The organism is Streptomyces sp. NBC_00557, from assembly GCF_036345995.1.
Lineage (GTDB): Bacteria > Actinomycetota > Actinomycetes > Streptomycetales > Streptomycetaceae > Streptomyces.
In genome coordinates this window covers 8372526-8429319 of the sequence record NZ_CP107796.1, presented here as the reverse complement: position 1 = coordinate 8429319, position 56794 = coordinate 8372526, and the positions used below count along the sequence as shown (strand labels likewise).

Sequence of the window (56794 nt, the reverse complement as noted above, 5' to 3'; positions counted from 1 at the left end):
CAGTCGTTGCTGGCCGTCGATGACCTGCCGGGCAGGCATCGACCCCGTGGGGGTCGGCATCTGGTCCAGCACTACGGCGCCGAGGAAGTGCGGATGGACCTCTCCACCTGCCAGCCTCCGACGGACCAGGGCAGTGACGTCCTCCCACAGCGGACGCCAATTCCTGTCCTCAGTCCAGACGTACGGCCTCTGGAAGACCGGTACGACAAGACGCTGATCCGGCCCGAACAGCCCTCGCAGCGTCATCGATGTCGCATCCACCGCTGCCCCTCGTCTTTCGTGTCCTCGCCTGCCCCGCCGAACCGGGTACAGCCCTCACTCACGAACGGTCGAATGCCGCCTCTCCCAGTTACCGCTGTCCCCACTCCCAGGACTTGAAAACTCGTCAAGGTTTTACCGAGCCCCCACCTCTCACCACAGGACCGCGATGACGCCTCCTGATGTCGTCGAGGCTGCCGTTGGCATGGGTAAAAAGCCTGGGACCTGCGAAGGAACGCATCCAGGTCTTCCAGCGGCCCTCCAGCGCGGCCTCATGGCCGCTTGATCCGTGGCGGTGGTGAAGTAGACCCGGTGGCCGGCGTCGACCGCCGCCTGGCCGAGCGCGGCCGGCAACATGATCGGCGAGCTCCGGGTGCCCTGGGCTGCCCCATTGCGTCCCGCCCATTCGTCAGACACCCATGACAGGACCGAGAAGGTGGTAACGGATCACGACGCCGACTCCGAAGGCCTCCCCGCCAGGCAGGACTCCACTCGTATGAGGGGCCAATCCATCGAACAGTGCGTGGACAGCTTCATCCGAGGTCTCCAGGAGCGTGTCCGGGGAGCGTGCGCGCAAGCCGCGGCGTATGCCCTCGGTGTACTTGACCGCTCCAGCACGGGGGCTAGGTACCGCCGAGGGATGAGTCAGCAGCAGCAATGCGTAGGCAGCCGAGGCCGGACAGCTCTTGAGAACGTCGGCGAGGCGGGCGAGATCCTTGCAGATGCGGGCACGATAGTTCTGGGCACTGGCCTGCTGGGGAGATGCGAAGTCAAAGGTGTAGGCCGACTTGGCCTCAACCAGAGTCAGGGGTGTGGTTCCGGCACCATCGAGCACAGCAAGATCGACCCAGCCGTTCCCGCAGCGCCACTCGCGGGCGACAATGCACTGCGGAAGCTGCGTGTGCAGCGTCCAGGCAAGACGGTCGCGAATAGCGTGTTCCGGTTTGCTGGTCAGAGCTAGTACTCCAGCGGTAGATCGTGATCATGTTGGGGCTGCAGCTTGGCGTTGGTAGAGGCTCGCTTGGGATCGGGCCTGGTGGCGGCGTCTCCAGTGGGACCAGCGGAGCCGGTGGGCCGTGTCGTGGACGCGCTGGGCAACGAGGGTGATGAACAAACGGGCGATTTCGTTGCAGGTGAGCGGGATCAGCTTGTCCCGGGCGGGCTGGCGGGTGTGTTCGTCGGCACGGACGACGGCGAGGAAGGCATGGGCGAGCATCGCGAGGGTTACCCAGCGAGACCAGGACGCGTATCGGCGGACCTGGTGCTGGTCCAGTCCGGCCAGGCCCTTTCCGGACTGGAACGTCTCCTCCACTCGCCACCTCGATCCAGCGACCCGGACCAGGGTCGCCAGTGGCACTGGTTTAGGCGAGTAGCAGTGGTAGTAGGCGAGTTCGCCGGTGGTGCGGTTTCGGCGGATCAGCAGGTGGCGGTGGCCGGGGGCAGTGCTGGGTAGGTCGATGTAGGCCCAGTCGTAGAAGCGTTGCCCCTTGGCTCCGGCGCCGGCCGACAGCTTCTGCCACGCCCGCTTGGGAATCTTCTTGGCCAGGGCATCCGCGCGGGACTTCCCGGCCTGGGTGGTGATTTCGTGGTTGCGTGCTACCGCGAGCACGTAACCGGTACCGCGCGCCTCCAGGGCGGCACGCAGTTTCGGGTTGCCGCCGTAGACCTCGTCGCCGGCGACCCAGGAGGCGTGGTGGCCGGCATCCAGGAACCGGGTGATCATGCGGACCGCCAGTTCGGGTTTGGTCGCAAACGCGGTGTCCGGGGAGAGCCCGGCCGCCTGGGAGCGGTCAGGCTGGTCGGTCCACGAGCGCGGGATGTACAGCTCCCGGTCCACTGCGGCATGTCCGCGTCGGCCTGCGTAGACCAGGTAGACGGCGATTTGGGAGTTTTCGATTCTCCCTGCTGTGCCGGTGTACTGGCGCTGGACGCCAACCGTGTGGCTGCCCTTCTTCACGTCGCCGGTCTCGTCGACCACGAGTACCGCCTGGTCGTCGTGCAGGTGCTCGGCCACGTAGTCGCGCAGGTCGTCGCGGACGGCGTCGGCGTCCCACTTGGCCCGGTTCAGCAGGTGTTGCATGCCGTCCGGGGTGGCGTCCCCGGCCCACTCGGCGATGGTCCAGCAGTTCTTGCGGGGCAGATCCGAGAGCAGGCCGAGCACCAACCGCCTTGTCCGTCGGCGGGGTTCGACTCTCGTGAACCGGCCCGCGATCCGGTCCATGAGGGTCTCGAATGCCTCCTGCCAGCGGGCAGGGCCTGTGGTGTGACCTGCGGTCACCGTGTGATCGTTTGTCTTCATTCAATGCCGGAGGAGTTCGCAGAAGCGGTCCAGGGCGCGGTCGGTGCGACGGCGGTCGCCGGTGGTCGTGAGGTCGAACAGGAGGCCCCGGATGACGGCCATGACCAGCGTGGGAGTAACGGTGTCGTCGGGGCCGGTGGCGATGTCGCGGATCGTAGCGCCGAGGGTGTCGAACCAGTTCGTGATCGCCTCGGCCTGGTCCGGGTAGTTCTCGGGGTGGGCCAGGCCGTCGGCGTGCACCTCGAAGATCAGCCGGACGTACGGGGCTCGCTCAGGTGCGCTGATCCAGGCCCAGATGCCGCGCAGGTGTTCCTCCGCAGAGGCTGCCTGCGCCGGGAGGTTCTCTGCCAACCGTGTCGCACCGCGGCGGCGGGCCTCGGCAAGGACTGCAGATACCAACTCCTGCTTGCTGCCGAAGTCGTAGAGCAGCATCCGCGGGCTGGTATCGAGAGCTGCGGCCAGCGGCCGCAGGCTCAACCCCGCCAGGCCGTGTGCCAGTACGTAGTCGGTCGCGCGCGCCAGCGTGGCCTCCCGTCGGGCGGGATCTGGGGGTCGCCCCACGGTGGATCATCCTCTCGGTACTGCGGACCTGAGCCTGCATCAGTATATGGTACGACTGTTTCAATAATGGGAAGGGGACAGTCATGTACACACTCGACCGGGCACTCGCGCTGGGCGCCGGAGGCCCCGTTGGTGCGGCCTGGATGGCCGGACTGGCCTGCGGACTGTGCCGCGGCGGAGTAGATCTCAGCGAGGCCGATCTGATCGTCGGCACGTCGACTGGCGCGATCATCGGTGCAGTGTTGGCCACCGGTCAGGACCCCGTCCGGCTCGCCACCCCTGTGCGCACGGCCGACGCCACCCCTCCCCAGGTGGACGGGCACCGGCTGGGCGAGGCGTTCGCGGTGCTCGGCGGTGCCGCCTCAAACCCGGACGAGGCTCGGCGCCGAGTGGGCCAGATCGCGCTCGCCGCCGAGACCGGCCCCGAGCAGGCACATATCGCCCGGATGCGCGCCATGGCCGGCGCAGACCAATGGCCGCACCGGAAGCTGCTCATCACCGCGTTGGACGCCGAGACCGGCGAGCAGGAGGTCTTCGACCGTGCCAGTGGCGCACCGCTGCCCTGCGCCGTGGCGGCAAGCACGGCCTTCCCGGGCATCTACCCACCGATCACCATCAACGGCCGCCGATACATGGACGGCTCCATGCGATCGGCGACCAACGCCGGACTCGCGGCCGGAGCCCGCACGCTCGTCGTCATCGACCCGCAGGCGCACCTGTTTCCCCACGACCTCCACCAGGAACTGGCGGCCGCAGGGGCGCACACAGTGGTGACCATCGAGCCCGATCCGGCATCAATACGCGCATTCGGCTCGAACCTGAATGACCGGACGGCCTGGGAACCGGCCTACCAGGCGGGCCTTCGCCAAGCCACCGATGCCGCAGAGCAGCTCCGTCTCGCCTGGAAGACCGGATCCGACATGGACTGAGCGCCGCCCGATCCCCGGACTGCTGCCCGTCTCGTTGACCCCACCCTCGGCCCCGGTCCTACCCACAGCTGATTCGCGACGAGCGACCACCGCCGGCAAGCCGTCCGGTCGTCAAGATCACGATCTACCGCTGGAGTACTAGGTACGCCAGCTCGCCGGCCGAGTAGGAGGCTGCTGCGGCGCGCAGGGCCTGACGCAGCACCTGTGGAGACAGCGCAGTCATCCACAGCAGGATCGCTGATTGCTTGCGTGTCGTACAGAGCAACACCGGGATCAGCACCTTCTCCTGCACGAGGAAAGGAAAGGGGCATGGGCGGCCTGTTCCTCCAACAGACCGGCCCTGAACGCGACCTGCTCCTTCAGCTCCCCAACCTTGGGCGGCGGCCTGACGCTTTGCTGGGCTGTCCTGGGTGCGGGTCTTGGCGTCGGTCTTCGCCACGTCGCCTCGTTGTGTCCGACGCGGACCTGCTCACCAATGGCGTCTGTGCTCTTACGAGTTGGTGCGTGATAGCGGGTGGGCATGCTTTCGTGGTGACGGGCACGGTCGATCGGGCGGTGTTGGCGCATCCCGTGTTCACGGGCGTCTCGATGGCGCATCTTGCGTCGTTGGTTGAGGAGTTGGCCCGTCCGTGGGTAGCCGCGGTGGAGGGGCGGCGTTTCCCGCAACGAGGCGGTGTGAGGAGACGCGCGCAGGGTGCCGGTGCCCGCTATCGGCTGGTGTACGTGGACCGGTTGGTCGTCACGCTGCTTCACCTGCGGCACGACCTGCCTCACGCGGCCTTGGGTGTGTTGTTCAACGTCGACCGCTCGACTGTCACCCGGGCCGTCGGTGAGATGCGTCGGTTACTGGCGGAGCGGGGTTTTGCTGTTCCCGACAGGCTTGGCCTGCGGCTTCGAACGCTGCAGGACGTGTTCGCCTACGCCCAGGCCGCGGGTGTCGAGTTGAGGTTGGACGCCACCGAGGTGCAGGTGCGACGGCCGGCCGCCGGCCCGGGTGGCAGGCGGGCATTCGTGTCGGGCAAGAAGAAGCAGAACACGATGAAAGCCACTGTCATCGCTGACCATCAGGGTCGCACCCTGTGGGCCGACGGCCTGCGGCCAGGGCGGATGCACGATGCGACCGCAGTTCGCGCCGCTGGCATCACCGGCTGCTTCCAGCACTTCGACCTGGTGGAAGTGCTGCTCGACGACGGCTACTGGGCCTGAGCCGCGACATCCCGGCCGAGCACTCACCCCGCCCAGAAAGCCACGCCCCGGAGCACTGCCCGGCAGGGTCGAACAGTGGGAACGCGATCGGCACAGCCACTCATCCGACCGCATCACCGTCGAGCACGCCCTCGCCGACCACAAACGCTGGAAACAACTCATGCGCTGGACCCACCGTCGCGATCGCCTGCCCGACACCTACCGAGCCATCGCCGGCCTCGTCTCCGACCGCACCGCCATGACCTGAAAACGGCCGAGAGCAGGCCGAACACACCTCACCCGCTATCACGCACCAACTCGTTAGCTTGATCTTTAACCTGTGCGGCGGGGCTTTGCGGTAGTTGACCTCTTGTTTTGTCGTTTTGCTGGCTGTGTTTTCTTGGGTGTGTGTACGTCGTGGCGGGGTGCAGGACGGGTGTTTTTTCGGCCCGCTGGTCGCCCGGGGCCGGGCGGGTGGGTTTCGGTGCTCTGGCCGGGCAGGCGGCCTGTGGGCGGATGTGCCGGAAGTCGTCGTATCCGGCGTCCGCCATGACGAGAACGTCGGGGTCGCCCTCCTGCCACTGCCCGGCGGCAATCAGTCGGTGGAGCAGGTCACGCAGCTGCCGGGGTCTGACGGTGGCGTTGTCGTCTCCGGGGGCCAGGCGAAGCGCGTCCAAGGCGCGGTCCAGGAACTGCGCCCCGGCTCGAGCGCGCAGATGATCGAGTACGGCCAGCCAGGGACGGGGATGTGCTGGTCTTTGCCCCGGCCATAGGCGTGACACAGGATCCGCTGGGATGAGGTGTGAGCATCGGGGCGTAGCCAGCACGTGATGTCGATGGCCAGGACCAGCCGGCCGTCGACAGCCCGCGGCAGCGGCACCGCGGCCAGATCCCGCTGCAGCCGGCCGGTATCGACCCTGCCACGGGCGAGGGCCGCGTAGAGCCCGCCATGACCACGGGGGTGTTCGCCGACCAGCGACAGCTCAGCCGGTGACCTCACCGGTCCGTCGCCGCACAGCACGGCGTCAGCCAGCTCGAACAACGCATCCGAACGAGCAGTGAGACAGGAGTAGAACTCGCCCCGGAAGCATGACAGTTCCGCCCATGCCTCTTGTCGGGCATCGCGATGCAGCAGACTCATCCTCACGGCCTTCGTGCTGGACATGTGTGTTCCTTGGTCGGAGCACATGTTCAGACGAAGGCCGCTTTGGTGTACGGCGGTTTCCGAACCGAGTGATCAAGTTCGAGGCACCATTCGACGCCGGCCGTTGAAGATCAAGCTAGGGTCTGTTGCGAAAGTGGATCTGGGAACTACCGCCGTCTTCAGGACAACCCTGCCGCCACCTGGGGAGTCGTACTGGCGACGGCGTGAGGATCTTGGCTCCTCCGTCGGGCCAGGGCTCTTCCATCGCAGGGGTTGGACACCACATGAGCAAGCGCACGTTTCGTTCCCGTCTCGGGCTCACGGCCGCCGTGGCCGTCGTCGGAGCCGTCGTCGGCCCGGTGAGCGCGCACGCGGCCGGCACGCAGGTATCCGGTGCGCAGAGCATGCGTGCCGACTTCAACGGCGACGGGTACGCGGACCTCGCCGTCGCCGCCCCGTGGGGCATGATCGGCGGGCACAGCCGTGCGGGGTACGTGAGCGTCGTGTACGGTTCCGCGACGGGGCTGGACACCGGGCACCGGCAGACCATCAGCCAGGACACGGCCGGCATACCCGGCGTCGCCGAGACCGACGACTGGTTCGGCTGGGGCCTGGCCGTCGGCGACCTGGACGGCGACGGGTACACGGACCTGGTCGTCGGCGCGAGCGGCGAGGACGTCGGGTCCGTGCAGAACGCGGGCACCTTGACCGTCGTCTGGGGCGGGAAGACGGGACTGTCCGGCGGCAGGGTCGTGGCGGCCGGCGACATGTCCAACCAGGTCCAACCCCGGCACCCCGCCGTCGGCGACTTCAACGGCGACGGTCACCTCGACGTGGCCACGGACGAGCGCCTGCTGACCGGCCCGTTCACCCGCACCGCCGGCGCAGCGGGGTCCACGGGCCTCGCCTTCGACCTCGGCACCGACCCCGACATCGGCTACAGCACCGACGACGTCGCCGCCGGGGACGTCGACCACGACGGCATCACCGACCTCGTCGCGCTCATCCACAGCAACGACGAGGAGACGCCGGGCGTCGCCTACCGCGTCGCCTACCTCCACGGCACCGGGCAGGGCCTGAGCGCACCGGTCATCCTGAAGCAGGCCGACGGCACCAACGTGCCCGGCGGCTCAAGCCTCGGCATCGGTGACGTGAACAAGGACGGATACGCCGACCTCGTCATCGGCCGCCCCTTCGACAGCCACGGTGAGGACTCCACCGACCCGGCGCTCCTCGGCGGCCAGGTCGGCGTGGTGTACGGCTCGGCGAACGGGCCCGACACCTCCCGTACGACGTCGGTCAACCAGAACACGGCGGGTGTGCCCGGAGTGTCCGAGTACGGCGACGACTTCGGCCTGGGCATCTCCGTCGCGGACGCCAATGGCGACGGTTACGCCGACGTCGCAGTCGGCTCCCCGGGTGAGGACGTGGGCTCGGTAGCCTCGGCGGGTGCCGTGGCCGTGCTGCGCGGCGGCGCGTCCGGCCTCACCGGCAGCGGCGCGGTGTCCTTCAACCAGAACACCACGGGCGTGCCCGGCACCGCCGAGCGGAACGACGTCTTCGGCAGCCGCACCGCGCTGGTCGACGCCAACCACGACGGCCGCGCCGAGCTGTACGTCGGCGCCCCCGGCGAGGACACCTCCGACGGCGCCGTCTGGGGTTTCCGCTCCACCAGCACCGGCCCGACCGCCTCCGGCTCGGTCGCCTTCGGGCCCGCCACGCTCGGCGCTCCCGTCACGGACGCCGAGTTCGGGAACGGCTTCGCCCGCTGACTCGCCTCACGGGTCCTCTTCCGGGCAACAGCCCCGGCGGACATGTTCCGTCGGGGCTGCAGTGTGCGCGTCGTGAACGACCGCGGCCGCTCCGTTGGGCCGTCCCCGGGCACGCGGGCCGTGCCCGGCCGTCGGGCGTGCCGGCGACACCCGGACGGCCGGCTCCTCATCCCGTGGTGGTCCAGGTGCTCGCGCCATTCGGACCGCTCGTGCCCGGGCTTTGCGGAAGGTCCACGGTTTCGCCGGGGATCTGCCCGGGCAGCCGGTGGCCCGGCCCGGTGGCCGGGCGCGTGGGCCTGCCGGCGTCGGCGAGCTTCTCCACTTCGTACGCCAAAGCCTCGCGGGCGGTCTTGAGTTGTGACTCCACGGACTGGATGGCGTCGAGGAAGGCACGCGCCCACGCCAGGCGGCGCTCCAGTTCCTCGAACTCGGCGGTGTAGTGGGTGCCGGAGCGGGCGCGGTACTCGAGTACGGCGCGCTCCGCCTCCTCCTGGGCCCGGCGCTGCGCCTCGCGCAGCACGTCGTGGTACTGCCTACGGGCCTGGTCGGCGACTTGCCGGGCGTATTCACGGGCCTGGGCGATCAGCGAGTCCGCCTGCTGCTGGGCGCGGGAGAGCAGGTTGACGGCCTCCACGGTCGGCTGCCGCTGAGGTCCGGTCATGCCGGTCTGACCGGCCTGGCCCTCCGCCCGCTCGCCGCGCTCGCGGTAGAAGTTGCGCAGGCGGTCGTTCTCGGCCCACAGCCCGGCCAGGTCCTGATGGAGCGCCGTCAACTCGTCGGCGACCCTCAGCATGAAGCGCCCGACCTCCTCCTCGCTGAGGCCGCGCCGGCCGATCGGGGTGCGGGTGAACTGCTTGGTGCGGATCTGTTCGGGCGTCAGCCGACGCTGGGGTTGGTTGTAGGGCGTGCTCATGACTCCATGTCCTCCCCGTGAGACGCGACGCCGTACTGCTCGCCGCCCAGGCCGGTGAACGACTCGAACCGGATGCGCTCGACGGGCGTACCGGTCTGCGCGAGGCGCTGCACCGATTCGCGCACCATGGTGTCCGAGCCGCAGACGTACACCTCGTGGTCGGTGAACGGGCCGAGGCGCAGCGCCACCTCCACCGCGGTGCCCTTCTCCTGGGGCCGCAGGGAGACCTCGGAGACGGCCGGGATCACGTTCAGCCAGCGGTGGTTGGCCTTGGCGAGGGCCTCCAGCGCCGGCCAGTCGTACAGGTCGTGGTCAGTGTGTGCGCCGACGACGAGTGTCACCCGGCGTTCCGGTCGCCCGGCCCGCTGCCCGGCGACCTGCTCGGCGAGGGCCTTCAGCGGCGCCAGCCCGGTGCCGCCGGCGAGCAGCAGCAGCGGCCGGTCGCCGTCCGGGTCCAGCGTCAGCCGGTTGCCGACTGGGGCGCCGAACCTCAGCACGTCCCCGATCTGGACGCCGTGCACCAGCGCCGAGGAGACCGGCCCGCCCGGCACCATTCGGACGTGGAGGTCGAGGGTGCCGTCCGGGCGGGGGGCGTTGGCCGGACTGTAGTAGCGCCACAGCCCGGGACGCAGGTGGGTCTCGACCGCCACGCTCTGGCCGGGCAGGTAGTCCAGGCGGTAGTTGGGCTTGACGGTGAGCACGGCCACGTCCAGCGTTCGCCGTTCGTGCCCGATCACCTCGGCGTCCCACCAGGGCGGGCTGCTGTTGGCGGCCTCCTCGGCGGCCTGGCGCATGACCTTGGCGACCAACTCGTACGCCGCCTGCCAGTCGGCGGCCAGTTGGTCCGTCCACTGCGGGCCGAGGAAGTGCGCCAGCGTCCCCAGCAGGGCGGACCCCACCGCGGGGTAATGGTCGGCCTGGACGCCGAACTTGCGGTGGTCCCGGCCGAGTTGCTGCAGGAACGGCACCAGGTCGTCCACCTGGTCGACGCCGGACACGATGGTGCCCAGCGCCCCGAACAGCTTGTCGCGCTGACCTGCCATGCCGATCGGGAACATGTCCCGGGTCTCGGGATGGGTGAAGAACAGCGTCGAGTAGAAGAACAGCGGCACCTGGTCGCCGTAACCGGCGACCACGTTCCAGCTCTCCTGCAAACGGCGAGCGTCAACCACAATGTCAGGCTCTCCGCACCAGCTCGTCGCCGGGCTCTCGGACGATCTGCTCCTTGACCGCGGTCAGCACGCCGGAGACGTGCATCAGCACGTCCACCCCGACGCGGTTCTCCCAGAGCACCCCGAGCAGGACGTGGCCCACCCGCTCGTAGTGTTCCCTGGTGATGTCCAGGCCCTGGTGCGCCTCGGCCAGACCTCGCCCGGCGTAGTTGTCCGGCCCGCCGAGGACCTTGGTCAGCAGCAGCACCATGTGGCGTTTGAGCGTGGGCAGGTCGACGCCGTCGAAGTACGGGGACAGTTGCTCGTCCTTCAACGCGTGGAGATAGAGATCGTCGACGACCTTTCTGACGGCCTGCGCGCCGCCGATCTGCTGGTAGAACACGGGGCTTCCCGGCTGGTCGGCGGCCGGCTCCTTCGCGTGCGTCGCGGCGGCTTCGTCCAGCGTCATGTCTGTCACTTGGGCCTTTCTCATCTGTGGTCGTCAGATGGCGGCACGTCGGTGTGCCTCATCCCCGGATATGCGCGCCCCGGTTCCCCGTGTGGCGGGTCCGGCCACAGCCGGGATCTCCAGCCACGTGCCTCATACACCGCCGCGCCCGCCGCCGGCGACGATGTCGGTCAGGGCGTCACCGAGCCGGCACCCCGGTGTGTATGCCCGAGGCAAACCCGGTGGTGCGTGCACCGCGGCAGGGCGGTGGCCCCATTCAGCCGGAAGCGGACGTCCGGGATCCTGTCGTAAGTTGACGGTGGGTCGCAAGCCTGGAACCACGGTCGTCATCCCATGCGGTGGCGTGATTCGATCGGTGCCGGCCGGTCGGGCTCTGTCGCCGTAACACGGATGCCACCAGCGGGAATTGGAGTCGGCGCCCCGGAGGGGATTCAGGACGCCGACGGCGAGTTTGACTTGATCGCCACTGGTCGGTGTGGCGCATCCAACAGGTGCTGCGTGAGCGACGCCGTGGCGGCGTCAGCCTGTGGTGGCTCCGGGCTCGCGGGCGATCTCGGAGCTACGGCGATCTCCCCACCGCTCGCGGCGAGTTGGCCGAGGGCCTTTGCCGAGGGAGTCGGCGCGTAGCGACGGCAGCGGCGAACCGCGGATCGGTGTGGGGGGCAACCAGGAATAGAGGAATCCGTCTCCGATTTCGTGTCGGTTTCGTCCTTTCGCGCTCGCGGACCGGAGGAACCGGTCGCGCCTCCCTTCAAGCCGATAGATCTTCGTGCACGGTGCATTTATCGTCCTGGAGCTCGTCTCCTCAGGCCGCCGCAATTGATGACGCGCCACTTGGTTCTGACGACGGACGCGCTGTTGAGGTGGGCGAAGATTCCTTCGTCCCGCCATGCGGCGTAGTAGGCATAGACGGTGCCGTGGTTCGGGAAGTCGTGCGGCAGGTTTTTCCAGGGGATTCCCGTGCTGTTCACATAGAGGATCGCCTTGAAGACGTCCCGTAAACCGACCTTGGCCGGCTGGCCGGTCGGTCTGCGGTCGAGCCGGGTCTTTCTCCAGGCCGTCAAAGTCGGCTCGATCAGGGCCCATCAGGCATCGGACAGGTCCGCTGGGGCACGGCTTGCGCTCGCTCACGGCGTAGCGTGATCACGGGCGAGCCGGAAGGCCAGGTTCTGCTGCCCGTCAGGCGATTCCTGGGCATCTTCGACTTAGACGGACTTCCAGACACAGAAGCGAACGAGACGGGTGGCCGATACCTCGTCAGACAGAAGGCCATACGCGGCCCACCGGGTGAAAGCCCTCAAACAAAGACAGGAACGAGAGCCGCATACAGGGCCTGAACTGCGTAAACACCCTCTGACGCCCAACCACCGCCACCACACCACCCACTCACAGGCCCCGCCACCACCGGCGAGACCACCGCCCTGCTCGAAGTCGGCCGCGCCTGCCAACTGGCCCAGACCCGCCGCACCCAACCCGGCGATACCGGCGTCCCCGTCGCCTACGTGCTGGTACCGCCCGGCGCCACCGCCAAGACCCTGGCCCAGGAGTTCGCCCGCTACCTCGGCATTCCCGTCACCACGCGCATGACCACCGCAGATCACCGGTGCCGTCTGCCACACCTGCACCACAGCCGGAATCAAGCTGATCTACGAGATCCACCGGCTCAACCCCCGCACTACCAGCGGTGCCGAGGCCGCCGACTGGCTCAGAGACCTCACCGAACGCATCCCCGCCACGTTCGTCTACGCGGGCGTCGACGTCACCGCCAGCCCCGTGTTCAGCGGCGTGCGCGGGGCCCAGCTGGCCGGTCGCGCCTCCCTCATCGACTGCGCAGCACTGCCCGCCCGCGCCGGCGGCCACGAACCATTCCGCGACCTGATCACCGCCCTCGAGCAAGCCCTCGACCTGCACGCTCATCGACACGGCAGCCTGCCGAAACAGGCCGCCTACCTGCACGAACGAACCGCCGGACGGATCGGCAGCCTCTCCCGCCTCATCCGCCAAGCGGCTATCGAAGCCATCTGCGACGGCAGCGAACGCATCACCAAACCACTCCTGGACAGCATCACGCTGGACCACCTCGCCGAGGAACACCACCGGCCCCGAAATCCCACCCGCCGCCGCACCCGGCCAACCAGCAGATAACCCCGGCCGGCCATCCTCCACCGGCACCGCAAGGCGATAGGCAGCAGGAACAAAAGGCGATCGCTTGGCGGGTCAGCAGCCGTCTGTCCAGCGCCACGGGCACACACGGCCACTCCCGGCACCCCCGCCCAGCCCCCCTGTACCTACCGACGCGCCAACCACACTGCGCAAAAACGCCACCGCACCCAGCATCACTGAGCAACACAAACAGACAGCTCAGCCCACACACCACCCGCCTCCCACGAGCCCTGGCAGACTTTCACCACAGACCGAATACGCCGCTCAACACAACTGAGCAACAACAGGCCGCAACCAACATCGATAAGCAACCGGACCAGCTACGCCACAGTTGCAGTGCCGGTGGCGCTCGCGCAGACGTCGGAGCAGTCGTAGTACGAGACCGTTGCGAGCCTTCGTGCTCGGGCGGTCAGTCGCCGTATAACGTGAGCCCGGCCGCCGCCGTGCTCATTCGAATACCCGTCAGCTGCCGGGGCCGGTCAGGAGCGCGCAAAGCGGCGCTGGACGTCCGGCCGCTTCCTGAGCCGCTCTGGATAGCCCGCGCCCATCCGCGTGGAGAGGTCCTCCGACCGCATCGGCTCACCGCAGGCGGAGCAGACCACCTCCGCGTGGGCATCGTGGTCGCAGGCGTCGTGGTGGAAGGTGACCGGGGCGCCCTCCTCCCCGGCAAGCCATCGGTCGCCCCAGCGTGCCATCGCGGCGAGCACAGGGACGAAGTCCCGGCCCTTCTCCGTCAGCAGGTACTCGTGACGCGGCGGCTCGCTCTCGTAGAGCCGCCTCTCCATGAGTCCCTCCTGCACCAACCGGCGCAGCCGGTCGGCGAGAGTGTTGCGTGCCATGCGCAACTCCTGTTGGAACTCGTCGAATCGACGGAATCCGTAGAACGCCTCCCGCAGGATCAGGATGCTCCATGGGTCGCCGAGTACATCCACGGTGCGCGCGATGGAGCAAGGCCAGTTCGCGAACGAGGGACGCGCAGGGCTCATGCCCCGCCACCCGCCTCGTGGACCAGCTCAATGGCCCTTCCCAGCGTGGCCAGTCTGGCCTCCATGGTGTCCCCTGCCGGATAGAGACGGACGGTGTTCACGCCCGCGTCGCGCCACACCCGCAGCCGTTGCCGCACCATGTCCTCCGTGCCGATGAGCGTGGTGGCCAGCACCATCTCGTTGGTGACGAGGCCGGCCGCGCCGTCGCGGTCGCCGGCCTGCCAGCGTTCCCGCACCTGCGCGGCCACCTCCGCCCAGCCCTGACGGCTGTAGGCCTGATTGTAGAAGTTGGTCGACGCGGAACCCATCCCGCCGAGACTGAAGGCGAGTTCCTTCTTACGGCTGGCGACCATGGCGCTCAGCGTCTCCTCGTCCGGCGCGAACGAGACCTCGGCACCCTGGCAGACGTCCAGGTCCGCGCGGGTACGCCCGGCTCGTGCCAGGCCCTGGTCCAGGTGGGCGAAGTAGGCCTCGGCGGACCCTTCCGGTACGAAGCTGGTGCCGAGCCAGCCGTCCGCGACCTGTCCGGTCAGACGGAGCATGGCCGGCGACAGGGCGGCCAGGTAGATCGGGACCCGGTGCTCGGCGCGCATGGACAGGCGCATCGGCACCGCGTCACCACCGGGCAGGGGAATCCGGAACTCACTGCCGGAGTAGAAGACCTTGCCGCCCGCGACCACCTGCCGCACGATCTCCACCGTCTCGCGAACGCGTGCCAGCGGGCGGGCGAAGGGCACTCCGTGCAGGCCCTCCATCACCTGCGGACCGGAAGCGCCCAGACCGAGGACGAACCGCCCTCCGGAGAGGTTGGACAGAGTGATGGCCGTCTGGGCGAGCGCGACCGGCGTACGGGTGCCGACCTGCATGACGGCGGACCCCAGCAGCATCCGCTCGGTTCGCGCCGCGTAGAAGCCCAGCGCGGAGGGGGCATCGGAACCCCACGCCTCGGCCACCCAACAGATGTCGAGCCCCAGCTTCTCTGCCTCGGTGACGAAGTCGGCCTGCTGGGACCAGGAGTCGAAGCCGGACGCCTCGATCGTCGTGGCGGTCCGCATCACGACTCCGCCAGCTTCTTGATCCGCTCCAGTGTGGCCGTCATGTTGCGCTCGAACTCCCGCATCCGCACGAACACGATCTTCTGTTCCTTCTCCGGCATGCGGTCGATGGCGAAGGACAAGCCGGATCGCGCCGGCCCCATCTGCATCCACTCCGTCAGTTCGGTGCCGCCGTGCCGGGGTTCCAGCACGAAGCGCCACACGGCCGTGGGATGCTCCGGGTCCTCCACTGCCCACGCGAACACCCGCTCCGGGACGCATTCGACCACGGTGGAGGTGGTCGCCCACTCACCGAGCGCGTCATGCTTGCTGCGCCCCACGAACCTGGCCCCGACGGCGGGCCGTGCGGCTCCGTCCAGCCACTCGATCGACTGGAGCTCATCACTGAGGTCCGGCATCAGCTCAACGTCCGAGACCAGCTTCCACACTCGCTCAGGCGAGGCGGCGACCCACGTCCGCACCTCCACCGTCGGTTTGTCCGCGTACCGCGCACCAGTCCACTCCACCGTGAGCCAGCCTCCTCGCCATTAAGGGGTCTGAACACCAGAGTTGCGTAACGAAACCAACTGGGTCAAGGGCTCGGGGCAACTTGTCGTGCCTGTTGCACCGCGATCGCTATGTTCAGGACAACCACCGTGCCTTCGACGGTGGTCACGTCCCGAAGCCCCGGCGGCGTCGCCGGCCAGCGACAGGCCTGCCAGGTGCCGAGGTGCGGCTGCTCGACGCCGACCTGCAACCGCTGCCGTACGTCACGTCCGGGGGCGGGTTCGGGGAGTTCGTCTTCGTGCAGGAGCTGCCCGACGTCGACTGGGCGTTCGGCAGTGGCAGCGACGTTGGTCTCGACGCCGCGGTCAGCCCGTTCAACGAAGACGGCATCGTCGAGCTGCTGTACGAGCTGGACTCCATGGGGTGGACCAGTGCCGAGCTGTGCTGGAATATCCAGCAGTCTGACGCGAACTGGCACGGTGCCGGTGCCCGGGAGTTCGTTGAGGCGCTGCGTGGCTGGAAAAAGCGCGAAGAGAGCCTGGACGACGCGCATCACACCGAGAACCAGGCTGGTGGTCTCAGTGTCGAGGATGACCGCGGCGTCCAGCACCAGCAGCTCGCGCGCGGCGCGGGTCACCTTGCCCCACTCCGGGCACAGGACGATCTCGCCGGCGTACGCGGCGGCGGCCGGGTCGGCGCACGGCTCCTTGAGGACCTCCGCCTTCGTGGGCCCCTGTCGACACGCTCCCAGTCCACTCCCCAGCCCCCGGAGTACGGGGAGTTCCAGGCCCACACCGTCGTACCGTGCCGGTCGGCCAGGGCTTGCGCGAAGCCCGTCACCACCGTGGCCCGGGTGAGGGCCAGGGCCGCGTACTCGCGCAGCGGCGACACCGCGCCCTTGGGCAGACCCCGGACGGCCTCCCAGTCCACGCCCGGCATGTCCCGCACGGCCCGTACGCCGCCGAGCCGCAACAGCGCCACGGTGACCGTGCGATACCGGCCGTTGTGGACAGGGTCTGCCGTAGACCATTGACCACTTGCCGCACCGAGGCAAGGGCACTGCCGGTTCCTGGAAGCCCCCCGGCTCCACACCTACGCCACCGCCCTCAACCTGCTCGCCCTGGGGAACGCCGCGCTCACGGGACAGGATGCCGCAACGGCCAAGGTCCGCAACGCTGCCTCACCTCTCGCCCCGCCTGCGTGATCCAAGGTGATCGCGACCGCCTTATCGGATTCCCTGAGCTGACCGCCTCAGAGCCGCTTCGGATACCGGGGTCGCGCTCCGAGGGCTCCTTCCACGGCACACGGTAGGCGGCGGCCATCTGGGAGCGGCCGGCGTTGTGGACGCAGACGCTCCCTGGTGATGGCTCATCTGCCGACGAGCGCGCAGGAGCGTGTGCGGTCAGAGCCAGTCCCAGTGTTTGAAAGCGAAATACAGCATGAGAGAGGCAACGGCGATAACGGCGCTGGAGACGATGAACCCCCACTGGTGTCCGAAGCCCGGGTAGGGGAGGTTCTGGCCGTAGAAGCCGGTGATGGCCGTGGGCACGGCGATGATCGCGGCCCAACTCGTCACCTTCTTCATGACCAGGTTCATCGCGTTGGCCTGCACCGACAGGTTGGCCTCCATCACCGAGGCCACCAGGTCGCGCAGTGACTCCGTCCACTCACTGACACGCAGCACGTGGTCGTACACATCGCGGTAGTACGGCAGCAGGGGGCCGTCGACGACCTTGAGGTCGGGGCGCATGAGGGCGTTGACGACCTCCCGCATGGGCAGCACGACGCGACGAAGCCGAACCAGTGATTTCCGCAGGGCGTAGGAACGGCGCTGAACGGTCTGGATCTGCCGACTGCTTTCGGCGAAGAGCAGATCGTCCAGTTCCTCGATACGCTCCTCGAGCTGCTGCACCGCGGCGAAGTGCCCGTCGACGACATGGTCGAGCAGTCCGTGCAACAGGAAGGCGACCCCGTGTGCCGCGAGAGCCGGGGTACGGTCCCAGCGGGCGACCACCTCGTCGAGGGCGAACTCGGCGTCCTTGCAGACGGTGATCAGCGCCTGCGGCGTGAGGATGACCGCGAGCTCCCTCATCGTCAGTGCGGCGTCGTCCGGGTCGACGGCGACAGCGTAGACGCTGAGGAAGTGGTGGGTGCGGTAGCTGTCGAGTTTCGCCCGCTGTCCCTCGTGCAGCGCGTCCTCAAGAGCAAGCTCGTGGAGACCGAGTTCCTCGCCGACCTCCGTGAACTCGGCGCGGGTCGGCCGACGCAGGTTCAGCCACACGGTCGAGGACGGATCCGCCAGGTGCCGGGAGATGTCCCGAACCGGGAAGTCCTCCTCGACCAGGATGCCGTCGCGGTACAGCCGAGTACGGGCCATGTCGCGCACCCTAACGGCACCAATGGAACAAAAGCGGGCATCGCTACCGGACATCCACCCCCACCGGCGGCACGGCCTCGACCGCCTTGAAACCGGTGCCTCCCAGCGGGAGGACACTACGGGCGCCGTACCTCCAGACGTCATTATGACTGCTGGTGTCGGCCGGGATCTGTTCGATCTGGATGACGGTGCCGGTCCGCACGGGCCGCGCCGGCGCCGCTCACCAGCGGCTCCGGACAGCGCCCTCTCGGGAAAATGCCTGGTCACGTACACGTCTGGGGGCCTCGCAACGGCGTAGAGTGAAAGCACCGGGAGTACTTCGCACACCGGCCGCCATGTCGGTGTCGTTCCTGGCGAGCAACAACACCGGGACGTCGAAGACCAGCCCCGGGGACAGGTCCGCGTCATGACTGCGACCATCGACCATGCGATCACCGAAGAGCGGCTGTCCTCAGCGCCAGCCCGGCTGTCCCTGACCCCGCCGGCCTCGGCTCCAGGTCTCCTGGACGGTGCCTGGTGGCCCCGCTCCCGCGATCTCCTCCGGGAGATCCCCGGCCTGACGGACGCGCTGGATGCGCGCTGGGGCCGGATCACCCGCGTCATCGTGAACCCGGCCCACTGGCCCGTCATCCCGCACAAGGTGCCTGTCACCGGGCACATCGTGCACGTCGGCTGGTTCGCCGCCGAACAGGACCCGAACAAACTGATCCTCCTCTCCTACACGGTGGGCCGCCTGGACCTGCTGGTGATCCCACCGGAGACGGAGCCGACCGCCGCCGCCCGGCTGATGGCGTCAGCAGCCGTTCCGGGAAGCCTCTGCACCGCCAGCGGTCTGATGGCCGACGAGGCCATGAGCCGCAACGCGGCAGAGGTCCGGAGCCGGGAAGAGGAATGGGAGACCGACGGCGGAGCCGCTTCGGAGGCTGGGCTCTTGAGTTCCGACCCGAGGAGGTGAGGACGTGGAGACAGTCGTCATGATCGCCGTGCTCATCGTCGTGATCAGCGCGGGAATGTTCGTGATCCACCGGCTCAACGCTCAGCATGCCGAAAGGATCGGTGGCTTCCACTACAGCGACGCCCTACCGGGAATCGGTCGGCGAAACCGGAAGAGCCCGGGGCGGCCGCCTCGAGTGGGCCCCCTGGCGGCGCCACACTCCGTGAGGACCAAGAGGGCACCATGAAGTCACCGGAACTGCCACCGCCCGGACACGCGCAGGTCCGTATCATCGCCGCGACCCCGGAGGCGGCTCGCCATGTCGCGGAGGTCCTCCGCCGTTGCTTCGACGCCACCGAACAGCGCAGCTACCCAGCAGGCGCCGACGGCGGAACACGTCTCCACCTCACGGTGGACACCACGCGCATGGCAGAGCCGGCGCGATCCTGGCTGGTGACCAGCCGGCCCTCCTCCGGCTAAGTGTGATCGCCCGATGGCGTCGGCCGGGGTCGCCTGCCGCTCGTCGCCCCAGCGACAAGCCAACCGAGCACATCGTTGCCCAACCGAGCTACGTCGAGTGCACTCGCGACCTGATCACCAGTACATGATTGCGATTGGTGAGCGGCCCGCTCCCCCCGTCGGCGGGCCTCTCATCGCTTGTCAAGGATCTTCCAAGCGCCGTCGCCGCTGCCCCCTTGGACACAACGGACGCCCAGTGTTCTTCAACCGAGCCGGTGCTGCCGACCCCGGCTTGCGGACCCCCGCGGCGGCGGGTCGGAGAAACACCCTGGCGCGAGATCGTCGATGCGAGCAACAGCAGCGAGTCGGGCCGGGCGGCGTGATCAGCAGACCTGGTCACTGGCCTCGTCCCCGACCGGTCGTCGGCCAGCGCCACGGCGGCCACGATCGGCTTGCCCACCGGCTCCCGGTGCATCTCGAAACTGCGGCAGACCGCTATCACGATCTCCCAACCGTGCCGGCCCACCCGGCCCGGGTCGGAGGGCTGGGCCACGGGCAGGCACGGCTCGCTGTCCCACACCGTCTGACGGCGGCCATGACAAGCTCGCCGTAGGCGGCCATTTACCGCCTCACAAGATCGCCGACAGAGCCGAAATGCGCGACCGCCGACAGAGGTCCGTCATGCGTGTCTCGCCTCGCCTGCCGCAATCGCCTGGTGGAAGTCGTGGAAAGCGGAGATCCGTTCACCGCTGAGCGGTTGTCCGTGAGCGAATCCGACGGCGTGCACGTCGCGGGGCATGCGCAGCAGGCTCGCGGGTCGGGCGGCGGGGTCGGCGGCCAGCGCCGCCGGACCGAGGGCCAGTCCGCTGCGGTGGAACACGGCGTCGCCGACGAGCAGTGTCCGGGTCGGTTCGTGGAGCAGCACGATGTGGCCGGGGCTGTGCCCGGGGGTGTGGATGACGCGCAGCGAGCCGATGGATTCGCCGCCGGTCACCGTTCGGGTGGCCGCGACCGGCTGCCAGTGCAGCAGCGGCAGGTGGTCGATCGCCCGGCCGAGCGCCCCGGACCTGCCGTGGCGCGGGACCCGGCCGGCGGTGAGCCACCGCTCTTCCAGCTCGTGGATGAACACGTCGGCACCGCCGGTTCGGGCGACCAGTTCGGCCAGGCCTCGGACGTGGTCGGGATGGGCGTGGGTGATCACGATCCGGCTGATGTCGGTCAGCGTTCGGCCCGCCGCCTCCACGGCCTGCCGGATGACGGTGGGGGCGTTCTTCCAACCGACGTCGACCAGCGTGAGGCCGTCGTCCTCCTCGATCAGGAAGCAGTTGTCGCCGTCGCCGCGGGTGGGGATGCGCACGATCCCCCGCGCCAGCCCGCTCATGCGCCGCTGCCCTGGCCGGCCGCCGCCACGGCGGGCGAGGCGAGGAAGTCGGCCAGCTCTGCGGGCAGGTAGCCCTGGCGAGCGAGCCGCGGCAGCACGCCGCCATCGGCGATGATGTCCAGGACGAGGTCGGGCAGCTTCGGCACGGTGCCGGAGTCGTTCGTGGCCTGGTTCGCCCAGGTTCCGGCTGCCAGGTCGAGCGTGGCGGTGTCGCCGTCGCGGAAGACCGCCGTCGCGTCGGGGACCGTCATCGCCGGCAGGCCGGCGTTGACGGCGTTGCGGAAGAACAGGGAGTTGAACTCTTCGGCTATCAGCGCGGCCACGCCGAGTTGCCGGAACAGCGCCGCGACCGGGCGGGAGGAGCCGAGGCCGAAGTTGCGTCCGGCCACGACGACGTCGCCCGGCTGGACCTCGCTCGTCCAGCCGGGGCGGACGGCGTGGAAGACCTGCTTGGCGGCCTCGGGGATGTCGAGTTTCATCGCGTCCGGCGGGTACATGTCGTCGGTGGTCAGGCCGTGCCCGAACACCCAGACGCGTCCGGTCACCCACAGCCTCCTGGCCTGGGACGGCGCCGAGTTCGATGCGGTCATCGGGATGCCTCCTGTCGGGCGTCGGTGATGCGGCCGGCGATCGCGGAGGCCGCGACAGTAGCCGGGGACGCCATGTAGATCTCGGCCTCGGTGGATCCCATCCGGCCGGTGAAGTTGCGGGTGGACGAGGTGATGCACACCTCGCCAGGTCCGAGCAGGCCCATGTGGTATCCGAAGCAGGCGCCGCAGGTGGCGTTGGTGACGACGGCTCCGGCGTCGGCGATGTCCTGTAGATAGCCCAGGCGCATCGCGTCGCGGTAGACCTGCTGGCTGGCCGGGGTGACGATCAGCCTGACGCCGGGCGCCACCTGCTTGCCGCGCAGCACGTCGGCGGCGATGCGCAGGTCGTCGAGCTGGCCGTTGGCGCACGAGCCGATGAACGCCTGGTCGATCCTGCGGGATTCGATGCCGGTGACCGGCAGGCCGTTACGGGAGACCGTTCCCGGCCGGGCCACGTACGGCACCAGGCCGGACAGGTCGACCTCGCGCACGTCGGCGTAGACCGCGTCAGGGTCGGCGTGCGCCGGCTCGCAGCCGGTGACACCGAGCGCCTGGAAGTGCGCGGCGAGCACGTCGTCGTAGGCGAACGTCGAGAAGTCCGCCGAGACCTCCGCGCCCTGAGTGGCGATCGTCCGCCGGTCGTGCAGCGGGATCGAGGCCAGGCCGGGACCGCCGTACTCCAGGTTGTGGTTCGTGGCGTCGCCGAAGGCGTTCGCGATATGCAGGAACACATCCTTACCGCTGACGCCTGCAGGCAACTCCCCCACCAGTTGGTAGCGGATCGTGGGGCTGACCTGGAACCAGGTGCGGCCCGTGCACAGGATCGAGTAGACCTCGGCCGGGCCGAGGCCGCGTGCGGCGCAGTTGTACGCACCGCCGGCGCAGGTGTGGCTGTCGGTGCAGGCCAGGATCTGCCCGGGTCGGGCCAGACCGTTCTCGGCGATCACCTGGTGGCAGATGCCGTGCCGTCCGACGTCGTAGAACCGTTCGACGCCGAACTCGGCGGCGAACTTCCGGGCCTGCGGGCCGCCGGCAGCGTCCTTGACCGTCGGTGCCGGGACCGCGTGGTCCATGACGATCGCGACCTTGCCGGGGTCGGCGATCCTAAGCGGCTGCAGCCAGCCGGTGGCGAATTGCAGGTCGATCAGGACCGTCATGTCGACGTCCACGGTCACGGTGTCGCCGGCCGTGACGGACGCGAGACCGGCCTTGCGAGCGAGGATCCGCTCGATCATGGTCATGCCCATCTCAAGCACCCGTTCTTTCCGTAGCGGGCTGATGCCGCTGGCCGATCTCGAACCATTCGGCCATGCCGACGAGGTTGAAGAACTCGTCGGGCTTCGTGGGCAGGAACTCGTCAGCCTCGATGCCGCGCAGCCGGCACATCGCGGTCAACGCGCCGAGCGCGCTGTGCGCGAGGGCGGCTGAGGGATGGATCGCGACGGCGAAGCCGAGCCGCTGGAGCCGCTCGGCGGACTGCTCGGGCGTGAGGCCACCGATGACCAGGTTGAGCAGCAGCGGGGCGTTCACTTCCGCGGCGATCCGCTCAACCTCTTCGGCACTGTGCGGTGCCTCGACGAACAGGATGTCCGCGCCCTCGGCGGCGTAGCGGTTGGCGCGCGCGATCGCTTCGTCCAGCCCGAGCGGACCGCGGGCGTCGGTGCGGGCGATGACCAGCATCCTGTCGTCGGTGCGGGCTTCGAGTGCGGCGTTCAGCGTGCGGGCGAAGTCGTCGGCGCTGACCAGTTCTTTGCCGGGCAGGTGGCCGCAGCGCTTGGGGAACACCTGGTCCTCCAGCTGGATCGCGGCGACACCGGCGTCCTGGTACTCGCGGACCGTCCGCACGACGTTGATCGGGGCTCCATAGCCGGTGTCGGCGTCGGCGAGCAGTGGCACGTCGCCGAGTACGCGCACCATCGTCCGGGCTCGCTCGGCCATCTCGGTCTGGGTGACCAGGCCGATGTCGGGCAGCCCGAAGCCGCTGGCCGCGACGCCGGCGCCGGTCAGGTATGCGGCGGTGTGACCGGTGCGTCGGGTCAAGTGGGCGGTGATGCCGTCGAAGACGCCGGGGGCGACGATGAGCTGCTTGCTGTCGAGCAGTCGGCGCAGGCGTGCGCGGGCTGGTGTGGTCATGGCTGCTCCTGGATGAGCGGGGTGCGGAGGTCGCGCAGCAGGGTGCGGACCGACGGGACGGAGGCGAGGCCGGCGATCGCGTCGGCGACGCGGTCGGGCAGGCGGTGGTCGGTGAGGCCCTCGTATGTGGTGCGGACGAGTTGCCAGGAAAGGCCCGTGCCGGGCTCGCCGGACCGAGTTCTGCGGCGCGCGCTTGCGCGGGTCGTCGCCGCCGCAGGGGAGATGGCGAGCCGCACCCTCGCGCCGGGGTTCGGCGCGCCACGCAACTCCCGCCGCGCGACAAGGGCCGCGTCCACGGCGCCGTGCGTCAGGCGGCATGACGGATACGGCTTGATCCCCGTCCCCGCCATCAGCCAGTCGGATCCGAGTCCGGCGGTCAGCGCCTCGGCACGCGGCTCGTGGCTGTGGCCGTGCAGCAGCCCGAGTTCGCCCTCGATCGCATCGGCCGCACCCCGGACACCCGACGCCGCGAACGTCGCCGCGAGCACGGCGTCGTGCGCCGCGAGCCCCGCGTGCAGCCGCTTGTTCTCCGCGCCGTTGACCAGATACTGCATGGACCCGGCCGCCATCGACCCGGCCAACCCGAACGCGTCCTCGATCCGTCCACCGTCAAGTCCAAGCAGTCTGCCTGCGGCGGCGGTCCCGCCGAACAGTCCGGCGATCGCGGTCGGATGGAACCCGCGATGGTACGCGCCGTGCCCGAGAGCGGCTCCCACCCGGCAGCAGACCTCGTATCCGAGAGCCAACGCCGCCAGCAGCTCGGCCCCGCAAGCCTCGACGCGCTCCGCCACCGCAAGGGCGGCCGGGATGACGGCCGCACCCGGGTGCAGTCCACTGGCGATGCGCGTGTCGTCGAAGTCGAGGCTGGGGGCGAACGTCTCGTTGAGCAGCGCCGCGTAGGGCGCCGGCCAGGCTCCGACGTCGCCGACGACCGTGCAGTCGCCGCCCGCCGCCAGATCACGGACCGCACGTCGGATCGCAGCGCTCGACTCCGCCAGCACCGAACCGGCCCCCGCGACCCCGACGAAGTCGAGCAGGCACTGCATCAGGCGCCCCCGGACCTCGTCGGGAAGCGACTCCAACGCGGTACCGGCGACGAACGCGGCCAGGGCGCGCGTCTGGCCCGCCATCAGTCCAGTGCCCTTCCGACCGGCCCGGCCAGCAGGTCGACCAGCGAGGCGACCGAGGGCGCGTCCGGCAGGCCGCGCACCGCCTCGACGATCGCGGCGGCGCGGCCCGCGTCCATGACGCGCTCGGTCAGTGCGTGGAACTTGGCGACGACTTCATCGTCGGTGACCGGGTCGGACGGGTTGCCGTGCGGGGAGATCACGGATTCGCTGTCGGTCGTGCCGTCGGTGAAGGTGAGCGTGATGTGGGTCTGGAAGCGCTCATTCAGCGGCAGTGCGTCGATCGACCGGTCGAGGGTCACGTGCGTGCGGTCGAGCAGGTGCCAGACATCGCCGGCGTCGAGCCGGGCGGCGGTGAACTGCTCCGGGAGCGCGGTACCGTCCAGGAGTGTGACGGCGGTGGAACAGCCGATGTTCATCTGGCCGCCGATCGCCTCCAGCGGGCGGGTCGGCCGCCACCAGCCGTGGCGGTAGACGACGTCGCCGACGCGGATGTCTATGCGCTCGATCGCTCGTCCGGCGAGCCTGGCACGCAGGGCCTGGGAGGCCTGGACCGCGCCATGCAGTCCGCCCATGACGGCCCAGGACTTCACCATCGCCATGGTCGTCTCCCAGCTCTCCCCCAGACCGCGGACGATCGCCTCGGTGTCTGTCGGATGGCCCTCGCCGTACACGGCGACGTAGCCGCCGTATTCACGCTCGAAGACCTGGTCGATGCCGGTGTATCCGGCGGCCGCGAGCGCCGCGGAGTAGAACCCGTTGCGCGCGGCGAACCCGTGCTGCATGCGCTTGCCCATCGCCTCGTACTGCGCCGACATGAGCCCTGCGGACTGCGTCGCGGCGAAACCGAGCGCGTCCTCGATGACGGCGGGGTCCAGGCCGCGCAGCTTCGCGCAGGCCGCGGCGGCTGCGGCAGTGCCGAAGACAGGGCCGGAGTGCCAGCCGCGCAACAGCATCCCGGTGCCGCCGATCGCGTACCCGACCCGCGGACCGACCTCGAACCCGACGATCGCGGCCAGGAGCAGTTCGCGGCCGCTGACGTCCCGTCCGAGGTGGCTGCGCGTGGCCAGCAGCGACGGGATCATGAGTGAGGCGCTGTGCAGGGGCGCGAGGGGGTGGAAGTCGTCGAGCTCGAAGCCCTGGATGTAGGCGCTGTTGAGCAGCGCGGCGCCGGCCGGGGTGGTGGTCCGGCCGGTGCCGATGACCACGGCGCCGCCCCGGCCCTCGATGCCGAGCACCGCTTCGGTCGCGATCCGTGACCAGGGCAGCTGCGCGCCGACGAGGGCGCAGCCGAGCCCGTCGAGCAGCAGGTGGGCTGCGCGGTCGCGGACGTGCGTCGGAACGTCGTCCCAGCTCAGGTCGTGGATCCAGGTGGCGAGGCGGCCGGTGACGCCGTGGGGGTCCGAGGGTGCGCTCATGGGCTCATTGGCACATGGCCGGGGCAGCCGTCACCACTTAACTTGCATATTGTGCAAGCATGTGGCTGTGAGTACTGCGCTGCGCGGACTCCAGGTACTGGAGACACTCGCCGGGATGCGTCAGCCCGCACCGCTGCGAGCGATCGCCGGCCGCGTCGGCCTGTCCGAATCCCAGACCTTCCGCATCCTGCGGGAACTTGAGCGGGCCGGATACCTCGATCACCTGGGCCGCACCGGCTACCGGGTGGCTGGCCGTTCGATCGCGCTGGCTACTCTGATCGGGCCTCGGCCGGCCCTGCTGCGCGCCGTCCAGCCGGTCGTCAGCCGTCTGGCCCATCTCACCGGTGAGGCCGTCGTCCTGCACCTGCGCAGCGGCGACATGCGCGTCCTGGTGCTCGGCGTGGCCGCACCGTCCGGGCCGGTCCTCGACCCGGAGGGCGTGCTCGGCGAGCGTTCGCCGCTGGCCGTCGGCTCCAGCGGCCGGATCATCCTCGCCTACCTGACCGAGTCGGAACGGGCGGCCATGGACCTTGCAGGCATCACCGCCGCGCAGCTGGCGGCGATCCGCGAACGCGGCTACGACACGTCCTTCGGCGAGAACCACCCCGGCATCAACGGCATCTCCGCGCCGCTGCTGGTCCACCGGGCCGACACCCAGCACAGCGCGGGCGATGATTCCCAGCGCAACGCGCTGACCGCGCTCGGCGCGATCACGGTAGCCGGGCCGTCGACCCGGCTGGCCGAAGCAGACTTCCCCCGGGTACTGGCCCCGCTGCTCGGCGCCTGCCGCGACCTCAGCCCGCGCCTGGCCGCCCTCCTGGGCCCGCAACCCGGCCGGACGGTCCAGGCGCTTGACCTGTAACCGGCCGGACGCCCCGTGATGATGCCTGCGCTGCGTCGCGGGAGCGCGCAGTACCCGCAGGACGCCTTCCCGTAGACGGGTACACGCGCCGTTGTCGGTGAGGCAGCGGCGGATTGGTGTGATGCCGTGGGCGGCGAAGAAGGCAACGGCCCGGTGCCAGAAGGCGACCGCGGTGACGGCCTTCTCATCGTCCAGGGCCTCGGTGTAGGCGAGCCGGGAGTGATCGTCGAGCGCCGAATGCAGGTACGTGTATCCGATCGGACGTCCGGCGTCACCCCGCAGGCACGAGCACAGTCGTCCTGCGGGGGTCAGCGGTGCGTTGCGATGTCCCCTGCTGGTGGCGTTCCTGGACTCGGCGGCCGCGTTCACCGGGAGCCCTGGGGGGCTCGGGGCTCCCCCGTGAGCGGCTGTGCGTGGCGTCAGCGTGCGAACTTTTCGATGGCCGCCGGGGTGACGGGGGTGAAGAAGTTGACGAGGTTGCCGTCGGGGTCGCGGAACAGCAGCGACCGGTTGCCCCAGGGCATCGTGGTGGGCTTGGTGACGAAGTCGGTGACGAAGCCGGTCAGGTTGTTGTACACGCGGTCCACGTCGTCGACGAGGAACTCGGTGATCACGCTGTGGTTGTCCGCCGGGCGGGCGGAGCCCGGGGCGAACAGCGGGACGGTGCGGGTGCTGCCGATCACGAGGGTGGCGCCCGCGGTCTTGAGTTCGGCGAAGTCTTCGTTGGCCCACGTCGCCCGCGCCCCTGTGGCTCGCTCGTAGAACTCGACGAGGCACGCTACGTCGCTGGTGATGATGCGGATCGAGACGAAGTCCATGGGAATCTCCTTGGCTGCGCTGGAGGCGTGTACGTCGCAGGCTAGGAGAAATAGAGGACAGAATCGGTCCTGTATTCAGGCTAGGTTGTGCACATGTCTCGACCCACCGGCCGCGTGCTGACACTCCTGGAGCTGCTGCAGTCGGGCGGCACCCGGACGGTGGCCGAGCTCGCCGACCGGCTCGGCGTCGAAGGGCGCACCGTGCGGCGGTATGTGGACCAGCTGATCGACCTGGACGTGCCCGTGGAGTCGGTGCGCGGCCGCTACGGCGGATACCGGATCGCCCCCGGGTACCGCTTGCCTCCGCTCATGCTCAGCGGCGACGAGGCGCTGGCCGTTCTGCTCGGCCTGATCGCTGGCCGCCGGGCAGGGCTGACGACGACGGAGCGCACGGCAAACGAGACGGCGTCGGCGAAGATCCGGCGGGTGCTGCCCAAGCACATCGCCCGTCGGCTCGACACACTCCTGGAAGCTCTCGCCTTCACGGAACAGCCCGGCGAGTTCGACACCCCGGACGCCGGGCTCCTGCTCACCATCGCCGATGCGGTGCGCCACCGCCGACCGGTCTCGATCCGCTACACCGACCGTGACGGACGGCCCAGCGAACGCACACTGCACGCGTACGGGATCGTCGCCCATACGGGCCGGTGGTACGTCACGGGCAAGGACGCCCAGGTCGGCGAGGACCGAACCTTCCGGCTCGATCGCATCGCAGACGCGCGGACCCTGCCCGGCTCATTCGAAGCGCCAGTGGGTCCCGCTCCTGCGCAGCGCGTGTTGTCAGGATTCGCCACGGCCGGGTACCGGCATGAGGTGACCTTGCGGATCCACGGGACGGTTGAGCAGATCCGCGCCCACTTTCCCGCGAGCGTCGCGAGCCTGGAGGAGCATGAGCCCGCGGCCGGCGAGGACCGTGCGACCGAGCGCTGGCTGCGCGTCGAACTGCGGGCGGAGCGGCTCGACTGGTTGCCTCCGGTACTCGCGGCACTCGACCGGCCGTTCGTCATCGAGCGCCCCGATGAACTCCGCGAGCTCGTCATCGCGCTCGCCGGTCGCCTCACGTCCTATGCCCGCCGAGCCTGACAGCGAGGAAGCAATGTCATGAGATGGCACAGCTAGGCCGAGTCCGTCCACGCCGACGCGGATCGCGGGGAAGGCCGACGCCCACAGCACGACGGTGCCCGCCAGTGCGAGGAAGTGCGGGGAGGTGAGGTGACGGTTCACTTCACCAACGTGACCTCATCCATCGAGAAGATTCCGCCGCCCTGCGGCCGTGTTCATTGCTCCGGGATCAGCGGCTTCGCAATGTCCCACAGCCCGTCCGGCACTCCACGTTCCCTGCCCCATACCGGGTCAACGTCCGCCTCACCACATAGGGCACAGTCTAAATCAGACACGTAACGAGGCGGACGGCAGGGCCACTTCCGGCACGCCGAGGCCGAGGGAACTCAATCGCTTTCGAGGGTGATGTCCGGAACGGGGAGTCTCCGACGCTCGACTCCGGGCCCGAAGTGCGGCATGCACTGGGCCGTCAACGCTTCGCCAAGGGCCTCGACCACGGTGACCGAAAAGCAGGCTGCAATTCGGGGGCCGGTTCGCGCAGCGACCCCTGACCGATGGTCGTGCTGTGTCGATCTACGCCGAGGACCATGAACGGCCAGGTTTGGACCGAATGCGCCATGAGGTGAAGCCGTAAACGCCGATCAGGGTCGAGATCGCGTCAAAAGTTGAATGTGGATGGCTGGTGTGATTCGGGCATGTGCGCGTCCAACTGGAAACTCACCTAGTTTCAGCTTCACTTGTTGACGGCAGACTGAGATGGCAGTTTGAATGCAGCAAGCGCTCCCGAGACCGCCGCTTCACTTCCCCCCACAAACCCTGTACGGCTCCTGGAGATTGTCATGTCGTCTTCCCCGTATGGCTTAGTGCGGACCTCCCACCTCGCCATCCCCCTCCCGGCAGTCCTCCGGCCCGGCATCCCGCATCATTCCGTGGAGAGACCGGCGACCGTTGCCATTCGGCCGGCCACAAGAATCGTTTCCGGTCAATTCCCTGCGATTTTTGGGGACTTCCTCAGTCCCTTCTCCTGACACGCATTGACAACTGTGGACAACGATGTCCTACTTGCGTTGAATTCCCATCACGCAAGCCGGCGCGGAACAGTTCTCGATGATGCCGATTCCATTGTCGTCGGCAAATGAAGACCTCAAATGACGGTGGAATTGTTCTGCCGCAGGAGACGATTTGTCCATCCACCCAATGGCACGCCCTCGGTCGGCCGTACGACCGGCGCGCACAGCTTGCGCGGTCATGGGAGTCGACGCCGTGGGGACGGGGCTTTTCCTCCCCGTTTCCGTGCTCTACCCGATGCGCGTCCTCGGTCTGTCCGAGGCCGTGACCGGCACGGTCCTGACCATCGCCACCTGCCTGACGCTGGCGTTACCGGCGCTGGTGAGCGTGTGGATCGGGCGGGTCGGCCCGCGCCGCCTCGTCGTCGCCGGCCTGTTACTGCAGGCGGTCGCCATGACCGCCTATCTGTGCGCCGGCGGCCCGCTGTCCGTCTTCGCCGTGGTCCTGTGCGCCGTCACCGGGCAGCGCGTGTTCTTCGCGTCGGTGTACGGCATGCTCGCGGACCTTGCGCCGAGCGGCTCCCGGGACGGGTACTTCGCCTGGGCGGCCACCATGCAGTCCGGCGGCACCGCCCTGGGGGGCCTGCTGTCGGGCGCCTTGTTCATCGGCGGTGACCCGTCCTCGTACCGGCTGGCGGTGGGCGGCGACGGGCTGACCTTCGCACTGTCCGCGCTGCTCGTCCTGCTGTTCGTCCGCGCCCCCGAGCCCGTCCCGGGCAACGCCGAGGGCACCGGTACCGCACTCGCCCGCGTCCTCGCCGACCGGCCCTTTCTCGGGCTCACCGCGGCGAACACCCTGCTGGTGCTGCCCATCCCCGCCACCAGTACGCTGCTGCCCGCCTTCGTGGTCGGCCACCTGGGTGCGCCGGCATGGCTGCCTGGCGCGCTGACGGGCGGCGCCACGGCGCTCCTCACCGTGTGCCGCCCGGCCGCGGTCCGCGCGCTCGCCCGCATCAACCGGGTGCGCGTGCTCCAGACCGTCGCCGCACTGCTCGCCGTCTGGGCCGCGGCCATGGGCGCCGCCGTTCTCATGGCCACCGCCTCGGTGGTTCCCTATCTCTTCGCCGTCACCGGCCTGTTCGGCCTCGCCTTCCTGGTGCAGGGGCCGGTGAGCAACGGTCTGGTGGCCGCGGTGGCGCCCGAGCCGCACCGCAGCGGTTACCTGGCTGTGTCGCAGTACTCCTTCGGCGTGGCGGACGCCGCGGCACCCCTGCTCGTCGTCCTGCTGACGCTGTCCACCTGGCTGCCGTGGGCCGTGCTGACCTGCTGCATGGTCGTGGCGCTTGCCGTGCTCACGGCCGTGAGCCGCAGCTGGCCCCGCCGCCTTCTGTGCCCCGCGGACCCCGCACCTGACGCCGACCGCGTCCTCGTGTCTGGCTGACGGCCGCGCCGCACCCCCCTCCGCGGCACGGCGCGGAAACGAAAAGCACCGGTATTCACAGAAAGGGAGAACCATGTCCACGTCCCCTGCGCTCGATGAATTCCTCGGCGGGCTCTACCGCAGCTTCGGCCCGCCCAAGGCCATGGGCGAGTCCGCGCCGGCCGCCGACCGCCCCCACTTCTTCCTGCACCGGAATTTCCTCGGCGAACAGGATCTGGCGATCCTGTTCAACACCAAGCGCTGCCGCTACCAGTGCAAGTTCTGCGCTCTGCCGTTCAAGTCGTCGCGCGAGTGGATTCCGGAGGAGGAGGTCCTCGCCCAGTTCCGGTACGTCCTGGAGGAGGACAAGCACGCGCTCGGCGTCCTGGAGCGCGTCACCATCGCCAACGAGGGCTCCGTCTTCGACGAGACCACCTTCCCCGCCGCGGCGCTCACCCAGATCACCGCCGCCGTCCGCAAACTCCCCCGCGTACGCAAGATCGTGCTGGAGACCCGCCTGGAGTTCCTGCGCGAGGAGCGGCTCCGGGAGATCGCGGACAACAGCGGCAAGCAACTCGACATCCTCACCGGTTTCGAGACCCTCGACGAGGACCTGCGCGAGCGGGTGCTCGGCAAGCGCGAGCCACTGGAGACGTTCCTGCGCGGCCTGGACACGGTGGGCCGGGCCGGCTGTGAGCTGACCGCCTACGTCCTGTTCAAGCCGGACCCGGTGATGACCGACGAGGAGGCGTGGGCCGAGGCCGAGGCCTCCATCGACTACCTGCACGAGCACTGCGCCACGCGCGGCATCCCGCTGACCATCCGCCTCAACCCCATGTACGTCGCCCGCGGCACCCAGTGGGCCCGCCGCGCCGAGCAGGTCCAGGACTACCTGCCGCCGCGGCTGTCGGACATCATCGCCCTCGCCGAGCGCAAACGCGCCCAGGGCATCGCCGTCTACCTCGGCCTGACCTCGGAAGGCCTGTCGGACGAGGACAAGACCTACCGGGCCAGGGAGGACTTCAGCCGTCAGCTCATCAAGCAGGGCATCGTGATGAACGGCGACGGCTCGGTCGGCTCCCGCCACCACCTGCTGCCCCTGGCCGAGGCCGACGGCCCCGCGCTCGCGCTGGAGGGCAAGTGAGCGCCTCCACGGGGCTTCCGGTGGTGGACTGCGCGGCCCTGGACACCGACCCCACCGACCCCGCGCTCGTGGCGGCAGTCGCCGACGCCTGCGCCCGCGTCGGCGGGTTCGTCGCCACCGGCTGCGCCCCGGCCACCACCGCCCAGGCGTTCACCCAGGCCAGACGGTTCTTCACGCTGCCCGAGCACCGGCGCAGGGCTGTGGCCGGCGACCGCAACAACCGCGGCTGGACCGCGTACCGCTCGGAGACCAGCTCCGGGCGCGCGCCCGACGTCAAGGAGGCGTTCCAGGTGGGACGCGACCTGGGACCCGACCACCCGCTGGTGCTCGCCGGCACCCCGCTGCACGGCCCCAACCAGTGGCCCGACCTTCCCGGCTTCCGGCCCGTGGTCGAGCGGCTCTTCGACGAGGTCCTGGAGCTGTGCCGGAAGGTGAGCGTGCCGCTCGCCCTCGGCCTCGGTCTGGACGCCGCGGCCCTGCGCGCGCAGCTCGACGAGCCGTACGCGTCGATGCGGCTGCACCGTTACCCGGCCGTCGACCCCGAACACGTCGGCCCCGACGAGGAGTTCGGGCACGCGCCGCACACCGACTTCGGCGCGCTGGGCATCGTGCTGCAGGAGGATGACGGCGGCCTCCAGGCGGAGTGGGCCGGCCGGTGGGCCGACGTCCCCGGCGGCGGCGACCGGGTCACCGTCCTCGTCGGAGACCTGCTCGCCTGGTGGAGCGGCGGACACTACCGGGCGCTGCGGCACCAGGTGCCCGTCCCCCGCCACAGCGACCGGTATTCCGTCGCCGCCTTCGTCAATCCCGGATTCAACCGGACGCTGCACCCGATGAACGACGACGGCGCCCCGGGCGAGCGGTGCGGCAACTTCATCCTGAACGCCGCCCGCGCCCGCCGCGCGGCCGTGGGCGCCAACGACTAGGGAGATCCCGTGGACGAAGCATGGAAGCGCGGCCGCACGCTGCTCGATGACCTGCGGCCGGCGGACGACCAGGTGGCGGCCCTGGCCGAGCGGCTCACCGGCGCCGAGGGCCTGTCCGGCCCCGAGGACCCGTACGCCTGGCTGGCATGCGTCCTGGGGCTGGTGTCGGTGAACGAGGGCAACTACGGCGTCGGCGCCGTCCTCGTCCGCAACGGCCGCATCGTCGCCGAGGGCCGCAACCGGCTGCTGCGGCCGCGCAGGAACACTGCGGCCCACGCGGAGGCAGAGGCGCTGGACGCGTTCGAGGACCGGTTCCCCGAGCCGGAGGCGGGGCGCGGCACCCTCATGTACACCTCGCTGGAGTGCTGCCCGATGTGCACCGTCCGGCTTCTCAACTCCGGTGTCCGTACGGTTCGTTACCTCGCACCCGACCCGGACGGCGGCATGCTCACCCGCATGGACGGCCTGCCGCCGTACTGGCGGCGGCTCGCCGCCGCCCGCACCCCTGGGCAGACCTTCGCCCCTTCCGCCTGCGCTCCTGTCCTGCGCCGCATCGCTGCGGACGTCTTCGCCGCGACCGAGACGCGGCTGAACGAGCGGATCGCGCGAGCCTGACCGCCCCGTCCCACCGAACCGAGGAACGACCGATGACCTCGATGACGCGTCCTACGGGCGCCGCCACGAGCCAGCCACCCCCCGACCGTGCTCCCTGCCTGGAGCGCTTCGCGCCCATCCGCAACGGCACCCACTGCATCTACGCCCCGTCGTCCCGGCTGTGGGGAGGGCCCGCCTACGACCCCGCGCTGACGGCGGAGGAGAACCTGGCGGCGACCCTGCCCGTGCTGTGCGACTTCCTCGACCGGGCCCGGACCGACCGGCTCGACGGCTTCGTCATCGAGCTGGCCGACCGCCGGTTCGGCGCCGACGTGCCGTCGCTGGCCCGCAGCACCCACGCGGTGCTGCGCCACCTCAGCGACCACGACCCGGCGGGCGAGCACCCGCTCGACGCCGAGATCGAGACCGTCTCCTGGTGCTTCTCCTTCGGCGCCGAGCCGATCTTCGTCAACACCTTCGCGCCGTGCTATCCGCCGGCCCACTCCCGCTACGCCTTCGGCTCGCAGTCCACCTACATCCTGCTCCAGCCCCGGCACTCCTTCGGCCGGGTGCTGCGCCCCGGCGAGACCGTACTGCCGCCCGCCGTGCGCCAACGCATCCGCGACGCCTACGCCGGCCACGACCGCGGCTACGACCCGCACATCAGCTCCAACCCCTACGAAGCGTGGCGCATCGTCAGGCCGCTAGGGGCGGGCGACCCCGAGGTGCGCTGGTGGGAGACCCCGGCGGTGTTCCCGTGAGCCCGGCACCAGGCGCGCTCACCTGGGCATCAGCGGACGTGACCGAACTGGCCGACCTCGCGCTCGGTGACGGCGCCGGCCTGTCCGCCGCCGTACGGCTGCGCCCGCACACCGCGGTGGTCCCCGTCGTCGAGCACCGGTCGGCGCGCGGTCGGTACGGGCTGCTGCTGGACCCGGTCGGCGCGCTCCCGTTCCGCACCAGCAAGCCGCGGCAGTGGGTGATGGCGGAGCATCTCACCGCCTTCCCCTCCCGCGCCTTCACACTCGTGCTGGACGTGTGCCCGCTGCGCGGCGACGCCGAGACCACGCTGTTCAGCTACGCGGCACCCGGCCGGGGCACCGTGCTGGCGCTGCGCGAGCAGCGTGACGGCGGGCTGACCCTGGACCTGGCGGACCATCAGGTGTCCTTCGGCCGGTTCCTCGACTACGCGCAATGGCAGCGGATCGCCGTCAGCTGGGACTCCGCCACCGGCGAGGCCCGGCTCTACCAGGACGACGGCCCGGCGCGCGTGACCGCCGAGGCGGCCGGGTCGCCGCTGCCCGCGCTCACCGAACCGGTCGCCCGCCGCAATGTCGCCGCGGGCGTGCGCCTGCCGACCGGTGGCACGCTCGTCGTCGGCCAGTACCAGGGCGGCGCCGGCCGACTGGGCGAGTTCGACCTGCGCCGCGGATTCCGCGGCTCCGTCGCGGAGGTCGATCTGTGGGCCGACGCCGCGGGCCCGGCCGGACGGCCCGCCTGGACCGGCGACCCGTGCCCGGGCGCCGTCGGCCGCTGGCGCTTCACCGCCGGGGCGCTGCGCATCCTGGAAGCCCTCGACTGCGGGTCCGGCACCGCGCAGGTCGGCGGCTTCGGCTCCGGCGAGCTGTGCGACGTGCGCGGCTACCGCGTCCTGGTGGTGCTCGGCCGCCGGGCCTGGGCGTCGCAGCGCCTGCTGGCCGTCGGCGACGCGCACGAACTGCAGGTGCGGCCCGCACCGCTGCCGGCCCGCGGCCCCGGCCCGGCAGCGGACAGCGCTCCGCCGCACCTGTACGTCGACGGCGAGGCCACCCGGCTCGACCCCGTCGAACCGCGCGACCTCGGCCGTCCCGACGAGCCCCGGTTCCGCATCGGCCCGCTGCAGGACGTGGACTGGGTGCGGCTGCACTGCGACGGCGAGACGCACCGTGCGTTCGCGTCCGCCGAGCGGCAGGGCGACCGGCTGCCCGACCTGACCGGGCGCGGCCCCGCCCTGCGGATCACGTCCTGACCGCCCCGGTCCGCCACCACACCCCTCCCCCCGCCCTGCCACCGATCCCCTCCCGGCACGCCCTGAAGGAGTTGAACGCACCATGTTGATCCTGTCGTTCAAGGAAGGTCATGACGGCGCGGTCGTCGCGCTGGAGGACGGCGAGCTGCTGTTCTCGCTGGAGGCCGAGAAGGACTCCTATCCCCGCTACGACCGGCTCACCGCCGACCTGCTGCTGCGCGCCGCCGAGCGGCTGGACCGCCACCCGGACGCGGTGGCCGTCGGCGGCTGGGTCAAGGGCTGGCACTCCGTCGAACCGCCCTCGCGCACGGGCTACTTCGGTGTCGGGCCCGGCTCGGTGTCCGACGAGCCCGGCACCTTCCTCGGGCGGCCGACACGTATCTTCTCCTCCACGCACGAGCGCTCCCACATCATGACCGCCTACGGCCTGGATCCCTGGCAGGACGGCGGGCCCTGCTACTGCCTGGTGTGGGAGGGCAACATCGGCTCCTTCTACCGCATCGACGAGTCCGGGCACGTCACCCACCTCAAGCACGTCCTGACGGATCCGGGCAACAAGTACGCCTACCTCTTCGCACTCGCCGACCCCAAGTTCCCCGACCTGCCCGGGCACTTCCGCTTCCAGGACGCCGGCAAGCAGATGGCGCTGACCGGGTTCGCCGAACGCGGCGCCGTGCTGCCGGAGGAGAAGAAACTCATCGAGTACCTCCTGGACCAGGAGGGCATCCTGCTCAACCTGCCCAAGAGCGAGGTGGCCTGGTCCCCGTACCACAACATCGGCGTGCAGACGCAGGAGTACAAGAACCTTGCGGCGAAGCTGTCCGATGCCATCTTCGCCCGCTTCCACGACTACGCCGCCGAGCATTTGACCGAGGGGCTGCCGCTGCTCATTTCCGGCGGGTGCGGACTGAACTGCGAATGGAACCGGCGCTGGGCCGACTGCGGGCTGTTCTCCCATGTCTTCGTGCCGCCGTGCCCCAACGACAGTGGCTCCGCCCTCGGCACCGCCATCGACGCCCAGCTGCACTACACCGGGTCCGCCCGCGTCAGCTGGGACGTGTACGCGGGAGAGGAGTTCGTCGAGGACGCCGCCTTCGACCCGGCTCGCTACGACCTCCGTCCCCTCGACTACGCCGAGGTCGCCCGGTTCCTGGAGCAGGGCAACATCATCGGCTGGGCCCAGGGCCGCTACGAGATGGGCCCGCGCGCCCTGGGCAACCGGTCCATCCTCGCCGCGCCCTTCAGCAAGGGGACCCACACGAGGCTCAACGCCGTCAAGCAGCGTGAGAGCTACCGTCCCATCGCGCCGATCTGCCTGGAGAGCGAGGCCCACCGCTGGTTCTCCGGCGGGGTGCCCGACCCGCACATGCTCTACTTCAGCGACGTGCGCACCGATGCGCTCCAGGCGGTCACGCACGTCGACGGCAGCGCCCGCGTGCAGACCGTCACGCCCGAGCAGAACCCCCGGATCGCGCGGCTGCTCACCGCGTTCGGCGAGCTGACCGGCTACAGCGTGCTGTGCAACACCTCCCTCAACTTCTCCGGCCGCGGCTTCATCAACCGCACCAGCGACCTCATCGCCTACGGCGAGCAGCACGGCCTGGACGGCTACGTCGTGAAGGACACGTTCGTCACCCGGAAGACCGCATGAACACCTCCGCCGGCACCGCACCCGCCACCGACCCCGTCCCGTCCGATGCCGTAGCGCGCACGTGCCTCGCGCTCGCCCGCGCGCAGGCCCGCCGCACGCCCGACGCACCGGCCGTGCTCTGTGAGCGCGACGGACGCACCCACCGCGTCACGCACGCCGAACTGCACGCCCGCGCCGACCGGCTCGCCCGCGCGCTGCGCCGCGCGGGCGCACGCCCCGAGGAGCCCGTCGCGGTGCTCACCGCACGCTCGGAGTGGACGGTCTCCAGCCTGCTCGGCGTGCTGTCGGCCGGGGCCGCTTTCCTGCCGCTGACCACTGAGTACCCGCCCGAACGCCTCCGGCTCCTGCTCGCCGACAGCGGCTGCCGTCTCGTCGTCGCCGACGAGGCAGGGCGCCGCGCGGTCCCCGGGCTCGGCGACGGCGGGGCGGGCGAGCCGACCGTGCTCGCCCCGGACCAGCCCGACCTCCCGGGCCCCGGCGTCGAGCCCGACCCCGGGCCCGGCGACCTCGCCGCGCTGCTGTACACGTCCGGCTCCACCGGCACCCCCAAGGGCGTCCTGATCGAGCACGGCAGCCTGGCCGGGCTCGTCACCGGCCTGCAGCCCCTGTTGTACGCGCCCCTGGGCGGGCGCACCGTCGAGGCCCTGTCGGCGCCCTTCGTCTTCGACGCCGCCCTGCAGCAGACCCTGTCCTGCCTCGTCAACGGCGGAACGCTGGTCGTCCTCGACGAGCACGACCGGCGCGATCCGCACCGCTTCCTGGAGCTCGTCCGCCGCCACCGCGTGGGTCTGATCAACGTCGTCGCCCCCTTTCTGGCGGCTCTCGTCGACGCCGGCCTCGGCCGTGGCGCCCCCTCGGCCCTGCGGCACATCGTCACCGGCGGCCAGGCCGTGCCCAGCGCCGTGGTACGGCGGCTGCTGGACGGGCCCGCCGGCGGTTCGCTGACCGTGTGGAGCATGTACGGGCCCACCGAGACCACCGTCGACGCCACCTGCCTGCGCGTCGACCGCGACACCCCCTTGGACGGCACCACGCTCGGCCTCGGGACTCCGCTGCCGGGCGTCGCCGTCGACGTCAGGGACGACCAGCTGCGCGTCCTGCCGCCGGGCCGGTCCGGCGAGATCTGCATCGGCGGCACCGGCCTGGCCCGTGGCTACCTCCACCCCGAGCAGGAGGGCGGGGCCCGGTTCGTCACCGACGGCCCGGCCGGCCCCCGGCTGTACCGCACCGGCGATCTGGGCCGCCTGTCGGAGACCGGGCAGCTGGAGTTCCTGGGCCGCGTCGACGACCAGGTGAAGGTGCGCGGTCACCGCGTGGAGCCGGGGGAGATCGGCAACGTGCTGGTCTCCTGCCCGGGCGTCACCGAGGCCGCCGTCGTAGCGGTGCCCGACGGATTCGGCGACCGCGACCTCGTCGCCTTCTACACGGCCGCCGGCGGCGTGGACGAGGAGGCCCTGCGCCGCCACGCCCGCTCCCACCTGCCGCCGTGGATGGTGCCGTCCCGTTTCCTGCGCCGCACCGCGCTGCCGCACACCCCCAACGGCAAGGTCGACCGCGCCGCCCTCGCCGAGCAGGCCCGCGCGGCGGCCGGCGCCGCAGAAGCCCCGCCCTGCGACCCCGACGCTCGCACCGCCCCGGGCGCCGTGGACGAGGCCGAGCTGGCCGCCCTTTTCGGCGCCGTCCTCGGCCGCCCCGGCCTCGACCCCGATGAGGACTTCTTCGCCGTGGGCGGGCACAGCCTGAAGGCCATGCGGCTGACCAACCGCATCGCCGCCCGCTGGGGCGTCACCGTGCCCCTGCGCACCGTCCACGACCACCCCACGCCCCGTGCCCTGGCCCGCGCCCTCGCGGACCTCGCACCCAGCGTCGGCACCGGACCCGGGGCCCATCTGCCGCGCGCCCAGGATGCCGAGGACTACCCGCTGTCGTACGCACAGCAGCGTCTGTGGACCCTCCACCAGCTCGGCGGCTCCCTCGCGTACAACGTGCCCGTAGTGATGGACCAGGGCGACCTGGACCGTGCGGCGCTTCAGGAGGCGCTCGCCATGGTCGCCGGCCGGCACGACAGCCTGCGTACCTGCTTCACCGTGCGCGACGGCGAGCCCCGCCAGATCGTGCACGACCGCATCGCCCTTCCGCTGCGCACCGTCGACGTCAGCGACGCCCCCGATCCCGTCCAGGCCGCCGAGGAGATCGTCAGAGCGGAGGCGGCCACGCCGTTCGACCTCGCCGCGGCGCCCCTCGCCCGCGTCGTCGTCGTCCGGCTGGCACCGCGGCGGTGCTGGCTCGTGCTCACCGCGCACCACATCGTCTGCGACGGCTGGTCCATCGTCGTGCTCTCCCGCGAGCTGAACGAGGCCTATCGGGCGGCCCGCCGCGGACAGCCCGCCGAGCTGCCCGAACTCCCGGTGCGCTACCGCGACTTCGCCGTGTGGGACCGGTCCCGCGACATCGCCGCCCGGGCCCCGGCCTGGCGCGCGCGGCTCGGCGGGGTCGCCCCACACCTGCCCCTGCCGGCCGACGGCCACCTGGACACCGACGAGGCCTTCCGGGGCGGCACCCGCGCCGGCGTCCTGGACAAGGAGCTGTCCGCCCGGCTGCGCGCACTCGCCGCCCGCTCCGAGCGCACCCCCGCCGCCGTTTTCCTCGCCCTGTTCGGCTGGCTGCTGCACCGGCTGACGTCGCTGCAGGACATCTGCATCGGCATGGGCAGCGCCGCCCGGATTCACCCCGACCTGGAACACCTCGTCGGCTTCTTCGTCAACGTGCTGCCCATCCGTCTCTTCCCGCGTCCTGACATGGACTTCGACGCATTCGCCGACCAGGCGTCCGCGGCCCTCACCGCCGCGCTGGAACAGCAGGACTGCCCCATCGACGTGGTCGTCAAGGACCTCAACCCCCGGCGCACGGCGGGCACCCAGCCGCTGGCCAACGTCATGTTCGCCTACCAGAACTTCGCCGACGTCTTCGGCCCCGCGCCGGCCGGCCCACCGCCCGGCGACAGCAGCGACGGCAAGGCCGACGGACTGTTCCTCGACCAGTCGCGGCTGGTCGACGTCCCCCTGGACACCGCCAAGTTCGACCTGACGCTGTACGTCTACGACACCGCCGACGAGTTCCGGGTCGCATTCGAGTACGACGGCCGGCTGTTCCGGCCCGCCACGGTCGACCGCTACCTGGCCGCACTGGAGCGGCTGGCCCGAGCCGTCACGATGGAGGTCCCCGCGTGAAACTGTCCGACGCCGCCCTGTGGGAGGGCGACGACGAGGCCGCCGTCGCCGCCCGCGACGCGAACGCCACCGCCCGCCCCTTCCCCCACGACCGCACGGTCGGCGACCTGTTCACCGAGCAGGCCACTGCCACCCCCGACGCGGTGGCCGTCGTCGACGGCGCCACCCGCCGCACCTACGCCGAACTGGCCGCCGACGTCGACCGCCTCGCCGGATTCCTCGCCGATCACGGCGTCGGCCCCGGCGTCCACGTCGCCGTCCTGCTGCGCCGCTCCTACCGGCTGGTCGTCGCCCTGCTCGCCGTGCTCAAGGCCGGCGGCGCCTACGTCCCGCTCAATCCCGAACTGCCCGACGCCCGGCTGCACGCCCTCGTCCAGGACACCACGCCCCGCGTGCTGATTTCCGAACGCTCCCTGACCGCGTCCTTCAACAACGTGTTCTGGAACAGCCCCGCCACCATCAGCGGCCTGTGCCTCGACTCCCTGGACGTCCTGGCCGAACTGGAGCCCGCCGGCCCGCGGATGAGCCTGGAGCTGTGGAACTATGTCGCCGACAACTCCGACGACCCCGTCTCCGCCAACGGCTGGCGCAGCCCCTACACCGGCGACCGCATCAGCGACGCGACCCTCGACCGGTATGTGCGCGCCACCGCCGACAACATCTCCGCCTACCTGTCCGCGGACGCCACCCTGCTGGAGATCGGCTGCGGCACCGGCACCACGCTCAAGGAACTCGCCCCCCGCGTGGGCCGGTACGTCGGCATCGACCCCTCGGCCGGCGTGCTGCGCTGGGCCCACCGCGCCCGGCGGGAGCTCGGCTTGGACAACGTCTCCCTGCATGAGCTGGGCGCCCTCAACCTCGACGAACTGCCCACCGACTCCGCCGGCCCCTTCGACGTCGTCGTCTTCAACAGCGTCGTACAGAGCTTCGGCGGCCTGAACTACCTGCGCACCGTGCTCGGCGAGGCCATCGGCCGGGTCGGCGACCGCGGTGCCGTCTATCTCGGGCATGTCTGGGACGCCGCACGCCGCGAGGAATTCCTCGCCACCGTGGCCGCCCGGCACCGGCCCGAGCACGGCGGCCGCCCGCTGTCCGCCGCCGACGCCCTGTTCATCCCGGCCGCCTTCTTCGAGGACCTGCCCCGGCACTTCCCCGAACTCGCCCGCGTCGAGGTCACGCCGATGGCCTTCCACGACGAGGAACTGACCACCTACGCCTACGACGTCCTGCTGCACGTCGACCAAACGGCACCACGCACCGCCGCCCCCACCTCAAGCAAACGCCAGTACGACCGGCGTGCCCTCGACAGCCGGCCCGCCACCCCGGCCGGCGACCGGCACCACCCCGACGCCACCGCGTACGTCATCCAGACCTCCGGCTCCACCGGCGTCCCCAAGAGCGTCGAGGTCGGCATGCGCTCCCTGGTCAACCTGCTGTGGTGGTACCGGCAGGCCTGCGCCATGGGCCCCGACTCGCGCGTGCTCCAGGTCATCACCTGCGGCTTCGACGCCTCCGTGAAGAACTACCTGGCGCCCCTGATCTCCGGCGCCCGCGTCGTCCTCGCCCCCGACGCCGCCTACGACCCCCGGATCCTGCTGGACCTCATCGCCCGCGAGGAGATCACCGTCCTCAACCCCGGTGTCCCCTCCGCGGTCTATCCGCTGCTCGACCTCGCCGCCGCCGACGGCTTCCGCGCCCTGCACTCGCTGCGCCACCTCGCACTCGGCGGCGAGACCCCCGACCTGATCCGGTTGCGGCCCTGGCTGGAGTCGGGTGCCTGCCGGGCCGCCCTGCTCAACATCTACGGACCCACCGAGGCCACCGACATCGCCTGCGCCACCCTCATCGATCCGTCGTCGGCCGGCGGCGGCCCCTCACCGGTGCCCATCGGCCGGCCCATCCCCAACGTCCGCGCCTACGTCCTCGACAGCCGGCTGACCGAACAACCGGCCGGTGTCGTCGGCGAACTGTGCCTGGCCGGCGCCGGACTGGCCAAGGGCTACCTCGGCGATCCCGCCCTGACCGCGGAGAAGTTCACCACCGCCTCCCCCTCCCTGCCCGGCGAACGCCTCTACCGCACCGGAGACCTGGCCCGCCGCCTGCCCAACGGCGACCTCGTCGTCGTCGGCCGGGCCGACACCCAGGTGAAGCTCCTGGGCCAGCGCATCGAACTCGGCGAGGTCGAGCAGCGCCTGCGCGCGCTGCCCGGCGTGCGCGAGGCCGCCGCCGTCGTCCGCCCCGTACCCGGCACCGACGAGCTGCGGCTGTGCGGCTATGTCATCCCCGAGCCCGGCGAGCAGCCCGACACCCTCAGCCTGCGTGCCGCCCTCGGCAGGTTCCTGCCCGCCGCGGCCGTGCCCGCCGACGTCGTCGTCATGGACGGCTGGCCCCGCACCCCCAACGGCAAGATCGACCGCAACGCCCTGCCCGCACCCGAACAGGTCCGCAGGGCAGCCGCCCGCCCACCGCGCACCGACACCGAGCGCGCGCTGCTGCCGCTGTGGCGCGAGGTGCTGGCCGACGACACCGTCTCCCTCGACGAGAACTTCTTCGTCGCGGGCGGCCACAGCCTCGGTGCCGCGCTGCTGGCCATCCGCGTCCGCGAGGTCCTGCGCCGCGACGTGTCCATCATCGACGTCTACCGCGCCCAGACGGCAGCCGCCCTGGCCCGGCTCATCGACCAGCGGCCCGCGGCCGACAGCCCGCTGAAGCTGCTGGCGGACGGCAACGGCGCGGCCGTCTACTGCTTCCCGCCCATCTCGGGCTACGCCTGGACGGTGGCCGGCTTCGCCCAGCACCTCGGCTTTCGCACCTACGGCTTCGACTTCCCCGCCACGGCCGACCCGGCCGCCACCGCCGCCGACCTGATCACCGCCACCTGCGCCCGCGGTCCCCGCTTCCTCGTCGGCTACTCCGCGGGGGGCGTCCTGGCCGCCGCCACCGCCCTGGCCCTGCAGGACCGCGGCGAAGCCGTCGACGGCGTGGTCCTGCTCGACTCGGCGCCCCCGTCGGATCGCACCCCGGCCACCGACGAGGACGTGGCGCAGATGGTCAAGGAAGTCCTCGGGGACCCGCGGCTGGCGGCGCACGTCCACCAGACCGGCAAGGACCGCGTCGCCGACACCGTCGCCCGCTACGCGCGCTGGTACGCCGAGGCGCCCCTGCGCGGCACGCTCCGCTGCGACCTGCTGTTGCTGACCGCCGGCGACGGCGATCCCGCCTGGATCAACGGGTGGCGTCCGCTGTGCGCCGGAGAGGTGGGCGTCCAGCCCGCCAGCGGCGGTCACCTGGACCTCCTGTCCGGCACCCACGCGGTCGCCAACGCCGATCCCGTCCGCACCTGGCTCGCGCAGCGCAGCAGCACCACGGAGGAGGTCCGCATGATCGGCCCCGGCATCCCCGACCTCGCCTCCTAGCGCGCGGCCACCCCTCAACCCCCCACGTCCGCCCCCCTCCCGACCGGATCGGGACGTTACGAAACGTTGCGTGCTCATGGATAAGGCACTCAAGGTCACCCTCGTCCAGCAGGGCGTCTGGCACATGGCCAAGGAGTCGATGCCGCTCGCTGCCGGCTACCTCGCCGCCGTCGTGCGGGCCGACCCCGACCTCGCCGAGCGCTGCGAGGTCCGCATCCTCAACTTCCGCGGCAACCTGACCCCTCTGGAGATGGCCATCGAAGTCCTCCAGGACGGGGTCCCCGACGTGATCGGCTTCTCCGTCCTCGGCTGGAACGCCCGCCAGTTCGCGGCCGTCGCCGAAACCGTCAAGCAGGTCAACCCCGAAGCCGTCGTCGTCTTCGGCGGCAACCACGTGGCCCATCAGGCCGAGCGGGTGCTGCCCCGCGACACCGCCGTCGACGTCGTCGTCAACGGCGAGGGCGAGATCACCTTCTCCGCTCTGCTCACGGCCGTCCTGGACGGCACTCCGTTCGCAGCGGTGCGCGGCATCTCCTTCCGCGGCGAGGACGGCACCGTCGTCACCACCGAGGAGCAGCCCCGCCTCGACGACCTGGACCGGATACCGTCACCGATCCTGACCGGCGCCATCCCGCTGCTCGACGACGACGGCGCGTTCCGCTACGACGTCGCCCTGATGGAGACCAACCGCGGCTGCCCCTACCACTGCTCGTTCTGCTACTGGGGCGGCGCAGTGGGCCAGAAGGTCCGCTCCTTCTCCCGCGCACGGCTGCGCGCCGAACTGGAAGCGCTCGCCAGGGCCAAGGCCGACACCGTCGTCCTGTGTGACGCCAACTTCGGCCTGCTCCGGCAGGACGCAGACTTCGTCGAGGACTTCATCGACGTCCGCGCCCGGTACGGCTACCCCAGAGCCCTGGAGACCTCCTGGGCGAAGAACAAGTCCAAGGTCTTCCGCGACATCGTCCGCCGGATGCGACAGGAGGGCCTGCGCAGCTCCTTCACCCTCGCGCTGCAGAGCCTCGACGGCGACGTGCTGGAGCAGATGAACCGGCGCAACATGAAGATCAACCAGTGGCAGGAACTCGCGGAATGGCTCGCCGACGAAGGCCTCGACTGCTACGCCGAACTCATCTGGGGTGTCCCCGGCGACACCCCCGAATCCTTCCTGCGCGGCTACGACGCACTCGCCAAACACGTCTCCCGCATCGCCGCCTATCCGCTGCTGCTCCTGCCCAACACCGACTTCTCCGAGCGCCGCGAGGTGCACGGATTCGTCACTGTGCGGGGCCGGCACGACGACTTCGAGTACGTCCTGGCCGCCCGCGGCATCTCCCTGGAGCAGAACCTCCAGATGCAGCGGTTCCTGTTCTGGGCCCGGCTGCTCGCGGAGAATCTCGTGCTGCGAAACGTGTGGCCCGTGTTCGACTCCGTGCTCGGCTGGAGCCAGTCGACCGTCATCCGCTCCCTCGCCGACTTCATCGAGGGGCAGTACGACCACCCCGGTGCCGACCTGCTGCGTACGGCGGCCGGCAACTCCACCGCCGACCCCGACTCCCTGGCCCCCGCCCTGGAGTACTGCTTCTCCACGAGCGAATTCGCCGCCCTCGTCGAGCAGTGGTGGCACACCGTCGTCGAGCCCACCGCGCCCCTGCAGTGGCGCTGGGTCCTGCACGAGGTGATCCGCTACGACCTCGACACCCGCCCGTTGCCCGACCCCGAGCGCCGCGGCCTGCCCGACGCCCGCCTGATCACAGTGGACCGCGAGACCCACTGGGCTGTCGACCGCACCTACCGGCTCGACGTGCCCGCACTGTGCCGCTCCGCCCGCGCGCGGCAGACCCTCGACGCCCAGCTGCCCGGCGAGCACCGCCGGCGCCTGCTGTTCAAGCACGGCTTCGCCGACCTCGTCCGCTCCACCAACCACGAGGAGACGGCCCACTTCGTCGGACGCAGCGTCGGCGCGCCGCAGGACAGCCCGCAGCTCATCGCGAACCCGGGCTGACGCGGCACACCCCCGCCGCGCGTCCCTCTCTTGCCCAACACGCCCAAGCCCACGGGAAGGCCCCTTGAAAACCGGAACACCCCGTCCGCAGGACGCCACCGCGGCCGTCCACGACCCCCTGCTCCACAGCGGCGGCACCGCCGTGGCCGACCCCTTCGCGCTGTACCGCATCTCAACGGCCCACACGCCCAGGGCAGCACGCCTGCGCGAGTCGGTACGACAGGGGGCGCTGCGGCTCGTCACCCCGGCGGTGGCCTTCACCGTCGCCTGCGGCATGCACACCTGCTGGGACGAGAACTGCGACCAGGAGCACCGGCCCGGCACCAGTTCCCCAGCCGGCAGGTTCCATGGACTCGACAGCGTGGAGATCGCCGATCTGAACCACGCCGAACTGGTCTCGGCCGGCCAGCTCTTCGCCCGCTGCGCCGACCACCGGATCACCGGCGCCGAGGTTCTGGCGGCCTGCCACTGCGCCCTGCTGTCCCGCTCGCTCGGCGCACCGCTCGTCTCGGCCGCCCGGGCCGCGTACTGCTACAGGGCGCTGCCCGAAGCGCAGGCCAACGGCGCCATCGAGCTGGTCTGATCCGGCACCCGGTCTGCCCGCGGTGCTCCGTCATGACGACGGCCGGTGCGGTGCCCGACGGCGCCGCACCGGCCTGCTCGATGCGCCGGGCTGGGAACATTCAAGTCCCGCCGCATGCGTATGGGTTTGGCCTGAAAAGAACTACCGTCGTGGGTGATTGGCCGACCGCACAACCATCTGGAAGCACGGCGGCGTCCGCCGACCGCATCACCCAGGCCGTCGGTGAGGACGGCCCGGACGGCCGGCGTGCTGACCGAGACCGACACCACCGGCCAGTCCTGCAACCTCGCCCCGGCCGACTCGGGCTGGGCCGACCGCACTTCTTCGTGGTGGGTTGAAAGGCGGTCAGATGCTCGCCTCATTCGCCGGTCTTTGGCCGTTACCGAGCAGGTCACCTACCACCGCGATTCCCTCCGAGATCACCCGCTCGGGCACGTCGCCGAGGCCCAGCACGAGTTGGGGCGGTTCAGGACTCCCTGAGGCACGGCACGCGCTCATCCCGTACAAGCCGACGCGACGGGCGCGCGCCTCGGCGATCACCGACGATTCGTCCGTCTCGTCCGGGAGGTGTACCACGGCGCGGAACCCGGCTGCGAGGCCGGTGAAGCGTACCTGCGGGGCATGCTCGGCAAGGTCAGCGCGCAGCGTCCGGCAGCGGGCCGCGTACAGAGCGCGCATACGGCGCAGGTGGCGGTCGTAGCGGCCTGATTCGATCAGCCGGGCCAGGGCCAGCTGGTCGAGGATGGCCGTGCCCCGGTCCGCGATCCGCTTCGCCTCGGTGAGCGACGCCACGAGCGCCGGGGGCTCAGCAGCCAGCCGATGCGCAGGGCGGGAGCCAGGGACTTGCTGACGGTGCCGATCGAGACCACCCGGTCGGCCGCGAGGCCATGGAGAGCACCGACCGGTTCCCGGTCGTAGCGAAACTCGGCGTCATAGGCGTGCTCGATGACATACGTGTTGCGGCGCCGCGCCCAGGCGAGCAGGGCGTGTCGGCGCTCCGGGGCGAGGAGGACGCCCGTGGGCCACTGGTGGGTGCTTCAAGCACCTGCTGTCACTCGCCCGCCCGGCAGGGGCGGCCGACCGCTCCTACCTGCCGATCGCCGGAGACTCCGCACCGGCGAAGGCAGCGGTGACCGAATTCATCGACTCCATCGGCTACAGCGTCGTAGACGCGGGAACGCTGGCCGACAGCTGGCGGCAGGCGACGGGCACGCCGGTGTGGGGAACACCGTACGGGCCGTACTCGAACGAGAAGGGCCAGCCGGTCGGCGAGGACGCCGTCCGCGCGGCCCTGGCCGCAGCAACGCGGTAACCGTCGATTATCGCGGACCGTGATGTGGTCCGTGCCATGCCCCCGTCGCGTCGACGCCCTGCACCTGCAGCAGCCGTACGGTGAAGGCGATCAGGACCAGGGTGAGCGTGAGGCTGACCATCCGCAGCCGGGGCCGGGGGCTGCCGAGCCGGAGCGGGGGCGCGGTCATCGGCCGGGCCCCGCTCGGGCGCCGGGCCGGACGGGCGCCGGGCACGGGCTGCCGCCGCGCGGCGGCGCTCCTCGGCCTCGGCGGCCTGGCGGGCCCGGGCACACGTCGGCGCGGCGGTTCCCTGTCGGACACTTCCGTCACCTCGTGCACGAGGAGCGCATCCTGCTCGCCCACTCCCCCTACACCGACAGCGACGGCGTCCTGCGCCACCAGGAGACCTCCTGGCACGTTGACCTGCTCTGTCTGGACGAGTTCGGATATCTCGACCTGGACAAGACCGGCGCGAAGCTGCTGTTCCAGGTCTTCACCGAGCGCGAGGAACGACGGGCGATCGCCATCGCGTCGAACGCTCCGTTCTCGGAGTGGAAGCAGACCTTCACCGACCCGCGGCTCTGCTCGGCGATCGTGGACCGGGTACGCCGCCAAGGCTGACAGGGCCGGTCAATCACAATCCATCGTGCGTGAGTGCGCGTCGGTCCCGGGAAACAGGCTCCGGGAGCGGGTTCGTGGGCGACATACTGGCCGCTGTGACGACTTACGAGACCAAGACGCGATGAGCACACCGACCCTGGTCGTCGTGAGCGGCGGCCCCGGCACAGGGAAGACCACGCTCGCCCACGAGCTCGCCCGTGTCCTCGGATGCCCCGCGATCATCCGCGACGAGATCAAACAGGGCATGGTCATGTCCCATCCTGGCTACCAGAGCGGCGGCGACGATCCCCTCAACTATCCGACCCTGGACGCCTTCTTCGGAGTACTGAAGGTGCTCCTGAAGGCCGGTGTCACGGTGGTCGCTGAAGCGGCTTTCCAGGACCGGCTGTGGCGGCCGAACCTCGAGCCGCTCACCGGCCTCGCACATCTCCGCGTCATCCGCTGCACCACCGACGCCGACATTGCTCACGACCGCATTATCCAGCGCGCCAAGGAAGACGCCCACCGGGCCGCCCACGGCGACCAAGACCTGCTCGACTCCATCGCTGCCGGAGGACACTCTCTCGACTCCTTCGTCCCGATCTCCTTGGACGTCCCCACCCTGATCGTGGACACCTCACACGGCTACCAGCCAGCTTTGCCGGACATGGCAGCCTTCGCCCGCGCATCCGTCCACGATGGTGCGTCACCCGAACGCATGATGGAAAGCTAACGTGACGCTCAGAGCGGAGTTACTGACGATCTTTGCGTTATATCGCCGAACGGTTAGAAAAACAGCTGGTCAGATCCCATGCATTCGCGCGACATCACTCCGGAATCTCAGTAACGGTAGTTTTGAATCCGGAGGTAGAGGTCAATGCCGTACGACGCTGGGAGAAGTGCGCTGGTCGTAGAGCAGCGCGCGCAGCATGTTGCGGATCTGGGCCATGGCGGCAGCGGCATGAAGGTCATGGCCGACTACGTCACCAATGACAGCTGCGCAGGCCCGGTCAGGGACGAGGAGCGCGTCGTACCAGTCTCCGCCGAGGTGGCCGGGTGTGGTGGCGGGGCGGTAGGCAGCGGCGGCGGCGAACGGCCACAGGTCGGGCAAGCACGGCAGAAGAAGTTGTTGGAATTGTTCGGCATCAAGGCGGATCTGTTCATAGAGGCGGGTGTCGTCGATGGCCAGACTGGCGGCGCCGGCGAGTGCGATGATGAGCGCTTCGTCGTGGGCGTCGAACGGCCGTCCGTCGCGGCGATCGGCTACGTAGAGATCCCCGTAGACCTTGCCGCGGGTGCTGATCGCGGCACCGAGCAGCGTGCGCATCGGCGGGTGGCCGGGCGGGAAGCCTGCCGAGGCGGGATGGGCGGAGATGTCGGTGACCCGCAGCGGTTCCGGGTGGGTGATCAAGCGGCCCAACAGGCCGCGACCGTGCGGGAACTCGACCCCCGCCAGGTCGGCCCGCTCCTGTTCCGTCAGGCCCACGGGGATGAACCGGTCGAGACATTCACCGTTCTCATCGAGCACGCCGAGCGCGCCGTAGCGGGCATTGACCAGCTCCATCGCAGTGTCCACGATCAACTGCAGCACCACGGCCAAATCCACATCTCGGCCGAGGACCGCTTCATACAGCTCGTGCAACCGGTCCTGTGCGCGGGCCAGGGTCCTGAGCTGGTCGGCGATCAGCTCGAGCTCCACGCCCAGACGCAGACGCTGCGCCGACGGTTCTGGCTGGTTTTGTTTAGGTGGCATCACCGGCGTCTGTCCGTCCACTGTTCTGTCCCACTGGCCTCTGTTCTGTCCCACCGGCCTCGAGACCCGCCGGGAGTCGGTGCCGTCTGGATGGCCGTCGTCCCCCGGAGCCCGTGCCTGCTCAGGGCCCCGTATACGGCTGTCGGCAAACGGACGATCGCGGACTGCAGGGAACCTCTGGTTTCGGTCTGACGGGCTATCCTCTCTGACCCGGACCTCTGGCCGCCATGTGATGGCCACACCGGTGTTTGCGTCGAATGCTCCCCGAGTGCGGTGGTCAGGCAGGCCGCAAATATGTCGCTGAGTCCCGGCAGTGCCCGGCCTGCAGATCACCCCAGGGCTTTTCTGCAACGCGTACCAGCGACAGCTCCATCGTTCCCACCGCCTGCTCGTCGCGGCTCCAAGGAGCCCTGTCACCAGCGTCGAACCGTCCTGCGAGGACCGCGACAGGCACCCCTTCTGCGGCGGAACTCCGACCCGGTGCCACCGCTCTCCCGGGACTCCGGGAGAACAGGACCGGGGCCGCGGCGAACCCCAGCGAGTCGAGCCGCGACGCGGTAGCGCCGCTCGGCGACCCTCTCGCGACCTACCCGCGCCGCGTGCCCGGTACGTACCGGAAGTTCGTCCCCCCGCTCCTGCGACGTCTGCGACGTCCTGCCCACCACCTCCCCCATGCCACCCGACGCGTCGCGGTGGAAGGAAGTGTGTTCGTCCTCTACTCCGACGACCTGGTCGAGTCCCGCGACGACGGCATCGCCGTCGGCGCTCAGTGCCTGGGCGCCGCCACGGCTCAGTCGGGCGCATCGTCTCACCAGGAACAACGAACGTCTCCGGTGGCGGTACGGGCGGAGACCTCAGCACACGCTCCCCCACGACACCGCCATAGTCGGCGGCCGTCGGCGCACACGCGCTTCTCAGCCCCGTCCGCCCTCGGCCACGACGCCCGGGGCCCACTCCTCCGGGCGAAGCACGGAGTGTCACTGCAGCCCCCTTCCCTGGCCACAACGATGATGAGCCGTGACGTACGACAGTCAGAATTGGTGTGAGACGGCGGTCCCCGGAGTGCACGTTCGGGCAGGCTCTGGGGCCGCTGGAGTGCGGCTGCTGGGCTGGCCGGGAGTCCTGCCGTTCTCTGTCATCCGGTCCGTCGTGCTCACGAACGACCCCGAGCAACCGTCCTGAAGAGCAGGCGCGTCGGCCGCTCGCCTGACAAAGGCGTGAGACGACAATGGCGCCGCCGACACGGTATGACACAGCAGGAGCAAGGCGTGGCACAGGGCACCGTCAAGTGGTTCAACGCCGAGAAGGGTTTCGGGCTTCATCGAGCAGGACAGCGGACCTGATCTCTTCGTCCACTACTCCGAGATTCTGGCAACCGGCTACAGCAGCCTGGAGGAGGGCGAACGGGTCGAGTACGAGGTCACCCAGGGCCCCAAGCCACAGGCGTAAGCGTCATTTGAGCCTTATGACGTCGCTGCGCCGGGCACCGAAGGCACTCCTCCCAGCGCACCCGGATATCGGCCGACGGCCACATGACAGGGTTGTGCACCAATGCAACCAACCGGACACCCCCTGGGAGTCAGTGCCGCCTGAGTGCCAGGGCCTGATGAACCTCAAGGCGATGGCCTGTCGACCACATACGACCCCAGGTGCGGGTGCTCAGGCTGAGCGGCAAGCTGGTGCCGTAGGCCACACCTGTCGAAGGAGTGTCATGGTTGTGGTGGCCGCAGGTGTGATCGCCGGAGCGTCGGCCCGGTGGGGGACGGCCCTGCCGGCTGAGGGCGTGATCGTGGCAGTCCTGCTGTCGCCAGTGATGTGCGCCGGGTTGACGTATGCGGCTTCCGGGCATGTGCCGTGACCGAGAACGCGTCGCCACCTGCGACCGGCGCGCAGCGGCCCTACCTGATCGTGAATCCGCGTTCGGGCGGAGGGAAAGCGGGCCGATTCCGGGTCGCGGAACGGGCCCGGGCGTTCGGGGCTCAGGTTTTTCTGATCGATGATTCCCTGCCGCAGGACGTGGCGGCCGTCGCCCGACGCGCGGTGGATGACGGTGCGGATCTGCTGGGAGTGGCCGGCGGAGACGGCACCCAGGCACTTGTCGCCGAAGTGGCCGCTGAGAGGGACCTGCCTTTCTTGGTCGTTCCGGCGGGTACCCGCAATCACTTCGCGATGGATCTCGGCCTGGACCGTGACGACCCTTCGGCCGCGCTGGAGGCCCTGACTGACGGCGTCGAGCTGCGCGTGGATCTGGGGTACGCAGGCGAGCGGGCATTCGTCAACAACGTGTCGTTCGGAGCGTACGCCGCCCTGGTGCAGGACCCGGCCTACCGGGAGGACAAGATCGGCACAATGGTACGGATCCTCCCGGAATTCCTGGCCCGCCATCAGGGTCCGGAGCTGGTGGTACGCGCAGGGCTGCTCACTGTGGAACGGCCGGATGCCGTGCTGGTGAGCAACAACCCCTACCAGATCGACGACCCGGCCGGGCTCGACAGGCGTGCGCAGCTCGACTCCGGGCTCCTGGGAGTACTGGCCGCCAGGGCGGAGACGCCCGCCGAAACGGCCGCCAGGCTGCGAAGCGGGCAGACGCACGGACTGACCCGGATGGCGACACCCGACGACGTCGTCATCCACGCCGACGCCCCGGTCGTCCCCGTCGGGCTGGACGGCGAATCCATCACCCTGCGGACTCCCGTGCGGTGCCGGATCAGTCCCCGGACGCTGCGGGTATGGGTCCCCCGCCATCGGCCGGGCGTCGCGCCCACCGGATGGCGACCGCCGGGATGGGCCGTCGTCCAGCGGGGTGCCTCACTCGTCGGGCGGTCTCATCGCCACACCGACTGACCGGAACACGCCGCACGGTGGCCAGCAGGTCCCGGAGACAGGGCCAGAAGGCCCATGAGGGTGTGCCGGCGAAGGGTGGAGGGTGGGATCGTGAGGCTGCTGCCAGATGATCCGTGCCCGCGCCCGTCCTCCCGTCGGTTCAGCACTGCCGGACGTTCATCCAGCTATGTGCGTTTCCCTGTGCGGAAGGGCACACGCCCGGACGGTGGGCGCTGATGGTGACCGCTGTCGGGGCGAGGCCGACGGCCGGGGGGGCGTGCCGTCTCGGCGGCCGCCCTGCCGACCGCGCAGGTGCTCCGTGATCTGCAGGTGCCGGAAGACGGCCTGTCGTCGGAGGAGGCAGCACGACGGCTGAAGAGCTGGGACCCGAACGCCGTCCGCTCCCACCGAGCCCGGGCGTGGCTGGTGCTGTGGCATCAGCTGCGGTCCCCGCTTCCGGGCCTGCTGCTGGCCGCAGCGCTCGTGCCGTACTTCATGGGGGAGCGCAGCGACGCCGTGATCATCGCGCTTTCGTGTCGTGGTCGCCACCGGCGCCGAGGCCGAGTTCGGGAATATCGCCGCCGGCCTGAGCGGACACCAGCTGGAGACCGAGTTCCAGGTGGGACTGCGCCGTTTCTCCATGCTTCTGGTCTACGTCGCCGGGGCACTGACCACGTCGATCTTCTTTGAGTGGTCCTTGAGCCAGCAGCCGGAGCACGGAGGACCAGCGCGCTCGGTCCCTGATCCGCACAGCTCCGATACCGCCGCCGTGGTGGTCACATCGTGGACGACTTCTCCACTTCTCTGATTCGGGCGGTACGTGAGTACGGCCCTGATGGGCCGATACCCGAGAACGCCCCACCGGCCGATCAGTGCTGCGGGTGCGCACGTGCGTGGAACAGAGGGCGCCGCTGGGCGGCCGTGCCGGGAGCGAGATGGCCGATCTCGACGCGTGTCCTGACGGCGCGAACCACCTCGGTCAGGCCCAGGACCATGGCCATGACGCCCACCACCAGTGTGAGCGTCGCGATGGATGCGAACGGCATGGTGATCATCACGATGCCGGCCATAGTGCCGATGATGCCGAAGGCCACGTGCCAGCCGCGCCCCGGCATGGTCTGGTCGGAGGCCGCGGCAACCGTCTCCAGGGTGCCCCGCATGAGCCAGCTGAAGCCGATCCACAGAGCGAGCAGAAAGATCGACTCGAGGGTGCCCTTGAAGCAGATCAGTCCCAGCAGGATGGAGGCCGCGCCGGTGATGAAGTGCAGTACGCGAAGATGCCGGGGGACGTGGGTGCCGAAGGCCGCGGCGAGTTGGAAGACACCGGTGGCAAGCAGGTAGACGCCGAAGAGCACGCCGACGACGCGAAGCGTCGCACCGGGCCATACCAGTGCGACGACGCCCAGCGCGATGGTGGCGAGGCCCATGGTGAGCAGGAACTGCCAGCCCAGGTTCGCCAGTGCAGCCATGCCTTCGGTCAGGGGGCCCTCTTGCGGCTCGGAACCGCGTTGGGGAAGAGGTCCGGGGGTTTCGGAAGGAGATGTCATGGCACCTGCCTCCTTCTTCCTTCTCGGAGCAGCGTGGTCACGTCAGTACATGTCCATCGTCACCCGATCGGCCTCATGTCGCGCGGTGGAGAGGACCAGAGTTCATGGCGCAGCAGCGAGTACGTGGCGAAAGACAGTGGGCCGCTGGTGGTCTCGTGCCAGGCGATCAGGAAGGCCTGCAGCAGCCGGTTTGCGATCGTCGGAAGGCGGGACAGTCGCGCAACGCCATCTTAGAAGGCCGAGAAACCGGGGTGGGGCCCAGGTGACCAAAAGACGCGGATGCTCCCTTCATTTGGACCGGGTACTCCAGAAGCGTTGTGAGCCGGTCTTCAAGGTGTGCCCGATGCCAGATGGTGTGAATATGTCGGGGCCCCTGATCAACGGCCGTCAGAATCCATCGCTCCGCTGCTGCCGGCGGCGAAACGGCCGGCAGCCGTGCACCGCGCGATCCGGACGCGAGAAGCGGGTGGCCCTTGCCGTCCAGCCTCGCCATGACCAGCGTGCGGGAGCAGCTGATCCAGGGCATGGGCCGAAAGGACCCGAGCCAGGTCCGGGCGGCCCGTGGCGCGCGTACGCAAGCGAGCGCACGCTGGGATCAGCAGCTTATGAAGGGAGCCGGTGCGATGACCTCCGCCACCACCATGACCACGGCTCTTGAGCCCGTGCACCGCGAACGGCTGATGAGCCTCGCCCATGAGGTCTCCTTCCCTGCCGGGGCCCGCCTGTTCGAGGAAGGCCATCGGGCCGACCGCTTCTGGATCGTGCGCACCGGCACTGTCGCCCTCGACCTGCACGTCCCCGGACGGCACCCCGCCGTCATCGAGACGCTCGGACACGGCGAGCTGGTGGGCTGGTCCTGGCACTTCCCGCCGCACATCTGGCACCTCGGGGCCGAGGCGATGAGCCCGGTACGGGCCTGGGAGTTCGATGCCGAGGCGGTGCGCAAGATGTGCGCCGCCGACGCCGAGTTCGGTCGGGCCGTAGCGGTGTGGGTGGGACGCGTGGTCGCTCAGCGGCTGCACGCCTCGCGTGTCCGGCTGCTCGACCTCTACGCCCCGTACGGCAGCGGAGGCCTGACGTGACCGCCCGGCGACCGGCCGTGCCATGGAATTCGAGGAGGAGAGCATGGACAGCAGCCCGCACCGGGTGGGCGACGTGATGACACGCGCCGCCGTCGCGGTGGGCCGCAAGGCGCTGTTCAAGGACATCGTCGAGCGCATGGAACAGTGGCAGGTCAGCGCCCTTCCGGTGCTGGAGGGCGACGGCCGGGTGATCGGGGTGGTCTCCGAGGCCGATCTGCTGCCCAAGGAGGAGTTCCGGGACAGCGATCCGGACAGGTTCACCCAGCTGCGCCGACTGCCCGACCTCGCCAAGGCCGGGGCGGTCTGCGCCGAGGAGCTGATGAGCACGCCGGCCGTCACCGTCCGCGCGGACGCGACACTCGCCGAGGCGGCCCGCATCATGGCTCTGCGGCACGTCAAACGACTGCCCGTGGTGAGCTCCGAGGGCGTCCTCGAAGGGGTGGTCAGCCGCGGCGACCTGCTGAAGGTCTTCCTTCGCCCGGACAACGATCTCGCCGACGAGATCCGCCGTGACATCGTCGACGTCCTCTTCCCGGCCCCGGTCGAGCCCGTACACATCATGGTCGCCGACGGAGTCGCGACCCTCACGGGACGTGTCGCGGACCCGGCTCGGATTCCGCTGGCTGTGCGTCTGGTCCGGGGCGTGGAGGGTGTCGTGGGCGTGGACTGCCGTCTCACCGCTGCCGACGCGGCATGACCGTCGGCTGAGACGAAGCCGGGACGGCCGTTGTGCGCGGATGCGGCGAAGGCGCTCAGCCCTTGCCCCCGCTCAGGTTGCGCCACTCGGGACCGACCTGCCTCCATTCCTCGCCCCATTCGGCCAGGCGCCGCCGCAGAAGCCGACCACGCATCAGCCGGCCTCCTGCCCAGACCGTCGCCCCGGCCAGCGGAGCGACAAGCGCACCGGTCAGGACTGCCTGTGCCGTAGCCTCCGTCCGGGTGGCCGGCGCGGAGACGATCCGGCCGGTGCGGTCGGCCCACACGGTGAGCCTGCTTCCTGCAGGGGCACCCGGGAAGATCTTCGCCAGGCCTGTGTGCACCGAGCCGTCCGTGCTCGTCCACTGCACGGTGGCCCACACCCTGCCCGCGTCGCCGCCCGCGCCGCCGGGCGGTGTCTGGGCAGCGCGGTCGGTGAGCACGGCGGATACCGCGTGCAGTTGAGCACGCCGGGCGGCCAGCGCCGA

The 56794-nt window shown here is 70.1% G+C and carries 48 protein-coding genes and 8 pseudogenes (2 of these 56 only partly in view); 30 read left to right on the top strand and 26 right to left on the bottom strand.

The genetic code is table 11. The features are described 5' to 3' along the window. A protein-coding gene (locus OG956_RS37635; protein ID WP_330342490.1) for a DUF262 domain-containing protein crosses the window boundary here: on the bottom strand, positions 1-246 show its beginning. It extends 1833 nt beyond the left edge of the window; only the first 246 of its 2079 coding nucleotides appear in the window; it begins with the start codon at positions 244-246; its stop codon lies off the left edge, out of view. Between the two features lie 652 nt (positions 247-898). Between OG956_RS37635 and OG956_RS37630 the strand changes: the two genes are divergently transcribed. After that, entirely contained in the window at positions 899-1219 is a 321-nt protein-coding gene (locus tag OG956_RS37630; RefSeq protein WP_330342489.1) for a hypothetical protein, read from the top strand. A 21-nt stretch (positions 1220-1240) separates the two neighbouring features. Here OG956_RS37630 and OG956_RS37625 read toward each other — a convergent pair whose 3' ends face one another. Then, entirely contained in the window at positions 1241-2479 is a 1239-nt protein-coding gene (locus tag OG956_RS37625; RefSeq protein ID WP_330343046.1) for an IS701 family transposase, read from the bottom strand. Between the two features lie 78 nt (positions 2480-2557). After that, entirely contained in the window at positions 2558-3118 is a 561-nt protein-coding gene (locus tag OG956_RS37620) for a TetR family transcriptional regulator (protein ID WP_330342488.1), read from the bottom strand. Positions 3119-3201: 83 nt separating this feature from the next. Here OG956_RS37620 and OG956_RS37615 point away from each other — a divergent pair, with 83 nt between their 5' ends. Further along, positions 3202-4047 (top strand): patatin-like phospholipase family protein, encoded by an 846-nt coding sequence (locus tag OG956_RS37615; protein WP_330342487.1) that lies wholly within the window; start codon positions 3202-3204, stop codon positions 4045-4047. A 124-nt stretch (positions 4048-4171) separates the two neighbouring features. On the opposite strand, the gene OG956_RS37610 is transcribed toward OG956_RS37615, so the two are convergent. Then, positions 4172-4486 (bottom strand): hypothetical protein, encoded by a 315-nt coding sequence (locus tag OG956_RS37610; protein WP_330342486.1) that lies wholly within the window; start codon positions 4484-4486, stop codon positions 4172-4174. A 149-nt stretch (positions 4487-4635) separates the two neighbouring features. On the opposite strand from OG956_RS37610, the pseudogene OG956_RS37605 reads away from it, so the two are divergent. Continuing rightward, positions 4636-5500: pseudogene (locus OG956_RS37605) on the top strand (transposase family protein). Positions 5501-5762: 262 nt separating this feature from the next. On the opposite strand, the pseudogene OG956_RS37600 reads toward OG956_RS37605, so the two are convergent. Next, positions 5763-6373: pseudogene (locus OG956_RS37600) on the bottom strand (transposase); the annotation flags it as partial. A 287-nt stretch (positions 6374-6660) separates the two neighbouring features. Here OG956_RS37600 and OG956_RS37595 point away from each other — a divergent pair. Then, complete coding sequence (locus tag OG956_RS37595; protein WP_330342485.1) at positions 6661-8148, top strand: VCBS repeat-containing protein; 1488 nt, start codon at positions 6661-6663, stop codon at positions 8146-8148. A gap of 166 nt (positions 8149-8314) precedes the next feature. Here the strand turns inward: OG956_RS37595 and OG956_RS37590 are convergent, their stop codons facing one another. The 4 genes and pseudogenes from OG956_RS37590 to OG956_RS37575 all read right to left on the bottom strand — a co-directional run. Continuing rightward, the gene (locus OG956_RS37590; RefSeq protein ID WP_330342484.1) at positions 8315-9061 is read right to left on the bottom strand and encodes a DivIVA domain-containing protein; all 747 of its coding nucleotides are present in this window, start codon (positions 9059-9061) and stop codon (positions 8315-8317) included. Beyond that, on the bottom strand, positions 9058-10215 hold the full coding sequence (locus OG956_RS37585) for a globin domain-containing protein (RefSeq protein ID WP_330342483.1): 1158 nt from the start codon (positions 10213-10215) through the stop codon (positions 9058-9060). The genes OG956_RS37590 and OG956_RS37585 overlap by 4 nt, the downstream gene beginning before the upstream one ends. A gap of 22 nt (positions 10216-10237) precedes the next feature. Further along, on the bottom strand, positions 10238-10681 hold the full coding sequence (locus OG956_RS37580) for a group I truncated hemoglobin (RefSeq protein ID WP_330342482.1): 444 nt from the start codon (positions 10679-10681) through the stop codon (positions 10238-10240). 857 nt (positions 10682-11538) lie between these two features. Further along, positions 11539-11812, bottom strand: a pseudogene (locus OG956_RS37575) (transposase); the annotation flags it as partial. 254 nt (positions 11813-12066) lie between these two features. Between OG956_RS37575 and OG956_RS37570 the strand changes: the two are divergent. Beyond that, positions 12067-12826, top strand: a pseudogene (locus OG956_RS37570) (TniB family NTP-binding protein); the annotation flags it as partial. A gap of 497 nt (positions 12827-13323) precedes the next feature. On the opposite strand, the gene OG956_RS37565 reads toward OG956_RS37570, so the two are convergent. The 3 genes from OG956_RS37565 to OG956_RS37555 are packed head-to-tail and all read right to left on the bottom strand — an operon-like array spanning position 13324 to position 15391. Then, a complete protein-coding gene (locus OG956_RS37565; protein ID WP_330342481.1) occupies positions 13324-13830 on the bottom strand; it encodes a winged helix-turn-helix transcriptional regulator in 507 nt (168 codons plus the stop codon). Continuing rightward, positions 13827-14885 (bottom strand): LLM class flavin-dependent oxidoreductase, encoded by a 1059-nt coding sequence (locus tag OG956_RS37560; protein WP_330342480.1) that lies wholly within the window; start codon positions 14883-14885, stop codon positions 13827-13829. Before OG956_RS37560 ends, OG956_RS37565 begins: the two co-directional genes overlap by 4 nt. Continuing rightward, entirely contained in the window at positions 14885-15391 is a 507-nt protein-coding gene (locus OG956_RS37555) for an SRPBCC family protein (protein WP_330342479.1), read from the bottom strand. Before OG956_RS37555 ends, OG956_RS37560 begins: the two co-directional genes overlap by 1 nt. Positions 15392-15594: 203 nt before the next feature. On the opposite strand from OG956_RS37555, the gene OG956_RS37550 reads away from it, so the two are divergent. Continuing rightward, positions 15595-16404, top strand: a complete 810-nt coding sequence (locus OG956_RS37550) for a hypothetical protein (protein WP_330342478.1) — start codon at positions 15595-15597, stop codon at positions 16402-16404. Positions 16405-16773: 369 nt separating this feature from the next. On the opposite strand, the gene OG956_RS37545 is transcribed toward OG956_RS37550, so the two are convergent. After that, positions 16774-17748 (bottom strand): magnesium transporter CorA family protein, encoded by a 975-nt coding sequence (locus tag OG956_RS37545; RefSeq protein WP_330342477.1) that lies wholly within the window; start codon positions 17746-17748, stop codon positions 16774-16776. Between the two features lie 406 nt (positions 17749-18154). On the opposite strand from OG956_RS37545, the gene OG956_RS37540 reads away from it, so the two are divergent. Beyond that, a complete protein-coding gene (locus tag OG956_RS37540) occupies positions 18155-18703 on the top strand; it encodes a DUF5994 family protein (RefSeq protein ID WP_330342476.1) in 549 nt (182 codons plus the stop codon). 222 nt (positions 18704-18925) lie between these two features. Beyond that, positions 18926-19162 carry a hypothetical protein gene (locus OG956_RS37535; RefSeq protein WP_330342475.1) on the top strand — a complete coding sequence of 79 codons (237 nt, stop codon included), beginning with the start codon at positions 18926-18928 and terminating at the stop codon, positions 19160-19162. Between the two features lie 658 nt (positions 19163-19820). On the opposite strand, the gene OG956_RS37525 is transcribed toward OG956_RS37535, so the two are convergent. From OG956_RS37525 to OG956_RS37500, 6 genes are read right to left on the bottom strand one after another with little or no spacing between them, the layout of a single operon-like run. Beyond that, complete coding sequence (locus OG956_RS37525) at positions 19821-20522, bottom strand: MBL fold metallo-hydrolase (RefSeq protein WP_330342474.1); 702 nt, start codon at positions 20520-20522, stop codon at positions 19821-19823. Further along, complete coding sequence (locus tag OG956_RS37520) at positions 20519-21112, bottom strand: LeuD/DmdB family oxidoreductase small subunit (protein ID WP_330342473.1); 594 nt, start codon at positions 21110-21112, stop codon at positions 20519-20521. Before OG956_RS37520 ends, OG956_RS37525 begins: the two co-directional genes overlap by 4 nt. Next, a complete protein-coding gene (locus tag OG956_RS37515) occupies positions 21109-22353 on the bottom strand; it encodes a 3-isopropylmalate dehydratase large subunit (protein ID WP_330342472.1) in 1245 nt (414 codons plus the stop codon). The genes OG956_RS37520 and OG956_RS37515 overlap by 4 nt, the downstream gene beginning before the upstream one ends. Before the next feature lie 7 nt (positions 22354-22360). After that, a complete protein-coding gene (locus OG956_RS37510) occupies positions 22361-23245 on the bottom strand; it encodes an isocitrate lyase/PEP mutase family protein (RefSeq protein WP_330342471.1) in 885 nt (294 codons plus the stop codon). Next, complete coding sequence (locus tag OG956_RS37505; RefSeq protein ID WP_330342470.1) at positions 23242-24375, bottom strand: MmgE/PrpD family protein; 1134 nt, start codon at positions 24373-24375, stop codon at positions 23242-23244. The genes OG956_RS37510 and OG956_RS37505 overlap by 4 nt, the downstream gene beginning before the upstream one ends. Next, on the bottom strand, positions 24375-25790 hold the full coding sequence (locus OG956_RS37500) for an MmgE/PrpD family protein (RefSeq protein ID WP_330342469.1): 1416 nt from the start codon (positions 25788-25790) through the stop codon (positions 24375-24377). The genes OG956_RS37505 and OG956_RS37500 overlap by 1 nt, the downstream gene beginning before the upstream one ends. Before the next feature lie 61 nt (positions 25791-25851). Here OG956_RS37500 and OG956_RS37495 point away from each other — a divergent pair, with 61 nt between their 5' ends. Then, positions 25852-26652, top strand: a complete 801-nt coding sequence (locus OG956_RS37495; RefSeq protein WP_330342468.1) for an IclR family transcriptional regulator — start codon at positions 25852-25854, stop codon at positions 26650-26652. Between the two features lie 74 nt (positions 26653-26726). On the opposite strand, the pseudogene OG956_RS37490 reads toward OG956_RS37495, so the two are convergent. Both OG956_RS37490 and OG956_RS37485 read right to left on the bottom strand, forming a co-directional pair. Next, a pseudogene (locus tag OG956_RS37490) lies at positions 26727-26907 on the bottom strand (IS481 family transposase); the annotation flags it as partial. A gap of 164 nt (positions 26908-27071) precedes the next feature. Then, positions 27072-27470, bottom strand: a complete 399-nt coding sequence (locus tag OG956_RS37485) for a VOC family protein (RefSeq protein ID WP_330342467.1) — start codon at positions 27468-27470, stop codon at positions 27072-27074. 93 nt (positions 27471-27563) lie between these two features. Here OG956_RS37485 and OG956_RS37480 point away from each other — a divergent pair, with 93 nt between their 5' ends. The 12 genes from OG956_RS37480 to OG956_RS37425 all read left to right on the top strand — a co-directional run bounded on the left by OG956_RS37480 (position 27564) and on the right by OG956_RS37425 (position 46513). Beyond that, positions 27564-28553, top strand: coding sequence for a helix-turn-helix transcriptional regulator (locus tag OG956_RS37480; RefSeq protein WP_330342466.1), 990 nt, complete (start codon positions 27564-27566; stop codon positions 28551-28553). 1227 nt (positions 28554-29780) lie between these two features. Then, the gene (locus OG956_RS37475) at positions 29781-30980 is read left to right on the top strand and encodes an MFS transporter (RefSeq protein WP_330342465.1); all 1200 of its coding nucleotides are present in this window, start codon (positions 29781-29783) and stop codon (positions 30978-30980) included. 73 nt (positions 30981-31053) lie between these two features. Further along, the gene (locus tag OG956_RS37470; RefSeq protein WP_330342464.1) at positions 31054-32103 is read left to right on the top strand and encodes a radical SAM protein; all 1050 of its coding nucleotides are present in this window, start codon (positions 31054-31056) and stop codon (positions 32101-32103) included. Then, positions 32100-33029 (top strand): 2-oxoglutarate and iron-dependent oxygenase domain-containing protein, encoded by a 930-nt coding sequence (locus OG956_RS37465; protein WP_330342463.1) that lies wholly within the window; start codon positions 32100-32102, stop codon positions 33027-33029. The genes OG956_RS37470 and OG956_RS37465 overlap by 4 nt, the downstream gene beginning before the upstream one ends. A gap of 9 nt (positions 33030-33038) precedes the next feature. Then, positions 33039-33644, top strand: coding sequence for a deaminase (locus OG956_RS37460; protein ID WP_330342462.1), 606 nt, complete (start codon positions 33039-33041; stop codon positions 33642-33644). Positions 33645-33676: 32 nt separating this feature from the next. Then, positions 33677-34384, top strand: a complete 708-nt coding sequence (locus OG956_RS37455) for a YqcI/YcgG family protein (RefSeq protein ID WP_330342461.1) — start codon at positions 33677-33679, stop codon at positions 34382-34384. After that, positions 34381-35631, top strand: coding sequence for a hypothetical protein (locus tag OG956_RS37450; RefSeq protein WP_330342460.1), 1251 nt, complete (start codon positions 34381-34383; stop codon positions 35629-35631). Before OG956_RS37455 ends, OG956_RS37450 begins: the two co-directional genes overlap by 4 nt. 82 nt (positions 35632-35713) lie before the next feature. Further along, entirely contained in the window at positions 35714-37282 is a 1569-nt protein-coding gene (locus OG956_RS37445; protein ID WP_330342459.1) for a carbamoyltransferase C-terminal domain-containing protein, read from the top strand. Next, a complete protein-coding gene (locus OG956_RS37440; protein WP_330342458.1) occupies positions 37279-40512 on the top strand; it encodes an amino acid adenylation domain-containing protein in 3234 nt (1077 codons plus the stop codon). Before OG956_RS37445 ends, OG956_RS37440 begins: the two co-directional genes overlap by 4 nt. Then, a complete protein-coding gene (locus tag OG956_RS37435; protein WP_330342457.1) occupies positions 40509-43928 on the top strand; it encodes an AMP-binding protein in 3420 nt (1139 codons plus the stop codon). Before OG956_RS37440 ends, OG956_RS37435 begins: the two co-directional genes overlap by 4 nt. 76 nt (positions 43929-44004) lie before the next feature. Next, positions 44005-45930, top strand: a complete 1926-nt coding sequence (locus tag OG956_RS37430; protein ID WP_330342456.1) for a KedN5 family methylcobalamin-dependent radical SAM C-methyltransferase — start codon at positions 44005-44007, stop codon at positions 45928-45930. Between the two features lie 64 nt (positions 45931-45994). Next, entirely contained in the window at positions 45995-46513 is a 519-nt protein-coding gene (locus OG956_RS37425) for a hypothetical protein (RefSeq protein WP_330342455.1), read from the top strand. Positions 46514-46858: 345 nt separating this feature from the next. Here OG956_RS37425 and OG956_RS37420 read toward each other — a convergent pair whose 3' ends face one another. Then, the gene (locus OG956_RS37420; protein ID WP_330342454.1) at positions 46859-47305 is read right to left on the bottom strand and encodes a hypothetical protein; all 447 of its coding nucleotides are present in this window, start codon (positions 47303-47305) and stop codon (positions 46859-46861) included. 337 nt (positions 47306-47642) lie between these two features. On the opposite strand from OG956_RS37420, the gene OG956_RS37415 reads away from it, so the two are divergent. After that, on the top strand, positions 47643-47825 hold the full coding sequence (locus OG956_RS37415) for a hypothetical protein (RefSeq protein ID WP_443065651.1): 183 nt from the start codon (positions 47643-47645) through the stop codon (positions 47823-47825). Positions 47826-47832: 7 nt separating this feature from the next. Here OG956_RS37415 and OG956_RS37410 read toward each other — a convergent pair whose 3' ends face one another. Continuing rightward, positions 47833-47994, bottom strand: a complete 162-nt coding sequence (locus OG956_RS37410; RefSeq protein WP_330342453.1) for a hypothetical protein — start codon at positions 47992-47994, stop codon at positions 47833-47835. A 144-nt stretch (positions 47995-48138) separates the two neighbouring features. Here OG956_RS37410 and OG956_RS37405 point away from each other — a divergent pair. Together OG956_RS37405 and OG956_RS37400 are read left to right on the top strand one after the other, a co-directional pair. After that, positions 48139-48411: pseudogene (locus OG956_RS37405) on the top strand (ATP-binding protein); the annotation flags it as partial. A 136-nt stretch (positions 48412-48547) separates the two neighbouring features. Next, positions 48548-49138 (top strand): AAA family ATPase, encoded by a 591-nt coding sequence (locus OG956_RS37400; RefSeq protein ID WP_330342452.1) that lies wholly within the window; start codon positions 48548-48550, stop codon positions 49136-49138. A gap of 141 nt (positions 49139-49279) precedes the next feature. Here OG956_RS37400 and OG956_RS37395 read toward each other — a convergent pair whose 3' ends face one another. Then, positions 49280-50179, bottom strand: a complete 900-nt coding sequence (locus OG956_RS37395; RefSeq protein ID WP_443065650.1) for a PP2C family protein-serine/threonine phosphatase — start codon at positions 50177-50179, stop codon at positions 49280-49282. A 1247-nt stretch (positions 50180-51426) separates the two neighbouring features. Here OG956_RS37395 and OG956_RS37390 point away from each other — a divergent pair. From OG956_RS37390 to OG956_RS37375, 4 genes and pseudogenes are all read left to right on the top strand, one after another. Next, positions 51427-51607: pseudogene (locus OG956_RS37390) on the top strand (cold-shock protein). A gap of 405 nt (positions 51608-52012) precedes the next feature. Beyond that, positions 52013-53002 (top strand): diacylglycerol/lipid kinase family protein, encoded by a 990-nt coding sequence (locus OG956_RS37385; RefSeq protein WP_330342451.1) that lies wholly within the window; start codon positions 52013-52015, stop codon positions 53000-53002. A 291-nt stretch (positions 53003-53293) separates the two neighbouring features. Next, positions 53294-53407, top strand: a pseudogene (locus tag OG956_RS37380) (cation-transporting P-type ATPase); the annotation flags it as partial. Positions 53408-53519: 112 nt separating this feature from the next. Beyond that, on the top strand, positions 53520-53789 hold the full coding sequence (locus OG956_RS37375; RefSeq protein ID WP_330343066.1) for a hypothetical protein: 270 nt from the start codon (positions 53520-53522) through the stop codon (positions 53787-53789). Positions 53790-53850: 61 nt separating this feature from the next. Here OG956_RS37375 and OG956_RS37370 read toward each other — a convergent pair whose 3' ends face one another. After that, entirely contained in the window at positions 53851-54528 is a 678-nt protein-coding gene (locus OG956_RS37370; RefSeq protein ID WP_330342450.1) for an HdeD family acid-resistance protein, read from the bottom strand. A gap of 623 nt (positions 54529-55151) precedes the next feature. Between OG956_RS37370 and OG956_RS37365 the strand changes: the two genes are divergently transcribed. Together OG956_RS37365 and OG956_RS37360 are read left to right on the top strand one after the other, a co-directional pair. Continuing rightward, positions 55152-55610: a Crp/Fnr family transcriptional regulator gene (locus OG956_RS37365; protein ID WP_330342449.1), complete on the top strand. Its 459-nt coding sequence runs from the start codon at positions 55152-55154 to the stop codon at positions 55608-55610. A gap of 43 nt (positions 55611-55653) precedes the next feature. Beyond that, positions 55654-56307 carry a CBS domain-containing protein gene (locus tag OG956_RS37360; protein WP_330342448.1) on the top strand — a complete coding sequence of 218 codons (654 nt, stop codon included), beginning with the start codon at positions 55654-55656 and terminating at the stop codon, positions 56305-56307. Between the two features lie 55 nt (positions 56308-56362). Here the strand turns inward: OG956_RS37360 and OG956_RS37355 are convergent, their stop codons facing one another. Then, a protein-coding gene (locus OG956_RS37355) for an Rv1733c family protein (RefSeq protein WP_330342447.1) crosses the window boundary here: on the bottom strand, positions 56363-56794 show its 3' portion. The gene runs 171 nt beyond the window's last position; only the last 432 of its 603 coding nucleotides appear in the window; its start codon lies off the right edge, out of view; the stop codon is at positions 56363-56365.

What these genes read in the sequence shown, in the direction of transcription:
- OG956_RS37470 (WP_330342464.1), top strand. Translation starts at nt 31,054, where the DNA reads ATGTCCACGTCCCCTGCGCTCGATGAATTCCTCGGCGGGCTCTACCGC.
- OG956_RS37545 (WP_330342477.1), bottom strand. Translation starts at nt 17,748, where the DNA reads ATGGCCCGTACTCGGCTGTACCGCGACGGCATCCTGGTCGAGGAGGAC.
- OG956_RS37510 (WP_330342471.1), bottom strand. Translation starts at nt 23,245, where the DNA reads ATGACCACACCAGCCCGCGCACGCCTGCGCCGACTGCTCGACAGCAAG.
- OG956_RS37365 (WP_330342449.1), top strand. Translation starts at nt 55,152, where the DNA reads ATGACCTCCGCCACCACCATGACCACGGCTCTTGAGCCCGTGCACCGC.
- OG956_RS37520 (WP_330342473.1), bottom strand. Translation starts at nt 21,112, where the DNA reads ATGACCGCATCGAACTCGGCGCCGTCCCAGGCCAGGAGGCTGTGGGTG.
- OG956_RS37615 (WP_330342487.1), top strand. Translation starts at nt 3,202, where the DNA reads ATGTACACACTCGACCGGGCACTCGCGCTGGGCGCCGGAGGCCCCGTT.
- OG956_RS37505 (WP_330342470.1), bottom strand. Translation starts at nt 24,375, where the DNA reads ATGGCGGGCCAGACGCGCGCCCTGGCCGCGTTCGTCGCCGGTACCGCG.
- OG956_RS37625 (WP_330343046.1), bottom strand. Translation starts at nt 2,479, where the DNA reads ATGGACCGGATCGCGGGCCGGTTCACGAGAGTCGAACCCCGCCGACGG.
- OG956_RS37400 (WP_330342452.1), top strand. Translation starts at nt 48,548, where the DNA reads ATGAGCACACCGACCCTGGTCGTCGTGAGCGGCGGCCCCGGCACAGGG.
- OG956_RS37540 (WP_330342476.1), top strand. Translation starts at nt 18,155, where the DNA reads ATGACTGCGACCATCGACCATGCGATCACCGAAGAGCGGCTGTCCTCA.
- OG956_RS37480 (WP_330342466.1), top strand. Translation starts at nt 27,564, where the DNA reads ATGTCTCGACCCACCGGCCGCGTGCTGACACTCCTGGAGCTGCTGCAG.
- OG956_RS37525 (WP_330342474.1), bottom strand. Translation starts at nt 20,522, where the DNA reads ATGAGCGGGCTGGCGCGGGGGATCGTGCGCATCCCCACCCGCGGCGAC.
- OG956_RS37475 (WP_330342465.1), top strand. Translation starts at nt 29,781, where the DNA reads ATGGGAGTCGACGCCGTGGGGACGGGGCTTTTCCTCCCCGTTTCCGTG.
- OG956_RS37590 (WP_330342484.1), bottom strand. Translation starts at nt 9,061, where the DNA reads ATGAGCACGCCCTACAACCAACCCCAGCGTCGGCTGACGCCCGAACAG.
- OG956_RS37560 (WP_330342480.1), bottom strand. Translation starts at nt 14,885, where the DNA reads ATGCGGACCGCCACGACGATCGAGGCGTCCGGCTTCGACTCCTGGTCC.
- OG956_RS37500 (WP_330342469.1), bottom strand. Translation starts at nt 25,790, where the DNA reads ATGAGCGCACCCTCGGACCCCCACGGCGTCACCGGCCGCCTCGCCACC.
- OG956_RS37370 (WP_330342450.1), bottom strand. Translation starts at nt 54,528, where the DNA reads ATGACATCTCCTTCCGAAACCCCCGGACCTCTTCCCCAACGCGGTTCC.
- OG956_RS37595 (WP_330342485.1), top strand. Translation starts at nt 6,661, where the DNA reads ATGAGCAAGCGCACGTTTCGTTCCCGTCTCGGGCTCACGGCCGCCGTG.
- OG956_RS37535 (WP_330342475.1), top strand. Translation starts at nt 18,926, where the DNA reads ATGAAGTCACCGGAACTGCCACCGCCCGGACACGCGCAGGTCCGTATC.
- OG956_RS37515 (WP_330342472.1), bottom strand. Translation starts at nt 22,353, where the DNA reads ATGACCATGATCGAGCGGATCCTCGCTCGCAAGGCCGGTCTCGCGTCC.
- OG956_RS37445 (WP_330342459.1), top strand. Translation starts at nt 35,714, where the DNA reads ATGTTGATCCTGTCGTTCAAGGAAGGTCATGACGGCGCGGTCGTCGCG.
- OG956_RS37485 (WP_330342467.1), bottom strand. Translation starts at nt 27,470, where the DNA reads ATGGACTTCGTCTCGATCCGCATCATCACCAGCGACGTAGCGTGCCTC.
- OG956_RS37440 (WP_330342458.1), top strand. Translation starts at nt 37,279, where the DNA reads ATGAACACCTCCGCCGGCACCGCACCCGCCACCGACCCCGTCCCGTCC.
- OG956_RS37580 (WP_330342482.1), bottom strand. Translation starts at nt 10,681, where the DNA reads ATGACGCTGGACGAAGCCGCCGCGACGCACGCGAAGGAGCCGGCCGCC.
- OG956_RS37430 (WP_330342456.1), top strand. Translation starts at nt 44,005, where the DNA reads ATGGATAAGGCACTCAAGGTCACCCTCGTCCAGCAGGGCGTCTGGCAC.
- OG956_RS37360 (WP_330342448.1), top strand. Translation starts at nt 55,654, where the DNA reads ATGGACAGCAGCCCGCACCGGGTGGGCGACGTGATGACACGCGCCGCC.
- OG956_RS37565 (WP_330342481.1), bottom strand. Translation starts at nt 13,830, where the DNA reads ATGAGCCCTGCGCGTCCCTCGTTCGCGAACTGGCCTTGCTCCATCGCG.
- OG956_RS37630 (WP_330342489.1), top strand. Translation starts at nt 899, where the DNA reads ATGAGTCAGCAGCAGCAATGCGTAGGCAGCCGAGGCCGGACAGCTCTT.
- OG956_RS37455 (WP_330342461.1), top strand. Translation starts at nt 33,677, where the DNA reads ATGACCTCGATGACGCGTCCTACGGGCGCCGCCACGAGCCAGCCACCC.
- OG956_RS37410 (WP_330342453.1), bottom strand. Translation starts at nt 47,994, where the DNA reads ATGACCGCGCCCCCGCTCCGGCTCGGCAGCCCCCGGCCCCGGCTGCGG.